Origin of the sequence: Bombiscardovia coagulans (genome assembly GCF_002259585.1) — a bacterium.
In the GTDB taxonomy this organism is placed as follows: Bacteria; Actinomycetota; Actinomycetes; order Actinomycetales; family Bifidobacteriaceae; genus Bombiscardovia; species Bombiscardovia coagulans.
This window is the reverse complement of sequence record NZ_MWWS01000005.1, coordinates 57,672-115,342: the sequence shown is the minus strand read 5'-3', so window position 1 is coordinate 115,342 and position 57,671 is coordinate 57,672. Positions and strand designations below refer to the sequence as shown.

Annotated in this window: 36 protein-coding genes and 1 riboswitch (2 of these 37 cut by a window edge); of the genes, 23 read left to right on the top strand and 13 right to left on the bottom strand. The window is 45.9% G+C overall.

Annotated elements, in window-relative coordinates; translation table 11 throughout:
* Positions 1-447, top strand: partial view of a glycoside hydrolase family 1 protein gene (locus BOCO_RS05250; protein WP_158520420.1) — the final stretch only. 798 nt of this gene lie to the left of the window's left edge; the window shows 447 of its 1,245 coding nt (coding positions 799-1,245); its start codon lies beyond the left edge, outside the window; its stop codon occupies positions 445-447.
* A 53-nt stretch (positions 448-500) separates the two neighbouring features.
* On the opposite strand, the gene BOCO_RS05245 is transcribed toward BOCO_RS05250, so the two are convergent.
* The gene (locus BOCO_RS05245) at positions 501-5,477 is read right to left on the bottom strand and encodes an RCC1 domain-containing protein (protein ID WP_158520419.1); all 4,977 of its coding nucleotides are present in this window, start codon (positions 5,475-5,477) and stop codon (positions 501-503) included.
* Positions 5,478-6,203: 726 nt separating this feature from the next.
* Here BOCO_RS05245 and BOCO_RS05240 point away from each other — a divergent pair.
* The 7 genes from BOCO_RS05240 (at position 6,204) to BOCO_RS05210 (ending at position 18,131) form a co-directional block, all read left to right on the top strand.
* A complete protein-coding gene (locus BOCO_RS05240; RefSeq protein WP_094723049.1) occupies positions 6,204-6,683 on the top strand; it encodes a hypothetical protein in 480 nt (159 codons plus the stop codon).
* Positions 6,684-7,233: 550 nt separating this feature from the next.
* Positions 7,234-8,217: a nucleoside hydrolase gene (locus tag BOCO_RS05235; RefSeq protein ID WP_094723048.1), complete on the top strand. Its 984-nt coding sequence runs from the start codon at positions 7,234-7,236 to the stop codon at positions 8,215-8,217.
* A gap of 30 nt (positions 8,218-8,247) precedes the next feature.
* Entirely contained in the window at positions 8,248-9,669 is a 1,422-nt protein-coding gene (locus BOCO_RS05230; RefSeq protein ID WP_094723047.1) for an MFS transporter, read from the top strand.
* 323 nt (positions 9,670-9,992) lie between these two features.
* Entirely contained in the window at positions 9,993-12,635 is a 2,643-nt protein-coding gene (locus BOCO_RS05225; protein ID WP_094723046.1) for a YhgE/Pip domain-containing protein, read from the top strand.
* Entirely contained in the window at positions 12,632-14,863 is a 2,232-nt protein-coding gene (locus BOCO_RS05220) for a YhgE/Pip domain-containing protein (RefSeq protein WP_094723045.1), read from the top strand. Before BOCO_RS05225 ends, BOCO_RS05220 begins: the two co-directional genes overlap by 4 nt.
* A gap of 146 nt (positions 14,864-15,009) precedes the next feature.
* Positions 15,010-16,692: an MFS transporter gene (locus tag BOCO_RS05215; protein ID WP_244568756.1), complete on the top strand. Its 1,683-nt coding sequence runs from the start codon at positions 15,010-15,012 to the stop codon at positions 16,690-16,692.
* Between the two features lie 149 nt (positions 16,693-16,841).
* Positions 16,842-18,131, top strand: coding sequence for a class I SAM-dependent methyltransferase (locus tag BOCO_RS05210; protein WP_094723044.1), 1,290 nt, complete (start codon positions 16,842-16,844; stop codon positions 18,129-18,131).
* A 200-nt stretch (positions 18,132-18,331) separates the two neighbouring features.
* Here BOCO_RS05210 and BOCO_RS05205 read toward each other — a convergent pair whose 3' ends face one another.
* The 3 genes from BOCO_RS05205 to BOCO_RS05195 form a co-directional block, all read right to left on the bottom strand.
* Complete coding sequence (locus BOCO_RS05205) at positions 18,332-19,309, bottom strand: hypothetical protein (protein WP_148140064.1); 978 nt, start codon at positions 19,307-19,309, stop codon at positions 18,332-18,334.
* A 256-nt stretch (positions 19,310-19,565) separates the two neighbouring features.
* Positions 19,566-21,581, bottom strand: a complete 2,016-nt coding sequence (locus BOCO_RS05200; RefSeq protein ID WP_094723042.1) for a SpaA isopeptide-forming pilin-related protein — start codon at positions 21,579-21,581, stop codon at positions 19,566-19,568.
* A gap of 236 nt (positions 21,582-21,817) precedes the next feature.
* Positions 21,818-23,308: an amino acid permease gene (locus BOCO_RS05195; protein ID WP_094723041.1), complete on the bottom strand. Its 1,491-nt coding sequence runs from the start codon at positions 23,306-23,308 to the stop codon at positions 21,818-21,820.
* Positions 23,309-23,639: 331 nt separating this feature from the next.
* A riboswitch (Lysine riboswitch) is annotated at positions 23,640-23,819 on the top strand.
* A gap of 110 nt (positions 23,820-23,929) precedes the next feature.
* Between BOCO_RS05195 and BOCO_RS05190 the strand changes: the two genes are divergently transcribed.
* Positions 23,930-25,414, top strand: a complete 1,485-nt coding sequence (locus tag BOCO_RS05190) for an amino acid permease (protein WP_094723040.1) — start codon at positions 23,930-23,932, stop codon at positions 25,412-25,414.
* On the opposite strand, the gene BOCO_RS05185 is transcribed toward BOCO_RS05190, so the two are convergent.
* From BOCO_RS05185 to fbaA, 3 genes are all read right to left on the bottom strand, one after another.
* Positions 25,392-26,516 (bottom strand): LacI family DNA-binding transcriptional regulator, encoded by a 1,125-nt coding sequence (locus BOCO_RS05185; RefSeq protein WP_094723039.1) that lies wholly within the window; start codon positions 26,514-26,516, stop codon positions 25,392-25,394. The two genes, BOCO_RS05190 and BOCO_RS05185, sit on opposite strands and share 23 nt — an antisense overlap.
* A gap of 75 nt (positions 26,517-26,591) precedes the next feature.
* Positions 26,592-27,893: an adenylosuccinate synthase gene (locus BOCO_RS05180; protein WP_094723038.1), complete on the bottom strand. Its 1,302-nt coding sequence runs from the start codon at positions 27,891-27,893 to the stop codon at positions 26,592-26,594.
* A 95-nt stretch (positions 27,894-27,988) separates the two neighbouring features.
* Positions 27,989-29,062 (bottom strand): class II fructose-bisphosphate aldolase, encoded by a 1,074-nt coding sequence (gene fbaA, locus BOCO_RS05175; protein WP_094723037.1) that lies wholly within the window; start codon positions 29,060-29,062, stop codon positions 27,989-27,991.
* A 562-nt stretch (positions 29,063-29,624) separates the two neighbouring features.
* Here fbaA and dcd point away from each other — a divergent pair.
* From dcd to BOCO_RS05155, 4 genes are all read left to right on the top strand, one after another.
* Positions 29,625-30,206 (top strand): dCTP deaminase, encoded by a 582-nt coding sequence (dcd, locus tag BOCO_RS05170; RefSeq protein WP_094723036.1) that lies wholly within the window; start codon positions 29,625-29,627, stop codon positions 30,204-30,206.
* Between the two features lie 126 nt (positions 30,207-30,332).
* Positions 30,333-32,213, top strand: coding sequence for a DUF4012 domain-containing protein (locus tag BOCO_RS05165; protein WP_094723035.1), 1,881 nt, complete (start codon positions 30,333-30,335; stop codon positions 32,211-32,213).
* A 1,399-nt stretch (positions 32,214-33,612) separates the two neighbouring features.
* Positions 33,613-34,224, top strand: a complete 612-nt coding sequence (locus BOCO_RS05160; protein WP_094723034.1) for an ImmA/IrrE family metallo-endopeptidase — start codon at positions 33,613-33,615, stop codon at positions 34,222-34,224.
* Between the two features lie 39 nt (positions 34,225-34,263).
* Positions 34,264-34,791: a hypothetical protein gene (locus BOCO_RS05155; protein ID WP_094723033.1), complete on the top strand. Its 528-nt coding sequence runs from the start codon at positions 34,264-34,266 to the stop codon at positions 34,789-34,791.
* An 885-nt stretch (positions 34,792-35,676) separates the two neighbouring features.
* Here the strand turns inward: BOCO_RS05155 and BOCO_RS05150 are convergent.
* Both BOCO_RS05150 and BOCO_RS05145 read right to left on the bottom strand, forming a co-directional pair.
* Positions 35,677-36,936 (bottom strand): hypothetical protein, encoded by a 1,260-nt coding sequence (locus BOCO_RS05150; protein ID WP_094723032.1) that lies wholly within the window; start codon positions 36,934-36,936, stop codon positions 35,677-35,679.
* Between the two features lie 521 nt (positions 36,937-37,457).
* Positions 37,458-38,882, bottom strand: coding sequence for a lipopolysaccharide biosynthesis protein (locus BOCO_RS05145; RefSeq protein WP_094723031.1), 1,425 nt, complete (start codon positions 38,880-38,882; stop codon positions 37,458-37,460).
* A gap of 156 nt (positions 38,883-39,038) precedes the next feature.
* Here BOCO_RS05145 and BOCO_RS05140 point away from each other — a divergent pair, with 156 nt between their 5' ends.
* A complete protein-coding gene (locus BOCO_RS05140) occupies positions 39,039-40,055 on the top strand; it encodes a glycosyltransferase family 2 protein (RefSeq protein ID WP_094723030.1) in 1,017 nt (338 codons plus the stop codon).
* A 2-nt stretch (positions 40,056-40,057) separates the two neighbouring features.
* On the opposite strand, the gene BOCO_RS05135 is transcribed toward BOCO_RS05140, so the two are convergent.
* Positions 40,058-41,089: a glycosyltransferase gene (locus BOCO_RS05135; protein WP_094723029.1), complete on the bottom strand. Its 1,032-nt coding sequence runs from the start codon at positions 41,087-41,089 to the stop codon at positions 40,058-40,060.
* 61 nt (positions 41,090-41,150) lie between these two features.
* Here BOCO_RS05135 and BOCO_RS05130 point away from each other — a divergent pair, with 61 nt between their 5' ends.
* The 7 genes from BOCO_RS05130 to rlmB all read left to right on the top strand — a co-directional run bounded on the left by BOCO_RS05130 (position 41,151) and on the right by rlmB (position 49,996).
* A complete protein-coding gene (locus BOCO_RS05130) occupies positions 41,151-42,305 on the top strand; it encodes a glycosyltransferase (protein WP_158520418.1) in 1,155 nt (384 codons plus the stop codon).
* A 90-nt stretch (positions 42,306-42,395) separates the two neighbouring features.
* The gene (locus tag BOCO_RS05125) at positions 42,396-43,559 is read left to right on the top strand and encodes a glycosyltransferase family 1 protein (RefSeq protein ID WP_094723027.1); all 1,164 of its coding nucleotides are present in this window, start codon (positions 42,396-42,398) and stop codon (positions 43,557-43,559) included.
* 26 nt (positions 43,560-43,585) lie between these two features.
* A complete protein-coding gene (locus tag BOCO_RS05120) occupies positions 43,586-43,990 on the top strand; it encodes a hypothetical protein (protein WP_094723026.1) in 405 nt (134 codons plus the stop codon).
* Positions 43,991-44,153: 163 nt separating this feature from the next.
* Complete coding sequence (locus tag BOCO_RS05115; RefSeq protein ID WP_094723025.1) at positions 44,154-45,830, top strand: sugar transferase; 1,677 nt, start codon at positions 44,154-44,156, stop codon at positions 45,828-45,830.
* A gap of 317 nt (positions 45,831-46,147) precedes the next feature.
* Positions 46,148-46,897, top strand: a complete 750-nt coding sequence (locus BOCO_RS05110; RefSeq protein WP_094723024.1) for a carboxymuconolactone decarboxylase family protein — start codon at positions 46,148-46,150, stop codon at positions 46,895-46,897.
* Between the two features lie 129 nt (positions 46,898-47,026).
* Complete coding sequence (locus BOCO_RS05105; protein WP_094723023.1) at positions 47,027-48,967, top strand: tyrosine-protein kinase domain-containing protein; 1,941 nt, start codon at positions 47,027-47,029, stop codon at positions 48,965-48,967.
* A gap of 30 nt (positions 48,968-48,997) precedes the next feature.
* Entirely contained in the window at positions 48,998-49,996 is a 999-nt protein-coding gene (gene rlmB / locus BOCO_RS05100) for a 23S rRNA (guanosine(2251)-2'-O)-methyltransferase RlmB (protein ID WP_094723022.1), read from the top strand.
* 96 nt (positions 49,997-50,092) lie between these two features.
* Here the strand turns inward: rlmB and BOCO_RS05095 are convergent, their stop codons facing one another.
* The 3 genes from BOCO_RS05095 to BOCO_RS05085 form a co-directional block, all read right to left on the bottom strand.
* A complete protein-coding gene (locus tag BOCO_RS05095) occupies positions 50,093-51,625 on the bottom strand; it encodes a DUF4032 domain-containing protein (RefSeq protein WP_094723021.1) in 1,533 nt (510 codons plus the stop codon).
* A 165-nt stretch (positions 51,626-51,790) separates the two neighbouring features.
* The gene (locus tag BOCO_RS05090; protein WP_094723020.1) at positions 51,791-52,918 is read right to left on the bottom strand and encodes an ABC transporter ATP-binding protein; all 1,128 of its coding nucleotides are present in this window, start codon (positions 52,916-52,918) and stop codon (positions 51,791-51,793) included.
* A gap of 194 nt (positions 52,919-53,112) precedes the next feature.
* Positions 53,113-55,209: a beta-galactosidase gene (locus BOCO_RS05085; RefSeq protein WP_094723019.1), complete on the bottom strand. Its 2,097-nt coding sequence runs from the start codon at positions 55,207-55,209 to the stop codon at positions 53,113-53,115.
* A gap of 117 nt (positions 55,210-55,326) precedes the next feature.
* On the opposite strand from BOCO_RS05085, the gene BOCO_RS05080 reads away from it, so the two are divergent.
* Positions 55,327-57,213, top strand: a complete 1,887-nt coding sequence (locus BOCO_RS05080; RefSeq protein WP_094723018.1) for a serine/threonine-protein kinase — start codon at positions 55,327-55,329, stop codon at positions 57,211-57,213.
* A 93-nt stretch (positions 57,214-57,306) separates the two neighbouring features.
* Positions 57,307-57,671 carry the beginning of a DsbA family protein gene (locus tag BOCO_RS05075; RefSeq protein ID WP_094723017.1) on the top strand. It continues 622 nt past the right edge of the window, so 365 of the gene's 987 nt are visible here — the first part of the coding sequence; its start codon is at positions 57,307-57,309; its stop codon lies beyond the right edge, outside the window.

Below are 57,671 nucleotides of genomic sequence, written 5' to 3'. Positions count from 1 at the left end.
GTAAAAGGCGATGATTTCATCGGCGTACAGAACTACGAACGCGAAGTCTTCGCCGACGATGGCATTATTCCAGCACAGCCTGGAGAAACAGTCAACGAGGCAGGGGTGGCACTTCATCCCAAATCGTTAGCTAATGCAATCACTTACATTCATAGCCAGACAGGGTTACCTATTGTTGTAACCGAACATGGTGTTTCCACAGAAGACGATGATGTTCGTTGCCAATTCCTTAAAGAATCCATACCACCACTGGTTGAACTAGTGCGCGATGATGTACCGATCATGGGTTACTACCATTGGTCGCTACTCGACAATTTTGAATGGATTAGTGCATTTGATATTCATTTTGGTTTATGCACAGTTGATCGTGCAAATGGTAGTTTCAACCGGCACCTCAAAAGAAGTGCCGGCGTTTATCGAGACATCGTAGCTTCGACTGTGCTCTAATTGTAATGCCCGACTCTTCTTGGTAGAGCCGGGCATTACATGTATACGTTATCTCATCCAGTGCGGTGCCGGGCTATAAAATATGGCTCTGTTCCTTCTCTCATTTTTCGATATACCACGACGCTGCCCATCACCAGCAGACCGAGTATGAGAATCAGACCAATGCCCTTACCACCAGTCAAAGGAAGGCTAGTGTAATATTCAAATTGGTTAGCAGTATCATCAGGTTGACCCGTTCCATTCAGATTCCATGCAATCTTCACTGGAACGAAAGCAACTGAATGCCCTGGTGTGGTTACTTTCCATGTACCATCCGCATTCTTTACAAGATTTATGCCAGACACACCATCAAAAGTGACAGCATTAACTTCTACATTGTGTGGCACTTGAGAAGCAAGCACGGGACTATTCTCTCTTGAGTGATCTGCATGGGAGCCAAGCTGACCAGCAGCATTGTCTCCCCATGCCCACATCTGCCCCTTATCGTCGAGGGCCAGCGAAAATACTCGTCCTGTGCCTACATGTGTGAAATGACCAGCGCCAGGCACCGATAGCTTTGCAGGTGAACCCTGGTTCCCAGCTACTCCAGTACCTAGCTGGCTTGAAGAGTTATCTCCCCACGCCCACAACTGCCCCTGATCATCGACAGTAAACGAGTGATCGCCTTTTGCACTCACTTGGGTGAAGTGACCCGCACCTGGTACAGATAGCTTCACCGGTGCCAGCTGATGAGCACCCGAACCGTCTCCCAGCTGACCGGAAGCATTACTCCCCCACGCCCACAACTGACCCTGATCATCAATAGCCAAAGAATGAGAAACACCAGCGCTCACACGAGTAAATCGAGCAGCACCAACGGTCGCACTCACTTTTACCGGTACAGCATGGTCACCCGTACTACCGTCTCCCAGCTGACCGGAAGCATTACTGCCCCACGCCCACAACTGACCCTGATCATCGACAGCCAAAGAATGAGAAACACCAGCCGCAATACTAACAAAGCGGCCCGCACCTGGTACAGATAGCTTCACCGGTGCCAGCTGATGAGCACCCGAACCGTCTCCCAGCTGACCGGAAGCATTACTCCCCCACGCCCACAACTGACCCTGATCATCAATAGCCAAAGAATGAGAAACACCAGCGCTCACACGAGTAAACTCACTTACAGCCGGCACAGACAGTTTTGTAGGAGTGGACCGGTTGCTTGTTCCGCCATCGCCGAGCTGCCCAAATGTGTTATCTCCCCAGACCCACAGCTGCCCCTGGCTATCAATAGCTGTTGAATAGCCATCACCTGGGCTGATCTGCGTAAACCGTTTCACTCCCGGAACATTGAGCTTTGCTGGCTTGTCTTTTGCTACGGTAGTACCATCTCCTAACTCATGGTTCGCATTACTACCCCACACATAGACACCACCATCTGAACCCAGCGCCATAGAGTGGGTTTTCCCTGCCTCGACTGTAAAGAAACGAATTCCTCTGGGTGCCGGCGGTGTCAACGTCACTTCCGTTCCGCCTGAAACTGATCCCCTACTTGGATCGATGGTCCATTGTCTATCTGCTTTAGTCCAATGGGCCGTCAAGGACAGGTCGCCTGTGACAGGCTGAGTAAAATCGTAAGGTGCGTCGCCTACGAACCAGCCATCAAACAAATAGCCATTGCGGACTGGATCAGGAGGCCAAACAAGCCGCTCACCTTCTTCTGCTTGCCGCCGCTCAGGTGTGCTCTGTCCATCATCTTTGTCGTAGGTTATGAGATAGGAATGGTAGTAAGTAAAGTGCAATGTTTCATCTGGTTGCGCGTCACCGTTCACGTTCCAGACAATCTTGACATCCACTTGACCCTTGGCATGAGACGGAGTGGTCACTTTCCAGGTACCATCTGTCTGTTGCCCCAAATGTGTGCCTTGCAAACCGTCAAAGGTAACGCTGGTAACTACCACATCGTATGGGTCTGTCCTCACAAAGCCAGCTCGATTAGTATTAGTACCATCTCCCAACTGACCTTGGGCATTGTATCCCAAAGCCCAAGTGCTACCGTCAGATCCGACGACCAAAGAGTGGCGGTAACCAGCACTAATCCTCACAAGACTCGTTAGGCCTGACGGTATGGTCGCTCTAACTGGCGTGTACTGGTCGGAAGTGTTCCCATTGCCCAGCTGTCCGTCTGAATTCCAACCCCATGCCCATACTTGGCCCCTGTCATCAGCTGCCAGAGCGTGGAAACCACCAAAGCTAATCTGAGTGATGTGACCTGCATTGGAGGGGAAGGCTACTTGCACAGGTTTAGTTTGCGTGGCAGTATTTCCATTGCCTATCTGACCGTTGCTGTTGTTACCCCATGCCCACACTTGGCCCTTGTCGTCAAGAATCATGGTGTTCCAAGTGCCTGAGCTTATCTGAGTAATATTTCCTGCTCCTGCGGGCATAACGATAATAGCTGGCCTATTTGTTCTACCTGTTGTATTACCTTTTGCTAATTCTCCAAATGAATTATTTCCCCACGCCCACAACTGTCCCTTGTCGTCAAGGGCTACCGAATGACTACTCCCTGCACTCACTTGAACAAAAGGACCAGCACCAGTAGGTGCAGTAACCTTAACTGGTGTGGGAGAATCAGCATAGCTCGAATTACCTAGCTGCCCCCTATCATTACTTCCCCATGACCATACTTGACCTTTATTATCAACTGCTAGAACATGTCCAAATCCAGCACTGATATCAGTGAAACTGCCAGCATCTGCAGGCATAGATAATTTTTGTGGTCTAATACGAATGACGGAATTATTGGGACCAGCTTTGCTGGTCCCAATCCAACCCCACGCATATATGTCGCCTTTTTCATTAATCGCTACGGAACTTCTGTATCCTGTTTCCACCTGCACTATATGTCCTGCAGCAGCAGGCATATCTACCTTTATTGGAGACTTTCTATCGACGAGCGTTCCGTCGCCTAATTGCCCAGCGTTATTCCGTCCCCAAGCGTAAACATTCCCATCTGAGCCGACTGCTAAGGAATGCGATCCTAGTCCATCAAGATTTACATCATTTGAATTTCTTCCTGCACTGATCTGAGCAAATGTAACACCTCTCGAAGTTGGCGGAGCGAGAGTTACAGTGGTACCGCCAGTGGTTGGTCCTCTGTCAGGGCGAATTATCCATGCGCTCTCTTTGGTCCAACGAGCTGTCAGTGTTATATCATCAAGCACAGGTTGTGCAAAATCATAGGCCACACCTCCAAGGAACCAACCGTCAAACGAATATCCTTGCCGCACTGGGTCAGCTGGCCAAACTGCCCGACCGCCTTTATACACCTGCTGCCGGTCAGGAGGACTCAGTCCGTCAGCCTTATCAAAAGTCACTGTGTGAAAGGCACCATACACATAATTCAGATGCTTATCTGGCTGATCTTTATCATTCAATGCCCATGAGACAGTCACATCAGCAGGACCATTAGCGTGAACCGGAGTGGTCACCGTCCAGGTGCCATTTCCATTGTCCGTAAGGGACGTTCCCGATACTCCATCAAACTTCACCGATTTCAGATTAGCCTTCTCCGGAAAAGCACTTCGTACTGGTTCTTTTTGCGGACCAACCGTATCACCAGTTCCCAATTGACCCGAGCTGTTTAACCCCCATGTCCAAACATGTCCTTGGTCATCAATTCCCGCTGAGTGGTGGTACTCCGTACTTATTGCTATAAAACGGCCCATCCCAGGCTTCGATACGACCTTTACTGGCACAAGCTTGTCAGTAGTGGTACCGTCACCCACTTGCCCTTCTCGGTTGCGTCCCCAACTATAAGCATTACCATCCATACCGATAGCCACAGAGTGATGGAAATCTGCAACTATTTGTGTAAAAGCACCAGCCTCAGCTGGCACATTCACTTTGACAGCTGTAGCTCTAGAAGTTGTTGTATTATCTCCTAGCTCGCCATTGCTGTTATTCCCCCATGCCCATGTGTTCCCCAGATCGTCAATGGCTAGAAAATGCCCATAACCAGCGCTGATCTGAACGAACCGACCGGCACCAACAGGAGTGCCACGCTTGGAAGCCACGGGCGTGTTGGCGTTGTACTCCCATTCCCATATGGCGCCTTGGTCGTCGATAGCGATTGCTTTAGGGTATCCTGCACTCACCTGGGTAAAGTGTCCTACACTACCTGATACGCCCACCCGCACAGGTGCCGCTGAACCGTTTGCCCAAGCCCATATCACTCCCTGATCGTCCAATGCCAGTAGGCGGGGACCTCTGCTGGCGATAGCCTGTTTAAAATGATTGACACCCGCAGGCATTGGCACCTTGGATGGCATATTTGCAGCACCTTGCCCCCATACCCACAGACCGCCGTGCTCATCCAAAGCCATCATATGGTCATCTCGTCCACTAACCTGTATGAAGTGTCCTAAATTCTCGGGTTTTACAACTTTGACAGGCCAAATCTTCCTCGTCGTGGTATTGTCACCGAGTTGTCCATTCTCATTACTGCCCCATGAGTATGCGTTGCCATCTGACCCTAGAACTAAGGTAAACTCATCACCCGAGGTAACTTGCATAAGCTTGATACCTCGTTCTGCAATCGGAGTGATAGTAACTTGCTGACCACCATGGGTTGATTCATGGTCTGGGTTTATGCTCCATTCATCCTTAGTCCAGTGTGCAGTTAAGGTTAAGTTGTTCGTCACAGGATGGCTGAAATCATAGGCTGCGCTTCCGTTGAACCACCCGTCAAAAAAGTAACCCGACCGCACTGGATCATCTGGCCAGACAGCAAAACCACCAACAGGAACGGATTGGTTTACGGGAGGAGGCGTATCTGCCTGATTTGGGTTGAACGATACGGTGCACGATGTTGTACAGGTAGATGCAGCATGAAAATCGAGTTGATTGTTTACGGAAACTCTAGAATCCTTAGGATCAATTTTCTGGAATTGTTTAGGATGCAAGACTGGTGAGATATCGTCGGTAGCCTTGGCCGTATTACTGAGAGCAAACGACCAAGATGACAATATAATACATACTGTCATCAAACCAGCAACCACAGAATAGGGCATTCGAGTTCTGCGGATAGGTCGCATAAATTCCCCCGTCTGACCTCACAACCTACAAGTTTCACCTAGGCCGAATACTTTAACATACGTTCGGCGAGAATCTGCTTCTTTCTTTCCCACGCTTAATTCATTTCGAATTCGGAAGCGAAGGAACGATGGAAGAAGCACAGGCAATGTAAATCAGCAAGTATTGAGCTACCTATTCAAACAATATAGTTAACATGTAACTTGCAATAATGTAAGTCACAGCTAACGTTGGAGCTATATTAAAAGTGGCTCAAACTGTTGCAGCATTACCAAGCAGATACTCCTGACTTATGGTCAGCAGTTATCTGCGATAGCTGTACTCTACTTCTTATTAAGGGTGAGCACGTAGAACACTCAAGTATAGTTACCTATCGCGCCATCAACGTATCCATATACTCAGTTTTACTCAGAACATTCAAATAATTCAGAATAAACAGATTGCGAACAAGAAACGGCCAGCGATTGAAAAGTTCAATATACCTTTCTACTTCATTATGCATTGACTTTCTCACTTCAGTAGTCTATGCATTAGCAGCCCAAGGCATAGCTACAGCAGCACCCCCCTATTAGCCCTATAGATCATCACACCCTCAAAACACCAGCTAGTCAAGTACTTAACGGTAGTAGGATGTAGGGAACGTTGATTACAAACAACAGGTGAACAGGTGATGTAGCATGGCGACTGTCATCAAGGTACTTTCTCTAATAGCAGATTGGTTACTGTATTCATTTCCCTTCTACCAGGGACTTATGGAACTTGGAGAATACGATGTCATTATGAGGAGGTACAGCCGCATCAGTAAAAGGAGAGAATCAGTTTCTCCTTGGTGGTGGTTCTTCCCTATTGTGAAGGTTCACAAGGAAAAGAAACGCGCACTTGCCATTCTTGCAGAGCTCTCTAAGGGGCATCACACTAGAGAGCAAGTCATAACCTTTATCAACAAAGCCACAGCCTGGTTCTATGTATCCCTTGCAGGCTGGCTGAAGATGCTTGTTTCCTTGTTTGACCTAGAAGAGCAGTTCAACCTCAGCAGCATTCTCATTTTCTTATGTGCACTAGTTGCACTTACAGCAGCCGGAATATTCAACGCTGTCGGTCGAGTTACCTACCACCACAAAGATAAGCTTGAACTCCAACTGAAACAACGCCCCTAAGCCAAATATAATTTGACCTCTTACGAAAACCCAGTAACTACCCTTCGCACAGAGCTCTGAGACGCTATTGGTAGATGCTTTGAGGGGAGTTGAGCGTGAGAACTCGCTATTAAAACCCACCCCTATCGTAAAAAGCATGGAAGTTCGTTGAAGGCGTATCCCTAGCTGTGCTACCGGGGTTGTAAGAGTTTGCCCGTATTTGAAGGATTTTATTCACCTTCAAGCGAACAAAGACTTATACAGTGCGCGACAATACGTCAAAGCGTAGTTACATATAGATAAAGCAACTCCATGCAGCTATCCTAATCGGCAGTATGCTAAAACGATACAACACCTTTCATTTACCCTTCCACCATTCACCTTCGACCGCTTCAAGCTGCTGCAGTACCAGCAAATTGACAAGTCAATATACGACCAGTTAATATGTACCCGTTTACAAACATGATGAAACGTTTTACCATTAACGTTTTGTCAATGCCGAAAAAGTGAAGCTGGCAACGTCGGTATTCAAGACGTCAACAGTTTGCGTTAACCAGCGAAGATTGGAGCAATGATGCTGTCAAGCAGCACAACCAAGATTATTCTCGATCTAGACACAGGCATAGACGATACTCTGGCACTCTCGTATATTTTGGCCTCCCCAAATGCCGAGCTTATTGGCGTGACCGGCACCTACGGCAACGTCATCGTCGATCATGGCGTAGCTAACGATATACGACTCCTCAAGATGTATGGCAGGGAAGACATCCCTGTTTTCAAAGGAATCGACCACCCCTCGACGGCCGAATCATTTGAAGTACCACCAGACTCAGCCATTTACCATGGAGAGAACGGGACAGGCAATGCTGAAATTCCTGCCCAGAGCGACCGGCAAGCAGAGAGCCAGAGCTCGGTTGATTTCATCATCGACTCCGTGCGCAAATATCCAAAAGGCGAGCTTGTTATCGTCCCTACAGGTGCTTTAACCTCAATCGCAGCAGCCTTGGAAAAGGCACCCGACATTGTCGATAAAATTCGCATCGTGCTCATGGGTGGAAGCCTCACCCAACCTGGCAACATGAACCCCTTCACTGAGGCCAACATTTCCCAGGATCCCGAAGCTGCAAACGCACTCTTTGCTACTCAAGCCGACATCACCATGATTGGCCTAGACGTCACTACTCAGGTACTCATGACCAAGGAAGATACTCAGGCCCTGCGCAACATCGGCACTCCCGTCGGACACTTCTTGGCAGATATGACTGACTACTACATCAACATCTCTGAACAGGAAGATGCCGATAATTTCCAGGGTGGATGCAACTTGCACGATCCTCTAGCTGCCGCCGTGGCATTGGACCCAACGCTAGTGACTACTCTACCAATCAACCTCATGGTTGAGACCGAGGGCCCACAGCGTGGACGTACCATCGGAGACCCGACGCGCATCTTGGAAAATCCCAAGAACACTAAGGTCGCTATAACTGTTGACGCCGAACGTTTCACAAAGCGTTTTATGGAGCGTCTACTCACTTTAGCTCAAACAACTAAGTAAGCCCACTACCAATTTAAACAAGGATTACTCATGACAGCACAAGAAACGGCAGCAACTAACGTTCAGCTGCCCACGCAAGACGAAGCAGAAATCAACCGTCGTAAAACCAAAAAGTCACTGCCTGCCCTCCTTACCATCTTCTTGCTAGGCACACTCATGATCCAAGCCTTCAACCTGGTCTTCCAGAATGTAGGCGACTCACTAGGAATGTCAGCCAATGCCGCTCTAGTCTCAACCTTGCCAGGCATAGTCCTGGGTGTGGTTTGCATGCTCTACGGCACCTTGTGCGACTTCATATCTCCTAAGAAGATGACACTTCTAGGCGTTTTCGCCCTGATTTTCGGCAGCCTCTTAGGCTTCTTCGGTTCTTCCAACTTCTGGATCGTCATCGTAGCTCGAATTTTCCAGACTGCTGGCGGCCAGGTTGCAGGATCTGTCTTCTTGGTTATGTGCATGAAGTACTTAACTGACAAGGAGCGCGCATTCTACTTAGGCATGTTCAATGCTGTGTATTATGCTTCTTCAGCAGTGGGTGTTTTCGCAGGCGGTATCATCGCTTCGATCGACTGGAAGTACTTGCTGTTAGTGCCAGTTCTGTCAGTCTTCTTTATCCCTCTGATCATCAAAGATACTCCTGACATCTCAGGCAAGGGCGACCATATCGACATCTTCGGCATCACTGTTTTCGCAGTAATTGCCGGTCTCGTTGCTGTCTACTTCTCCTTCCCTGCCACCTGGCTTCTAGGAGTACTCGCCCTCTTTATCGTCATTTTTGCTCTCTATGTTTGGAAGGGTAAGAACCCATTCCTCAGCAAGAGCTTCCTCACAAACAAAGGCTACATGTCAGTACTTTTGGCTTTGTTTGTCTTCTACTTCTTCAACTTCGCCTGCGTGCCAATTTACAATGTAATCGGCGAACAGATCTACCACATTTCCTTGAGCCAAGTTTCCCTATGCCTGACTGTCGTTTACATCGTAGCTACACTGGTTGGTTGCGTCTCCGGAGTCATCCATAACGCTATAGGTCGTATCCCCATGCTGGTTTTGTCAGCTGTTCTTATGGCTATAGGCGCATTCGGTTCTGCTGTCCTCATCAACAATGGCTTCTGGCTATTGACCGTTATGGCCTGCATTTTCATCGCTGGTATTACCATGTCGTACACCCCTTTGTATGACTCTTTCTCTGCCACACTTCCACAAGAAGAGAACGGCCGTGGCGTGGGCATTGGTGATTTGATGATGAATACCTCAGCTTCGATTGGTATGGCTGTCTACAGCCTCTTGATGTCCAATGGAAGCTTTAGTTCCAAAGGATTCTTCGGCATTCAGCCTGGCTCCGAAGCCCAAGTTTCAAACATGTTCCTCGTGATGGGAGCTGCATCTGTCCTGGCTTTGGCAATTGTAGGTATAGTCCACAAAAACATCTCCAAGCATAAGAGCGATAACGAATAAGTAAAAGAGCCAACTCGCCCAGCATTCAGTGAGGGGTATGTCTACTTCAACTTTCAAGAAGTAGACATACCCCTCACTTGTGTGTAAAACCGCGCTAAAAAACAGGTTATTACTATGCTCTTAGCAATAACTAGATAGTGTTCAAATGTATCGAGAGCCAAGCGTTATATGATTTTAACCCTCAGCCATTTGTATCACTTAGAAGCTAAAATGAAGACTCTAGTATGCTCAGGCTACAGTCAGAACCTGCGCTTGTACATCGACTCGTTCTGCACTACCACCTCTAAAAATTGACCGAAGACTCAGGAAGACCAAGAGGAACCATGAGGAACGTGCTTGCCATCGTCAAACGCGATGGACTCCGTCTGTTGCGTGTACCGTCGGCGTGGGTTATTTTATTCGGACTTATTTTTATCCCTCCCTTGTATGCTTGGTTCAACGTATTAGGCTTTTGGGACCCATACAGCAACACACTCAACATCAACATAGCTGTCGTCAACCAAGATAAAGGTACGGACAACGAACTCACAGGCAAGGTCAACTTGGGGAATGAAATTGTCTCCCAACTCAAAGAAAACCACCAGCTGGGTTGGCAGTTCATGGATGTCGATGAGGCAATGGCCCAAGTTAAATCTAGCAAAAGCTATGCTGCTATCGTTATACCCGAGGACTTCAGCAAGCAACTTACTGCTGTCGTATCAGACAATAGCGCCCGACCCATGCTCGAGTACTACGTCAATGAAAAAGCTAATGCCTTAGCAACGAAAGTAACTGATACCGGGGCCTCCACAGTTGACAGACAAGTCAACAATGCTTTTGTCTCAACTGCCAGCAAAGTCATATCGACAGCTATTAATACTACCGGCGACAAGATTAACCAAACGAGCACTAATGCCAGCCAAGAGACCATTGCTGACATAACGACAGTAAGAGGCAACCTGGAAAAGGCTCGCTCTACCATCAAGGATGTAGACAGTCAATTAGGACAAATCCCAGGCAAGACTGGACAGGCCCGTCAGGCCTTGGGGCAGGTACAAAATCTGCAAAACAACGCTTCTCAAGGGCTCAGCAGCACATCAAACCTTTTAGGGCAAACTCAAGGTAGCCTCAACGAATTCATCTCTTCCTCATCCACCAATATGGACCAGGCCTCAACCATGCTCTCGCAGGCCAGCGGACAGGCAAATCTGTCTATTTCCCAGATAGCAGGCGGTCTGACCGTCGCGAATAGCGAAATCGGATCAGCTGCTAACAGAGCTCAAGATGCTAACGCTAAAAATGCGCAGTTGCTCAAAGATCTCAAAGCACTAAACCTCCCTGGTTCGCAAGATGCAATTAGCCAATTGGAAAAGCAGAATGCTGACTTAGGGCAGTCACTGACAAACTTACAAAAACTCAACAAAAGTACAGGCGAGACAGTTACCAAGACTGCTTCTCTTGCAGATCAACTCAATGGAGTAACTCAGGGAACTTTGGCAACCGGCGGAGCAACTCGGAAAAGTCTTATATCCGGTGCTTTACCACAGCTTAACCAGGGCTTGAGTACTCTTTCCACTTCTTCAGGAAATCTCAGTTCAGATATAAGCAGCCAGGGAACACTCATCCGAGAGGCATACACTCTTCTCAACCAGATCGACCAAACATCAAACTCTACTCGCAAGACTTTGGGATCCATTGAAAACTACCTGTCCGGATTGGATGCAAAACTTTCTACGATCTCAACAGACTTGAACGCACTTGGCTCTTCAAACGCTCTAGCCACGTATTTCGGTGAAGGCGGCAAGCTTGATGTGACCAAGGTAGCTGATTTCATGCTTTCACCCACCGTACTCGACACTAAGGTAGTCTACCCAGTTGCCTCTTATGGATCTGGCATGGCACCATTGTTTGTCAACCTTTCCCTCTGGGTGGGTGCTTTCACCCTTATGGTGATCATCAAACTTGAAGTAGACGATGAGGGGCTAGATAATCCCACACCAGGCGAACGCTACTGGGGCCGCTGGCTCTTACTAGCACCAGTAGCGGCTATGCAAGGTCTGGTTACGACCGTTGGCGCAGTATTGATTGGCGTTCAAACTGCTTCTACTCCTCTCTTTATCCTGACTGGCATGGTTGCTTCCTTGGTGTACTTATCAATTACATACGCGCTCTCTACTACATTTCTGCATGTAGGAAAAGCCCTGTGTATTGTAATAGTCATTTTGCAAATCCCAGGAACATCAGGCTTGTATCCGATTGAAATGATGCCTTCTTTCTTCAGACGACTGTATCCCTTCTTCCCCTTTACCTATTCCATTAATGCGCTCAGAGAGACAATCGGCGGGTTTTATGGCAACGACTGGGGCATTGACATGATTAAGCTGCTTATGTTTGCGCTAGTCTTCTTTGCCTTGGGGCTTCTCGGTAGACCCCGACTCAACAATTTGAACCGCCTCTTCGCTAAGGAAATTGCGGAAGGAGACATGATTGTCAGTGAACCCGTTGAGCGCCTTGGCAATGAGTTCCCACTATCACAAGCAATCGCTGCCTTGGCGAATAAGGATGAATACCGTCAGACTATTGTCAATCGAGCAACTCGTTTCGCCAACCTCTACCCTAAACTCAAGCGGGGTGCCCTTATCGCAGGTATTCTCGTGCCTGCAATTTTGGCGATTACTTTCTCATACACTTCAGCCACAATGGTAAATGCTCTGGCTGCATGGGTTATTTGGGTTCTCATTATTATCGCCTTCTTAATGACGATAGAAATGACGCGCGACCGGATAATACGGCAAATTCGCTTGGGAAACTTGGACGATCAGACTATTCATGACATGTTGCCATCCTATGACAGCCCACGGCGTCAGAGGAAGATCCAAGCTCGGGAGAATACCACTGCAACAGCTCCTGACTTAGAAGATACGGCAGACATTCCTTTGCCACCAGAAACGACAACCACCAATGCGCAAGGAGGTGAACAGGCATGAAAACCATGTGGAAACTGTTCACTGGCGACATTATTCGACTGACCTCTAATATCGTTTCAATTATCATTGTGATTGGACTGGTTGTCATACCAGGCCTGTTTACGTGGTTCAATGTTGCTGCAAGTTGGGACCCTTTCTCTAACACTAAGAACATCAAGTTCGCTATAGCAAATGTCGACAAAGGATATAAGTCAGATCTAATTCCAGTTAAGATCTCTGTAGGTGACCAAGTCGTTAACGAACTTAGAGCTAATAGCCAACTGGACTGGACGTTTACCAGTGAAAGTGACGCGATTGATGGCACCAAGTCGGGCAAGTATTACGCCGCTGTTGTTATTCCAGAAGACTTCAGTCAGAAGATGGTAACCTTCTTCTCAGCTAATGCGCAACACGCCAAACTGACATACTACTCCAATGAAAAAACTAATGCCTTGGCTCCCAAATTAACAGGGCAGGGAGCTGACCAAGTGTCAGCACAGATTAACGAGATGTTCGCAAAGACTATTACAAGCACTGCCTTATCGATAGCTTCGCAACTTGTAGACCAACTCAACAAACCAACTGCCAAAAATCAACTCGCCAACTTTTCAGGCAATGTTGACAACTTTGCTAATGATCTCAATCAAACAGCCGAACTTTTAGGTAGTTTTAGCAATATTAGTGACGGCGCCCAGGCCTTGCTGGCTTCTTCCAATCAGCTAGTACAAGATCTTTCCTCTAGCACTCAAACGGCCGGAGACAGCCTCAAACAAGCCCAGAATGGCGTCAGCGATATAACCACAGCGCTGGATACTACTGCTGGAACTCTCACTCAGGCCTTAGGCCAGTCAAGTGCTTCATACGAGGCCGTGGGAGGAAGCATCGATTCCACCCTTAATGCTGCAAATCGCAACTTAGATGATGTTGAGACCAGCATACGTCATCAGGCGACTGTAATAGACCAGCAAGCAGATCAATACCAACGACTGCGTGATGCCATTGCACAGTTACCATCTTCAGCCACAGTTACTGGTAAACACGGTTCTGCCAGTGTCAGTGGACAAGTTATTATTAACGGACAGGATGCTAAGGATCTCGTCGTTCAAGGTATGGATAATGTGCTAGCTCAGCTCCGGTCTCTGAGTGCCTCACTCAACGCCACAGCTCAGAATCTAGCCAGTAACGCAAAGAGCCGTAATGCACAAGTTCAACAAATAAAGGGCCTAGCTCGGGACGCCAAATCTAGCATTGATAATGTTAAAAGTGACTACGACAACAAACTTAAGCCCAACCTCAATACCATATCCGGCACAATGCAACAGTCATCAACGATTTTGAGCCAGGGAGCAGATCAGCTCTCGGGCACGATCAAAGACCTTTCTGCTACCACGAACAATGCCCAGACAAACGCGGAAACTGTCCATCAAGTACTCTCTTCCAATGCTAACTTACTCGTTACGACAAGCAGAAAGCTCAGTGCATTTAGCAAGAACCTCAACCAAGCACTCAACAGTAGTGATATGGACAAAGTTCGTCAGGTCCTCTCTCATGACCCTGAAAGTCTTGCTGCCACTTTGGCGGCACCTGTTAAAGTAAAACGCACGGCACTTTTCCCTGTTGAAAACTTTGGTACAGCTTTGACACCCTTCTATACGTTTATTCCTCTTTGGGTGGGGTCTTTGCTCCTAGCAGTGACTTTAAAAATTACCGTATCGAGGAAGACTCGTGCCGGTCTTGGCCAGCCTAAACCTTACCAGATCTTCTTGGGTCATTACGGCATTTTTGCGCTCCTTTCACTGCTTCAAGCCACGTTTAGTTGTATAGGAACCCTCCTCTTTTTGGGCGTACAACCTGTGCACCCTTGGCTGTTCATGGTTTCAGCCTGGATAAGTGCTCTTGTGTATTCCTTTGTCATATATACCCTCGTTGCTTCATTCGGTAACGTCGGTAAAGCTATTGGAGTAATTGTGCTCGTAATGCAGATTTCAGGTTCAGGAGGAGCCTACCCCCTGCAAGTCCTACCAAGCTTTGTTTCTGACATCCACCCTTATCTACCGCTCTCACATTCAGTTCAGGCGATGCGTGCAGCTATTGCCGGCATTTACATGAACGATTTTTGGATAGAAATGGGCAAGCTTATGCTTTTCGTGCCTCCGATGCTCTTGCTAGGTCTGGCCTTACGAAAGCCATTGGTTAAATTCAACCAGTGGTATGTCTCAAAAATAGAGGCGACCAAAATCGTAGGATGAGCTGTTCCACGGAAGAAGCTACCTGATAATAGTCAGGTGATACCATACAAACTATGACACTCAAGTAGAGACAGCCTGAAAACCCTTACGAAAGCGAAGAGCCGAACAGCAGTCGCGGCTACAGTGCCAGGAAAGGGTATGTCATAGTGAAGAATAAGAAATCACATTCAAGTAGCCAAGGTAATGAAAGCCTCAAGAAAGAATCAAACAGTTCGTTACTTGATAGGGAGTCTGACAACAAAAGAGCAACTCATATCAAGCAGACTAACACTACAAACAGTAAACAATCCAATCAACCGTCAGGTCAAGTAAAGAGGCATAATCAAAGCAGCCTCAATAGTTGGTACAAACGCTTGCATTTAAGCGATGTCACTGTCGTAGAAAAATCTACGCTACAACGAGCAATAGCTGGTACTGTAGTCGGAAATTTTATGGAATGGTACGATGTCGGCGTTTATGGGTACCTAGCAGTTACTATCGGAACCGTTTTTCTTTCCGATGCATCAGCTACCATGCAAAGGCTTTTTTCACTCGGTGTTTTTGCTGTAACCTTTATTGCGCGTCCTCTTGGTGGCATAGTCCTCGGGCAGCTTGGTGACAAGGTAGGAAGGCAAAAGATTTTAGCATTCACGTTGCTTTCCATGTCTGCTGCCACATTGCTGATTGGACTGCTACCAGGATACGCAACTATAGGATTTTGGGCACCTGTAGCTCTTATCGTTCTTAAGCTTGCTCAAGGTTTCTCTACTGGTGGTGAGTACGCTGGTGCATCGACAATGGTTACTGAGTATGCACCAGACCGTCATCGTGGGTTCTTTGCTTCTTTGCTTGATGTCGGTTCATACTTAGGCTTCGCTTTTGGAGCTGGTCTAGTTTCTCTTATCGAGCTCAACATCAGTCCGGAAGCCATGACTGCTTGGGGTTGGCGACTGCCTTTCATTTTAGCTTTGCCTTTAGCTGGTATTGCCGTTTACTTCCGCACTAAAGTTGAGGACACCCCAGCTTTCCAACAGGCGCAGAGCAATGCTTTACCACAGGCGACCACCGAGCCAAAAGGATTGTCCTCACTTATTCACGGTTACGGAAAGGAACTGTTGCTGGCCTTTATCCTAGTCGCAGCAGCGAATACCTTGGGCTACACACTCACCACTTACATGCCTACCTACCTAACCACTACCCTTCACCACAGCATGGCCCAAGCTAACCTCCTGACGTTACCAATTTTGATTATCGTGGCAATCTGCATCCCCTTTACTGGTGCACTTTCAGATAAAATTGGTCGCAAAAAAATTCTATGTATGGGAGCTTTAGCTGGCTTAGTTTTTGCGATACCTGCTTTCAAATTGTTGGAAAATGATACATCTGTTTCCACATTTTCCGGTCTTTTGATTTTAGCTATCCCTGTCATTTTCTTCGTAGCGAATTTAGCATCGTCTTTACCTGCTTTGTTCCCTACTGCTTCGCGATATGGCGGCATGGGTTTATCCTACAATCTGGCAGTCGCAATTTTTGGTGGCACAGCACCACTCATTATGGAAGCTCTCGTCTCAGTAACTGGCTCAGATATTGCTCCTGCTTACTGGATCATGCTCACATCTGCCTGCGGTCTAGTGGCAGTATTGTTCCTCAAGGAATCTGCTCGAAAACCAATGCCCGGTACCCTGCCCACAGTTTCCAGCCAACAAGAAGCACGCGATTTGATTGCTACACAAGACGAAAATCCTGATTGGGACGTCAATGTAATCATTCATGATGCAGAGGAAAATGGTACACGGCAAGCACCCAAACATACAGAAAAGCCTGACGTAGTTGAACTCAACCAACAATAACCCCTTTTGTGATGTTTATAATGCTGGAACTATTTAAAGGTATACATCGCAGTAAGCGAATGAGGAGTAATCTAGTAGTTAGAAAGACTATTCATTTCTTTCTCCTAAACTCTCTGGGCAATGGAGACGGACCAATAGAAAGAGGCTGTATGAGCGCAAAAAGTATGACAGTGGCACAGATGATGGAGGTCTTTTTATCTTCCGGTGCACCTGTACAGGTTAAGGCTTTCGACGGCTCAACATTCGGTCCAGATGAAGCTCCACTCCATCTGTCTGTTAAGAGTTCGAGAGCAATGTATTACATAGCTGAAAATCCTAATGACTTAGGTTTAGCAAGGGCTTATCTTCAGGGTGATTTGGATTCTCCAGAACTGTTACCTGGTAACCCGTACGATGTTTTTAAAAAACTTGTACAACTCAAAGATTACATGAAAAAGCCGAGTGCACCCGATGTTGCAAGAATCGCTACAGCAATCTTTTCTCACGGTCTGCACATCCCTGATCCTCCGGAAATCGAAGGACCTTCCTTGTTGCAGCGCCTCAAGGAGGGTATACGTCCCCATACCCGTAAAGGTGATGCGGCAACTGTAAGTTACCATTATGATCAGTCAAACGATTTTTATCGCCTGTTCTTAGGTTCATCAATGACCTATACTTGCGCTGTTTTTAATAACCCCGATGAATCCCTTGAAGATGCTCAATGGCACAAGCTGAATATGGTTCTTGACAAGATGAATCTCAAAAAAGGAGATCGTCTACTAGACATTGGATGTGGCTGGGGTTCTATGGAAATTGCTGCGGCCAAGCGCGGCATTCACGTTATCGGTGTCACTCTTGCAGAAGAGCAGGTTGAATGGGCTCAAGAGTGGATTAAAAAAGAAGGTTATGAGGACCTTGCCGAGGTTCGCCTCATGGACTACAGGGATGTACCAGAATCCAGCTTCGATGGCATCTGTTCTATAGGCATGATGGAACATGTAGGATTCAAGCAATATCCAGCCTACTTTAAAGAGATGATGGACAAGCTTCGCCCTGGTGGTATTCTGCTAAATCATCAAATTACCCGTACCAACTCCAACGACAATAAGCGGGCAGGTGGTTTCATAGACAGATATATCTTCCCAGATGGAGAACTCGCTAGTCCAGCTGAAATAGAAATGACTATCCAAGACAACGGTTTTGAAGTCATCACTCAGGAGAACCTACGCCAGCATTACGCCCTTACCCTTAAGCATTGGACTGAGAATTTGCAAGATAACTGGGATGAGGCTAAGCAGATGGTAGGCGAGCCTAAAGCAAGGCTTTGGGGTCTGTATATGGCTGGATCTCGTTTAAACTTTGAACTGAATACTATCCAGGTGCATCAGTTCCAATGCATTAAGCCTGACCCATCAACAGGTACTTGTGATTACCCACTGAGGCCGTGGTGGGAAAGGTAAAAAAATCCCGTAAGATACGTTTAAGAGGACCCTGTACTAGTGACGTACAGGGTCCTCTTTGATTTGAATTACCCTTAGTTTTTTCATGTTACACCCTTGCACAAAAACTCTTAGTTCTCACAAAACTAGGTAAAGCTAGGAAATTAATAAGTAAAAGGCTCCGCATCTCTGATGCGGAGCCCTCTATGTCTCTTCAACTCTTATTTGGTGTAACGTTTAGCTGAATACATGATAGCTAGTGCAACGATTAGCAAAACTGAAGTCGCTGTTAGTAAGCTTGTCACTGCGGATCCTGTAGCAACCAGATGTCCTGAAGGACGATAAGCTGTGCTTGTACCAGTACCTGTACTTACACAATTTGGACAATCTTTGGAAGGATCTGGTCTTATAGGTGCCTTGGTTGGAACCGATCCCGGATTCTTCTTCGGAGGAACAGGTACTATAGGTGCCTTGTTCGGAGGAGTTGGTTGAATTGGCTCTCCGGGAACAGGCTTAGTTTGGACCTTGGGATAAGAAACTACATTGTACTCAGGAGATCCATCAGTTTTCTGCCCTGGCATAGTGATAATAGAAGGATCAGCAGTTGCTGAAACTTCTTTAGGTCCAGCTACTAATTGCAATAACCAGTATGCTTTTCTTTGAACACCATCATTCTCTTCTATAGAAAATGTCGCGGGAGATCCACCCGTTATAGTTCCGGCTTTTCCATCATAACTAGCATCTTTTAGCCAAATTCCATTTTTCGCTTGACTGCCTACTGTTACTGATCCTTGGGAATCTGTAGAGCCTAAGTGGATTGTCTCAATACCGTTCGTTTTATCTATATAATCAGAAAGCTTTGCAACAACTTTATCAGTTGCTTCCTTATTAGGGACTGGTTCGCCACTAGGGACCAAAGTCTGTACAGCGTCAAAATTCAGCTTTGTTAGGCTATACACATATCCGGCTCCTACGGGTTTTGCATCTTTGGGCAGCATCTCTGCTACTCCTTCGATACCCGTTGCTCCTGTAGAAGCACCATTATCTAAAACATGAATTGTCAGTGTGGGGTTCGTTTGAGACTGCTTATCATCTGCGAAGGCTTGCAGCGGGTGTGATCCCAACATGACCATGAACGATAGGGCGCACGCCAAGATACAGAGCATCCTCTGTGCTACTCCTCTTATACTGAGCCTCATCTTACTTACTCCCCATACTCTCTCAACATCGGATTCTGGCTCTCTATACAGTAATCGTTAAGCTGTATTGTTGCCGAAGAACCATTGTGGCTACCTACTATCTCTCTTAGCAGGTTTACAAGCCCTTGATTGACTGAGCGATATTCAGCTCAATCGCTCCCCCATTACTAGTTGTTGTGTCCGTGTTGCTGTCCTGCTAAGGGCAACAACACGGACATTCATACTATATTCTCATAGTAACTTTATCTGGCACTACTCAGATTGAGCGGCTTACAGATGAGTTCTTACGGTTGCGTACAACCAGAACACCACCCATGATTGCCAAACCGACGATGAGGAGCAAGATGATACCCTTGCCACCAGTCAAAGGCAGACCGATTGGCTTACCTTTTTCGTCGCCCCTCCAGTTAGCAATTACCTTTGTTACAGCAACACCATCAGCGTTTTTGATGTTTGCACCAGTAGCTTCATAAACGCCTAGATTCAATTTGGTCAGATCTGGCGTAATACCAGCTGGGTGCGCTGCCATAGCAGCTCCCCAACTTTGACCAGCATATTGGCTGAAGTCTACCATCTTGAAACCAACCGGAATCAGATCATGGTCCTGTGGAGCTGCATATTCCTTAAGGGTATACTGAACATTTGTAGCAATATTGGCAGCGTTGTTTGGATCTGAAATAGGCAGAGCTACGAATGACACAACGCCGTTTTGATCAGATATTGCTTCTATTGGAGTTGCTGTAAGATTCGGCTCACCATTTTTATGGAACTTACCATCACTGAAGAGGTATTGATCCGGATCGTCTAGTTTCCCAAGTCGGAACACGGCGCCCGCGAGTGGTCTATTAGTAGAATGATCGACCTTACCTACCTGGAAACTAGCAGCACCTAACTCATCCTTTGCTGGAGGGTCAAGTGGCTTAGGCTTATTAGGATTGTCTGGATTTGTGGTGTCCTTGTTGTCCTTGTTGTCTGGGAAATCTGCAGAAGCAGAGTTCACAAGCTTGCCTGGCGTAGAACCAACGCTATCATTTGCTGACACTACCTTTGCCTTGATCGTTACGATTATCTGAAGATTAGAAACACCTTCTGTTGGTACCGTTGGTGGTAAGATCCATGAGTTACCATCGAAAATCACAGATACATACTTTGTGCCGTCTGTAGATGTAGCAGGACCAACGAACATTGTCTGGCTTTCATCAGCAAGCCTCTTAGGATTGTTTCCATCTGGGCCTTCAACTCTGAATCCAGTCACCGGCTTTACAATTGTATTACCGTTTTCAACATATGAAATACGAGCAGTTGCTTCACCGAACTGAAGAGCTGAAGTCAGGCGATCGGAAATTTTCAGCTGTGGTCCAGTGGCTTTTATCTTGCCCCTGTAGAGCTTACCATCACCTTGCGCGCCGTCTCCATTTAAGATATTCTGTGTAATGTCGTATTTGACAGAATCACCGATCTGAACGTGCTTATCCTCATTACCGTTAATTTTTTTGAACTCACCTGTAGTGCCTCGATCAATTTCGGTAGCATTCTTTTCGAGCTGACCTGACGAGTGGTTCTTTGGATAAATGTGCAGATTATACACGTAACCGTTATCATAATCTCCAGTATCACCAACTACTTTACCTCTAGTCCCGAAGGGCAAACCGAAAATGGTGTTATCAGATATTTGATGATTTGCAGGCTTTGTATCCGGGTTCTCAGTTAAGAGATACCAATGCTGACCACCTGGGAATACAGCAATTGATCCTGTCTTTGCAGCTTCTACAGTGTTGGAAGTGTTGCTGACGTTTCTCCAAACACCTACAGCTCCAGTTGGTGCAGTGCCACCGGTAACAATTTTACCGAGTCCGTCTGTAGTACCAGAATATTTTGCACTAGGAACTACTTCTTCATATGTCTGAGGGTCATTTGCCTTCATGGTTGAAGGATCTGCTCCGCCCTTAGGCTTTACTTCGGTAAGAATGAAGTTAACATTTGCAGCAGTACCCTTACCGCTCGGAGCATCACTAATAGAACCGGTTGGCGCTCCATCGTTAGGGCTACTTGTCACGTACTTTGTAAGTTCTAACGTTGGTTTTTTGCTTGTGTCGATTGCACCTTTTACAAAGCCGTCTTCGGGTTTATACTCGAAACCTGCACTATTAGCAGCCTGAGCACCAGGTACGGCAACCAAGAAGGCTGTCATGGTGGTGAGAGCCGCTACTGAGAGGCCTAATAGTCTTTTACCAAGACTAATGCTCCCAGCTTTCTCGTTTTGAATACGCATGTAATGCGCTCCTTTTCTCTGTCATTTTCTATCGCGCGGTCAGAAGAAATCCCCCAATTTCGTCGGTAGCCAAGAGTGGCTGCCAACGATCAGTCAAACTCCGCACAGGTTACAGTATATGCATACTTGAGCCAAAACAGCAAATATAACAAGGATTTATCTTTGAAAATTTGTAAATGGTTTGTAACTACATATCTGTAATTTTATACAGTTCGTCCCGAAATCCATTGAGAAGATTACAGAGAATGACGATGCTTCCACAAACAAATTCCACCAAAACCAAATAACCAAACCAACCCACAAATGGCAGAAATTCGGGTATCTGCTGCCAAAAATAGGGATACATAAATAACTACGAAAAAGAGTATTGCCACCGTCCCAGTCCATTTATAAGCAGGCATCACGAATCCGTCTGCCATAAAATCAGTGGACTGTCTATACCGTCGGTGGGACACCATGAGCAGAATATATATGAAGATAATCACAGCACTAGAAGCAGAAGCAAACAAGACAAACGCTGATGACAATCCTGGTAAAGTGCGTACAACAGGCGAGAGCATAATTAATACACCTGAGAAAACAATAGCTCTCGCTGGTACATGACCACGTCGAGAGATCCTGCTCAAAGAATGTAGTGATGAGGACTGGGAAGTGTGTGCTAGCTCAAACAGATTACGCCCAGCTGAATAAAGCAGCGAGTTCAAAGCGGAAGCAGCGGCCGTAATGACCACAAAGAAAACCAGAGCTGCTGCCCAATCCAAGCCCGCATATCGAAACACCATCACAAACGGAGAAGCAAAACTACCATCAGGCAAAGGTTTAAATGTTCGCCAGGGCACAATGAGCATGATAGCTACCAGTGCACCCACATAAAAGACTAAAACACGGACAATAATCTCGTTAATGGCTTTTGGTAAAACCTTGCGAGGGTTTTGTGTCTCAGAGACCGTTACACCCACGAACTCGATCATTTCATAGGCAAAGAACACCATTTGGAAACTCATAAAGAAGGAGAGCCAACCATTCGGTGCTATAGAAAAACCATTCAGGATGTTATCAATTCCTGCATGCCCAGCTGGAGAAATCGAATCTGATCCTGCCATACGGACTGCTGGATAGTGAAAATTCACTGCTACCATTACCACAGCGGTAATAATCATAGCTACAATCAACGTGATTTTGATCATAGAGAACCAAAATTCAGCCTCACCAAATACCCGAACAGCTATGACATTAATAGCCACCATAGTAAGCAAGAAAGCAAGTTCTATAAGGAATTGCCAAGCCGACAAATCAATACCGAATGTGCTGAAAAAAGTAACAAAATACGTACCTACAGCTGTAAGCTCAGACATACCAATCAGAATGAGCACAATCCAATATGACCACCCCGCAAAAGACCCCCAACCTGGACCTAGATAACGGGTGATGAAAGCAATGAAGGTATGCTGATCCGGATCTGCATACATGAGCTCACCGATAGCACGCATCAGCAAAAACATAACAATGCCGACCGCTATATAAACAAATACAATAGATGGGCCTGTGAGCGCAATAGACTTACCCGAACCAAGAAAAAGACCGGTGCCAATCGTACCGCCAATAGCGATAAATTGAACGTGCCGCTTGTTCAGCCCCCGCTCCAGCTTATACCCCTGATTGTTTTGTACAGCAGCGGAAGACTCTTGACCAGCGGTCTGATGATTCTTTTGATGTGCTTTGCTCATAGGACTGCCTATTATAGCTCGGCAATGTAAGCTCAACTTTAACGCCTGCTCGGTCTATTCCCTGAACTCGTCTGAGAGCCATTGAAGTGGGGAAATCCAACTCAACTGAAGCATAAAATACACATACCAGTACGAACGAGTCGAAAAATTGAGCAATATCTGGCATTGAACAGCATGAGTTATCACAGAAAATATGTACCATATCCGTTTGTGTGACACAGCAAGGAAGCAAGGGGTTTGTCAGCGCTATGAGCAGCTATCGTTGCACCAGACTTTTACAAATTCGTGGGACGAATTCCTTTAAGAGAGGTATAGTGTAACTCACATTACAAGTCACAGAAGAGGTCGCTGAACTCATCAGTAACTGGGCAGAGGTGTTGCGGCACCAATGAAACCCAGCGAAAGGGTGTTTGGCCGAAATGCTTAGTCACCGCTGAAACTAAGCGTTGGGACTGAATTTAAGAGATTCAGGACTGTCGCAGCATGCTTGCTGCGGAGCGCTATGGACGATTTATGCGTGAGCCTCGGTCGACGGTGAGCAGGCATTGCAACGTCTCAACACCGCTTGACTGGCAGCCACGTCGTTTTACGCTCCTTCTTACATAACGCAAGGAGGACTCAATGGACCAGCATAAGGTCACGTCTACTCCAACACAAACCAATAACTCCGGTGGTGGTGTCCAACGGAACTTACAATCCAGACATGTGTCAATGATTGCTTTGGGTGGCTGCATTGGCACCGGACTCTTTATGACATCAGGATCCACCATCGCCAAGGCAGGGCCTGGCGGAGGCATCATTGCCTACGCAGCCATGGGAATCATGGTCTACTTCCTTATGACTTCTCTGGGAGAACTTGCTACCCACATGCCCGTTTCAGGCTCCTTTGCCACCTACAACGCACGGTACGTGGACCCAGCATTAGGCTTTGCTATGGGTTGGAATTATTGGTTTAACTGGGCCATCACTGTTGCAGTTGACGTTTCTACAGCAGCCCTGCTCATCAACTATTGGTTGCCCAACACTCCTGGATGGATGTGGAGCCTGCTTGTCTTGGTGTTTATCTTCCTCATCAATGCCCTTACTGTCTCGACTTTTGGAGAGACAGAATTTTGGCTCTCCCTCATTAAAGTTATTACCGTCATTGTCTTCCTCATCATTGGTTTTGCAATGATTCTTGGCATAATGTTCCATCCAGCTGTAGGCCTGCAAAACTTTACGTACAAGGAAGCCCCGTTTGTCGGTGGTTTTCCGGCAATCCTCAGTGTCTTTCTCATTGCTGGATTCTCTTTTCAAGGTACTGAACTTATAGGTGTAACTGCGGGAGAGTCAGATAATCCTTCCCGAACTGTCCCGAAAGCCATTAACGAGGTCTTCTGGAGAATTCTTCTCTTCTACGTTCTTTCAATTTTCGTTATTGCAGCTCTTATCCCATACACCTCGCCCAACCTTCTTTCTGCTGCTGATGGCGATATTGCTATGTCTCCTTTCACATTGATCTTCCAACGGGCAGGTCTAGCCAGTGCTGCGAGCCTTATGAATGCCATTGTGCTCACTTCTGTAATTTCCGCAGCTAATTCTGGGGCCTACGCCTCAACACGTATGCTTTACGCACTAGCCCGAGACCACTATGCTCCTCAGATTTTCGCTCGGACCAGCAAGAATGGTATTCCATTTGCAGCATTAGTTGCCACAACAACTGTGGCTTTGGCCGCTCTTGCCACATCGATTTTCGGGCAACAAGTGTATATGTGGCTGGTAGCTGCGTCTGGCTTGTCTGGATTTATTGCGTGGATTGGCATTGCCCTCAGCCACTATCGCTTCAGAAAGGCCTTCATCCTGCAAGGCCATCAGCTTAGCGAACTCAAGTATCACGCAAAATGGTTCCCCTTTGGCCCAATTGCGGCATTCATGTTATGCATAATTGTCATAGGCGGACAAAATATAGACGCTTTTCTCCAATGGGACTGGGAAGAGATCGGTGTGACGTATATCAGCATCCCTCTTGTACTCATTCTTTTCTTGGGATATAAGTTCAAGCACCATACCAAAATTGTGCGCTTATCAGAAATAGACCTCAGTGCTAACGATTCGACTCACGAGTAGACTCCCCCAGTTTCAGGGACATAGGGATGAGTTCGTTTGTACCCGAGTACGGCACCTGGGAAGAATTCTGAGAAAGAGCGGTTGAGCACTGTTGTTGTGAAGATGAAACAGGATGATAGGTCCTACCTGGTATAGCCTCAAGTAGACGTCGTGCTAAAGCATTAGCAATACCATCAAAATCTTGTTGAATACGAGTTAATGTGAGCCCTGCCAAATCGGAAACGTATGTGCCATCGTACGCAATAATTTGCAGGTCCTCAGGAATGGCCTTTCCTCTACGAATTGCTTCTTGCACACAAAAAGCAGCGCCTAAATCAGGTGCAACAATAGCATCCAAATCTTCATATTGTTCAAAAGCCTGATGGGCTGCATCCCGGAATTGATCCATTTGTGCTACGTTCTCAATTTCGATGTAATCACAACGGATCCCTGCTTGCTCGAGGGCTTGTTCAAATGCGAGGTGGTACCGGATAGGTGGGAAAGTAGTGTGACCGTTAATCTGGATGCTTCCTAATGAAATGGAACGAACGCCCTTTGCGGTCTGATAGCGGGTGCGGGGACCACCGATTTCAACTACATGGTGGACTCCTGTGTGCACAAAAACATCTGCCGCTAAACGCCCGCCCTGCGTGTGGTCAGAACCAACGAAGGGGATAGTATCCCCGAGAAAACGATCAAAAGCCACAATGGGACGGTCAATAGATGACCAATAATCCACAGGATAGACTGCGTGGGCACCCATGATAATCCCGTCCATAGCATGCCTGCGCAGCATATCTACATACTGACTCACATCTTGATCCACGTCTGCCGTAGAGCACAAGACAGCGCGCATACCCTGCTCATACAGAGACCGCTGCAAAGAGGCTGTGAGCGTTGCAAAAAAGGGATGACGAATAGTGGGCACGATGACACCCACCAAGTTTGTTTGGTTGCGTGACAAGTTACGAGCTAATTCATTGGGCACATAGTTCAATCGCTTCATAGCTTGGCTTACACGCTCAGCCATAGCATCCGATACGTAGCCATTGCCATTAACAACGAGAGAGACGGTACTTGTTGAAACGCCTGCTTCTCGAGCCACATCGCGCATACCTACCATAGGAGCCCTCCCATGAGCATTAGAACAGGGCTCTTTCTAGTATCGTCAATATCGAACGTTCGACACCCTGCGTTTTTAGTCTACCAGAGAATGGATAGAGACAATTTGATCACGTCCAGCACCTGATCCAATTGCAGAGATACGGCAATTCGAAAGATCCTCTAAGCGGTGTACGTAATCTTGAGCTTTTTGCGGGAACTCGTCGAACGACTGCGCACCGGAGATGTCTTCAGACCAGCCAGGGAATTCTTCGTACACGGGTTTAGCAGAGGCAACTTCACCCTGATCTGTAGGCATTTCGTTGACGCGAACGCTAGATCCATCAGCTAGTGTCACATCGTAACCCACACACACGGGGATAGTTTCAAGTCCTGTTAGCACATCGAGCTTTGTGAGGACAATGTCTGTTAAACCGTTGATTTGAGTAGCATACCGAGCTACTAGGGCGTCAAACCAACCACAGCGGCGAGACCGACCGGTTGTCACGCCGAATTCGTGCCCTTGCTGGCGCAGCCATTCACCCGACTCATCATGTAATTCTGTTGGGAAGGGACCCTCGCCAACACGGGTTATGTATGCCTTTGCTACACCAATAACACGATCTATTTTAGTGGGGCCGACGCCTGTGCCTGTGCATGCTCCACCTGCTGTGCAATTGGAGGAAGTCACATAGGGGTAAGTGCCATGGTCTACATCTAGCATGGTGGCCTGGCCACCTTCAAAGAGCACCGATTTACCAGCATCTAAGGCTTGATTAAGTAGGAGTGAGGTATTAGCCACATATGGCTTCAAGTGTTCAGCTTCCTCTAAGAGCTGGTCCACAACCTCTTCTACATCAATTTGCGGTAGTGCATACACCTTTTCTAGTTCCATGTTTTTCTGCCGCAAAGAGGCCTGAACTTTGTCCCGCAAATGGCCTTCATTAAAGAGATCGTGAACACGAATACCTACCCTATTGACCTTATCTACATAGGATGGGCCAATGCCTCGGCCTGTTGTACCAATTTTGTGGCTACCCAAAAAGCGTTCAGAGAGCTTGTCTAAGGTTCGATGGAAGGGAGCTATAACATGCGCGGCTTCCGAAACTTTAAGCTTCGAGCAGTCCAGGCCACGGGCTTGCAGCCCATCAATCTCACCGAACAGGGCTTGTAAGTCAACAACCACACCATTACCAATCACTGGAGTTACCTGTGGGTTGATTATGCCAGAGGGTAATAGGTGGAGGGCATAGGTCTGGTCATCGACTACCACTGTATGACCAGCATTATTGCCGCCATTAAAGCGAGCTACGTAGTCCATCTTGCTACCAATGAGATCAGTGGCTTTACCTTTACCTTCGTCTCCCCATTGCATACCGACGATTACAATTCCAGGCATGATCTCCTCCTCTGAATCAGGTAAGCCGACGCTTTATACCCAACTAACCACCACCTGAACACTACCTTGAAGCCTAGAGAGAGTAATGAGTAGGCTTAGCGCAGTGCACGACCAGCAGACCCCAATTGTTGGCATGCCTCTACCACACGAGCAGCCATTGTACCTTCAGCTTCTCGCCCCCAAGAACGAGGGTCATATGAGCTTTTAGCTCCCACTTCGCCATCGATTTTGAGGACTTTATCGTAGTTGCTAAACATATGACCAGCTACGCCTCTAGTGAAGGCATACTGTGTGTCAGTATCCACATTCATCTTCACAACGCCTTCACGAACAGCTTGTGCTATCTCTTCAGGTTGTGAACCAGACCCTCCGTGAAATACCAGAAGGAAAGGCTTGTCACTAGGAGCACCAGCCACAGCTTCACTGGTGGCAGCAGGGAACTGACCTTGAGCTACCGCCCTTGCTGTAGTCTCCTGCACCTGCCCTAGCAGTTCAGGTCGCAATTTCACCAAACCTGGCTTATAGGCGCCATGAACGTTACCAAAGGTGAAAGCAGCCATGTACCGGCCTTGCTCCCCTAACCCTAGTGCCTGAGCTACAGTGATGCCATCAGTGGGCCTAGAGTAGAGTCGCTCATTAATCTCAGCAGAGATGCCATCTTCTTCACCGCCGACAGCACCTATCTCAATTTCCAAAACAGTATGAGCAGCTCGGCAATCTGCAAGGAGGTCCTTAGCTATAGCCAAATTTTGGTCTAAGGGTAGCGTGGATCCATCCCACATATGCGATTGAAAGAGAGGTTCTTCGCCGCGACTTACCTGTTCTTTTTCATAGGCCAGCAGAGGCCGCACCCACTCATCTAAGTACTGGGGAGCACAGTGGTCTGTGTGGAGGGCAACGGTGATGTCTTTGTAGTGCGAAATAACCTCAGCAGCAAAGCGCGCGAAGGCAATAGAACCTACTACACGGTCTTGCAACCGTTGCCCGGATATATAAGAAGCACCACCAACCGACAGTTGTATTATGCCGTCGGATTGTGCCTCAGAAAAACCTTGGAGGGCTGCATTTAAGGTTTGCGTGGAAGTCACATTAATTGCTGGATAAGCATAGGACCCACGACGGGCAGCATCGAGCATGTGGGCATATTCTTCAGAGTTTGCAAGGGTCATAATCTCATTGTCGTTCGGGCTCTCGATAAAAAAGCTGCTTCGTTATTACAGATAGAAAACCCGGCGGATGGGGGCCGCCGGGTTGAGAGAGAGAATAAGAAAAAAGGAGCAACTGTCATTAAGCGACTGCCACCACTGCAGTAATCACCTAATCACCTTACTTCACAACTTCACATCAACCACACTTATAGTAAACCAACCCAACCTCACTGAATAAATAAAACAACCTCAAAGATTCCTGGGAATTATGTGTAGGATTTGTGAACGAGCATGTGTTCCTTGTCCCTAATCCCCAAGAAACCGTGCCGTTCAGCACCATAGTTCACCTCCCGTAAACGTGCACTAAACCAACGTTTGCCAACATATTCCTGGCAGGCGAAGTAGGCTACCTCTCGTAAAACGCATACCCCATACCAGCCGTCGCCTGAAAACACGGCCTCTGGCTCGTGTTCCGGTATGTGCTGCAAGAACTGCGAACAACACTCTACTTAGCAAAGATTGAGAGGCAGTAGACTTACAGGTAGTAGATACATACGTACCCCATGATGTAAGGAGAGCAGGCATGCTACTCAGTGACCACGATATAGTGACAGCCCACGAGGAAGGACACCTCTCCCTGAACCCGTGGACCCCTGAAATGGTTCAACCAGCCAGCATCGATGTACGTCTTGATAAATTCTTCCGTCTCTTCAACAACCACGAGTACACCTACGTGGATCCAGCAGAAAATCAAGGAGACCTCACCGAGCAATTCGAGGTACCGGCCGGGGAACCTTGGATTCTCCACCCCGGAGAATTCGTGCTCGGCTCCACCTGGGAATACGTTAAACTCGACGCCTCAATAGCAGCGCGACTGGAAGGGAAGAGCTCACTAGGACGCCTGGGCATTCTCACCCATTCAACAGCTGGCTTCATTGACCCAGGCTTCGAAGGACACATCACCCTCGAACTTTCCAACGTCAGTACCCTGCCAGTCAAACTGTGGCCAGGTATGAAAATCGGACAAATGTGCTTCTTCCAACTCAGCTCTCCAGCTGAACACCCCTACGGATCAGAAGGCACTGGCTCACACTACCAAGGACAACGCGGACCAACACCATCGCGGTCATACGAAAACTTCTACAAAGCAGACATAGAAGCGTAAAAGTGCACCAGAGCACGGCAGAATTTGTAGAGAATTAGGATCTTTTTAGCGAGCACTCAACAATTACAGGCACAATTAGGTTTGTGGCTTTTATATGCCTACTCAGTAAAACGTCAGGAGCTGTACATGCCTAGTTCAAGTACTTCATACAAAGTTGCTAAGCCTACAAGCAGCAAGAAGGGGAGTAACTGGTTTGGCTCGCACAGCAGGCAAGTACAACCACCAAAGGGGCATAGAGGACGTAATGTCTTTTTGGTGATCCTCTTACTGCTCATCGTTGTTGCTGCCTTGTGTGGCGCCCTGGGCTACAAGTTCTACAAAGACGCCATGGCTATTAAAGCCCATGAAGAACAGGCTCTGAGTTACATCAAAGACTTCCAAGATGAGCAAAAACTCATGCAAGATCCAGGTGCACTTAACCGCGCAGTTCCTAAGATACAAGATGAAACGCAAGCCGCTAGGCTGATTGCACACGGAAGCTTGTGGAATATCGCAACAAAACTACCTGTCTACGGAAATGACGTGAAAACTGTTCAAGGCATGATCGACACCGTTGACGACATGTCCCAGCAGACCTTCCCCACACTGGCCAATACCATCAATCAATTAGCAACAGCTAAATTCAGCCAGGGTAATGGGCAAATTAACTTGGAACCAATTGAGCAGGCGAGCGCTGGTTTCAATACGGTAAATACCAATATGCAGAGCGAGCTTAAGGAACTCAAGGCTCTCCCTGTCCCTAAAATTGGTAAGGTACAGTCAATTTACCATCAGAGCGTGAGCCAGTTTACTGATGTTTCTAACAAAGTAAGCCAGCTCAACAGCACTATTCAAGTGCTTCCCCAGTTCCTTGGCAGCAAGGCTCCGAGAAACTATATTATCGTTGCACAAACTCCGGCTGAAGCTAGGTCAAGCGGCGGACTTATTGGCTCACTTGGCTCTATGAACGCCACCAATGGAAAAGTGACGGTTGGTGAGTTTCATCCTAATACTGAATTTGTGCACCTTGGCGGTGGGGCAGACAAAGAAGAAGAACGACTCTTCTCAGTCCCCCTGAAATTCAGTTTCGACATTAGAGACCTTTCAGCCTTCCCGGATTTTTCGAGGGAAGCACAGCTCGTCAATGACAGGTGGCAGAGGTCTCCTTATGCAGGGCCAGTCGACGGTGTCATGATGCTTGACCCTGTCTATATCCAAGAAATCATCAAAATCAGCGGTAATGTTAGAACAACCACTGGCCTCGAACTCACTGGCGACAATACAGCTCAGTTCTTCATGAATGACATATACAAGACAGTTCCCGTCGCCCAGCAAGATGCTGTCTTCGCAGGCGTAGCCTCGCAGGCCATGAATAATGCGCTTTCTGACATGAATATCAAGAAGCTCCTGCAGATGGCGAAAACCATGCAGCCAATGGCGGAACAGCGCCACCTCTACGCATATTCATTCCACGCAGACGAGGCAAAGAACTTCCAAGGGGCCGGTCTGGCGAAGAACGCACCAGAAAGCGAAGAAAAGCCTGAAGTTGGCATCTACCTTAACCAAAACAATCCGTCAAAGCTTGACTGGTATATTCACCGCAAGACTACCGTTACGCGTACTAGCTGCAATCAGGATGGGTCGCAAAGTTACCACGTTACATTTACAATGACCAACTCCATTCCCAAAGCAGATTTATACAGCGGCAATGCATATATTTTGGGTGGTATCGATAACGTAAGTTTCCCAGGAGTCGCTGTAGAGAGAATGCTGTTTTACGGTCCGGCAGGCGGGTCTATAACGAATATCAATTACAAGGGAAATGCCTCACCAATGCTTAAGGATTCACTGGACGGCAAGGCCCTCTGGACCAACGTTGCATCCGTTGCACCCGGGAAATCGGTAACGTATGAATTCGACGTTACCACCTCTCCGAAATCGAAAACTGACTTAAAAATAGACCAAACCCCCATGGGTTGGGAGGATCTAGGAGTAACCTATGATCTTAACAATTGCCCCAGTCAGTGATGGTTTTGACGCTAGCAGTTGTAGTCAATTACACTATCCAGCATCAATAAGGACTCGCTCATCGTCGTTTCTTATGGTCTCTAACAAGTTATGAATTTCTAATTACTTCTGATTCTATCGTTGTAATACTTGTTACAGTTTACTTTAACCAATTTAGAAATACACTTTTACTCATAAACATCTTCTTAAGAGAAGAAAAGTCTGCATATTTGTACTAGTCCATACTCAGGTTACCATTTTTCAAAGCAGCATCTTCAGCTTTGTTAATTACATATACCATGCAAATGCAATTGACATAACTATCATTTACTTCACAGCTATTCTGATCTATTTTAAAACAAAAGGAGTCCTTTTTTGAGCCCAAACGCGATTGTTCTTGCACGACAGTGTAACGCGTTACATTTTACATTCGGATGATCTGAAATATGTTTTAATTACTAAACTAGCGCGAGGAAGAATGTCTCAATATCAGCTCTAACCAACTTATTCTCAGACACATATTAAATTGTAGTAGTGTGGGGCATAATGGTGTTCGTGAAGTTGAAACCCAAGTAGTAGAAGTAACAGGAGATGTAAAGTCAATCATCTTTTGGAATACACATACGATTGACGATTTGAAGAGTAAAACTGAACGCAACCGAGTATAACGTTAGAAATTAAGATTTAGCAATTGGTTACGATACCAAACGTAACCTCATCTGGAAAACTTCTACTGGCACAGTCAGCACCGAAGTAAAATCTAAATTTATGATGGCACAACGAGAGTAGACAAACACCGATACAGCAAGTAAGCCTGATGTGAGATTCTGTTACTTACACGAAACGGATACATTATGCGCTCGATATGTGGTTCCCTAATGTGTTCTTCCCTTAATGAAGACTATGCGGCGTTACAAGGAGGTACCAAGGCGTATCCCGGACTTCTATGGTCTCATTTTCACAGGTTTTATGGCAAACCAATCCCAAAGAGAAAGCCACTGGAGCCTTCCTCGGTCTAACCCGCTAGCTGGTATCAACCCTAACTACACACCAGACACAAAAACCACTACACTACCGCCCAAAGTATCGCTTTACAGTTCAAAAGAGAGATAGTCCAACACTCACCAGCGAGGCCATGACTATGTACTACAGGACTACTGGTTTGGATCAATGCAAACACGGCATGCTCAAATTCAACTCGGTACCAGGCATTGGAAGCTACCCACTAGTTTTTACAGGAAGACTAGAAAATAAGTAATAGTGATGCTTCGGGAATATTCTGATGACATATCGATAAAGTCACATGATAACAAGTTCGAAATCTGCAGTAACGGCTTTTGTCGTACTTAAATACTTATATACAGCTATACTGTTATACAGAGAAAGCTGTCGCGCAATAGCAGATAGCTAGTAGCAATAAATGAGAATCAAAAAGGTGGGAGGCGACATGACCAGACAGACGAAGAATATTTCCGAAAAATTGGTTGACACTGTTGCCAACAGGATTGTGATTCCCGTTACTGAGTCAACTGAACCAGCATTGGCAGCGAGCCTAACATTATTTGTGACAGTATCCAACGAACAGCGGACAGTTAAGTTACCCATTCGTGTGGTCGATATAGCTACCAAGCTTGGACTAATTGTCGAGTCTTTGCCTCTTGACGAGGGGCTGGATGGCATGCTCATCAAGGATAAGCCTAACCAGCCGTTCAAGGCGGTCTATAACTGTTATCAACCTACAGTGCGTCAGCGGTTTACCTTGGCTCACGAGATTGGACACTACATCCGCCAGTACCAGGAGTGGCCGGTTGATAAAATCACAGCTGAACCTGAGCATCGCGACCGTAACTCATCCTTGGGATTCGATCCTAATGAGATCTGGGCAAACGGTTTTGCTGCGGCTCTGCTTATGCCAGCACCTATCGTGAGGAAATACTGGGCTGAAGGCAAGACGGATGCTGACATGGCTAAGAAATTCGAAGTATCGGAAAGTTCCATGACTTTCCGACGCACCAATCTTGGATTATTCTGACAGGTCACACCAGTACGGAAGAATAGAGAGGTCTCCGGCTTGGATCAAGATACCGTTGAAATGGGCAAGGAAAGAGTACAAGAGTTCTTGCCCATTTACAAATTCGCTCAGGAGAGAGCCGAGAGGAAACATAACCAAGATGGAAGCTTACAGCCTGTGCAAAGTGAGCCAGAATCTAAGGAAACTGACACTGTCACTTTAGATAGTTCTGGCGATGGTCAGAGAGAGCAGAGCGAGCGGTCTAATAAAGAGAGAAGGACTCTACAGGATCGCAAGGATGACGAAGAAATAACGAAGCTCAAACTTGAGAACGATCATCTACGACAGCAAAATAAGTTAAGGTTCCTTTTAGGGGGTGGTCTGATTGTTTGCGTAGTACTCCAATTGCTCATAAGTGATTGTGTTGTTGGTGCCTATGTGCTACATCAGTCAGTTGCATCTGAGCGTATTGTGCTCGCTTGGATGAGCACCAGTGTCATAGAATTACTTGGAATCATAATGGTGGTGGTAAGAAGCCTATTCCCTCTTAATGGTGATCGTCACGCTAATTCCACGAAAAAGCACTAATACAGAGAAAATCCATGTAACAATTTTTAGCATCATTTCATTAATTATGTACTAGCTCAATATAATTACTTTAATGTCGCCCCTCAAAAGTTTGCTGGGCTCTTGACCAATGGCCTTGGCTATGTTGGTTGTTTTAAAAACCGAGTTCCCCTACCGCATCGATCAAGCGCTCGATGACAGGCTAAGAAAATCTCTCAGGCTATGTTCTTAACCCTTCATCCACAAGGTAACCGTAATTAAGTTTGAAAAACGTTTGTTCATGCAAAAGCCCCGTCAAAACGAGGCATTGCTGAAAGAAGTTAATTAGATTACTGTTTTATACTGAAGTTGGGATCAGTAACAAAATAGCTTAAGACAGGTTGATTAAAATCTTGTAAATCGACACCATTCACACATAAAGCCAATCATGTATGAATCGGTTGAAGCCATTAAACTGCTATATTCTTGCTATGCCTATCCTTAGATGGCGCTGAGAACTGTATTGTGGGTTATTTTGTATTCAGTAAAGGTCTTTAATGGGCGTATAATACTGATTTTGGGGATTGATTGCCCTTAGATGAAAGAAATACTACTTGGTAATAAAACCAGTTAAGATCGCTAAAATCGTCGAATGAATACCGTGCGCATTTTCGGGCTGCCACAAAACCACTATTTTAATGAACTAGCGAGCATACTCGACGAGACAAACTGAACTTAATTATTGCCCAAATCAGTTATCTGATTTGATTACCGTAAAACAAGTAAAACTACCAACGGCATTTAACAGTATTTTCAACCAAAATACTATAAACAAAAACTACACCAGAATTGAAATACGGCACAAAATAAATGAAATTTGTGTCAGTATGAAAACGTTCTCATTTAAAGAGAGAACAGGAGTACCCGTTATTCAATGTCCAAAAAGCCGTTAAGGTGAAATAAAGTAAAATCTATAAAATAATTATCATAAGTAGTTCGATATCGCACAACACCCGTCCCAATTATCAATAAAATGAGAATACAGATTATTGAGTACTGGACCCCACTTCTAGATGGCATAACTCTCTTTCCAGCTACAGCGAAAGATTGTGTATAACTTGAACTTGAAAATACTAAAAACAAGAAAGGAACAAGACAAATACTGCTTAAGATGGAGTATCGGCCGCTCACAGTCCAACTATACAGAGACCCCACGCTAAATGCAATGGTACCAGCTAACAACCAGATACATGTACTTGCTGACAGTTTACGAGATGTTTCAGCATTCATAGTCAACATGCCCAAGATGAAACAAGCTGTAACGCCGATAATGGTGCAATAAATCAATAACCACCATGAAAATGGTCTCGTGGCATCATAACTCTGTCCAAATTCTGGAGCCAATCCGAAGTATAGGTCAATCTTCTTTGACAACATTTTTGCATAGAGCCAAGGTAACGAATCCAAAACTTTAGAAAGAGGCGACATAAGAAGAAAATGTAATAGCAAAAATAGAAGTGCAACAAATTTCCAAGTACGGCTAGCTATTTTCATAACCGCATATATCATTACCAAGGCAAATATTCCGAAATGCATAAGTACAGCAGCCAAGCACAAGAGAGTACCGACTATGTTGCTGACTCGAGTACCCAAAATCCTTGTCTCAACAATACCCATACCTAAAACAGCTAAACCAACGCTGCTCCAAAAACGACCATTTGTAGAAACTTGAGTAAAGTCAACCGTTAGCATAATCAAAAGTACACTGAAAGTTGAAACCCAAGGCGCTCCGTGTACTTTTCGAATGACGAGTCCTAATACAGCAAAAAAAGATCCATAAAATATCCCAACTGATATTGCCTGCATAATGTGAGAGCTATGCGTGATAGCGCCTATTGAAACAAGAGTTGCAGACAAGGGTGAAAAAGCATATATCTTATATAAGTAACTCAATCCTTGCTGGGTTGCCTGTCTCATGTCTTCTGACATACGGATCATGTCGGTATACTGATCAGTTGTAATCAACAGGCCGAACACTATTAATACCGCTAGAAGGATTAAATGAAGGATGTTTTGCAGCTGACGTGTTTGATATATCTGTTTTGGTACATATATCACCACCAACGAGGCACATAAATACACTAAGATCAAAAGTGGATAAGCATACTTCAGTTCAAATAGAATCATAGTCTTTTACCCTCTACAGTCATTCCCATATGTGAACCTCAAGTCTAAAATGCACCCATCCGATAAAGGAAGATTTATATATTCACAATGGTAGAGCGATAAGTAATTGAATTCTTAAAAAGTAAGCTTCATTGGCATAAATTACACAGTTAAACAAAGACTGCTCCCTGCACAAAAGACTTATCTAAAATCAAAAAGCACAATACATACAAAATAAACGAACTTTCTTCCCCCTCCACTCAATTCACTTTATTACTTATTCTTAATTCGAGTAAATATGATCACACAACCAGTAATCAACTCTTGCTTTTTATCAAAACACAAACGGAACATTGGGAAAACTATATACTGACCAGAAAATAATAACCTTACCTATTACTAGGAAAACGAAAATATAACAAGTTGAACCTATTCCACACTGAGTATAGCTAATCAGCATACATATAACCTGGTTTGAGTTCATGAACAATTTCTAGATTGTCTCAAAAGTCTTTTCAGTTGGTAACGAAATTGCAATAGTTTTACCAGTTATGAGAGCTAGGTGCTATCTTACCTAGCGTTAATTTCAAGAAAGGCCATACGTCAATTAATTTCATTACACATATTATCAAGAAAATAACTAGCGAAAATGTCATATACTGACTGGTCTGCATATACATAACAACAACTTGTGCAACAAGCAAAATAATACTGGCTATTTCAATTACCCAATTGATTTGAACTGACATAATAGACTGGGTTTGAAATACCCTAATAACAAACATAACAAAGTTTCCGGATACCATTGCTAGTGCTGCTCCTAAAAGACCGAGCATCGGAACAAGAAGCCATGTAAAAATAATAATGACTATAGACGCAATACCGGTCGATATGAAAATTCCTTTTGTTTTCATACTTGTAGTGAATATAGTTTCATAAAAACCAGAAAGTACACTGAAATAGAATGCAAGCACAAGTACTGTTACAAGCGGCCATGAAGTAAAAAACTCACCTTGTAATAGGAACTTAGCTAACCAAGGAGTAACCAGTATAATGGCAGAGCCGCACATAGCCATAAACGCTCGAAAAACACAAAAAACTGTGGAGAAGAAACTCTTTATTCCCTCTTTCCGGTACTCTTTAAACGCAGATAGGCTCCACGCTTGCCAAAAGGTATTAGACAGAATATTCATCAAACTCGGTATTTTGTTTACTGCTGCAAAAATTCCCGAAGCACCAACTCCCATCATCGAGGTAATAAAAAAACGATTGATGCTAGTGCCCATCCACCAAAAAACTAAATTAGGAATTGTAGGAATTGCAAAAACCATCATTTTCTTCAAATAATGGATATTGGCCTTAGAAAACGGTATATGCAATTGCGTATATAACTTCCCCCAAGTCAAATACAGCAATATAGCAACGCCATTGCCAAATATCATCGACAGAAAGTAGCCCTCGACACGAAGAAAGCAAAATTTAACAGATATGATGGCAGTCACCACTGTTACCAAAGAAGAAATTACTGAAATACAGGTAATTAGCTTAATTAGGTTCCTACCTCTTGCTACGTAACCAAAGTATATTTGAAACGCCACACCTGCAAAATACAAGAGGTATAGACCCTTGTAATGCCCCAGCCCACCAAAGAATGACAAATCAAGCAAAGGCAATAAAACAGCCATGACAAAACAACCAAATAGTGTAATGGCGAAGCCAATACTGACATATTTTTCTGAATTTTTGGGGTCGTCAACGATAAACCGTATAACAGCATCGTTAGCTGCCAGTGTAAGAACCGGCACTAGAACATTGATAATTGACGTTCCTATGTCCGAAATTCCATACTCGGAAGTACTAAAATAATAAGTAAAAAAAGGAACTAGCAAAAAGGTTACGACCTTTGTTGCAAGTGTATTCAGAGTGAATAGACCTATATTAATTAGCAGACTCTTATACTTTTCCATGTTCCTTCCAATTACTAATTTTGAGAGTGAAGATATGCAAAACTTCACGCCTCTTTTAATCTTAAGACCTACCATAGCCCTGAATTTCAGTTATCTTTAGATACTCTAATCTGATACAGAAGTCGTTTTGTACAGCGGTCGACGTATACAGACTGTATGGAGAATCCAAGAGTTACAATCGTTGTACCTGTTTATAACGTAGAGCAATATCTAGATCAGTGTTTGGAGAGTCTCACAAAGCAAACATATTCAGACATACAGATTGTGCTAGTTGACGACGGATCAACTGATAGCTCTGGACGTATTTGCGACGTTTGGTCCAAATCAGATGCACGGATAAACGTCATACACCAAGCCAATCGTGGTCTTTCAGCTGCTCGCAATAGTGGACTCAGTATTGCCAGAGGGGAATACATCGAATTCGTTGACTCTGACGATTATGTAGAAAAAGAGCTGATTGAAACTCTTGTACAAACAATCGATAAAACAGGAGCAGATGCAGCAATTTTTGAATTCGATTGTATAAATGATTCCACAGGTATAGCCTCCCAAAACCCAGAAGCACGGAACTTCCCACAATCGAATAAAATGAGTGGCAAAGAAACTCTAATGCATTTACTGAAAGGAGACATTGACAACCACGCCTGGCGGTATCTCGCAGCAAAGCATCTTTTCACTGACAATGGAATACTCTTCCCTGAAAATAAACATTTCGAAGATATATACACGAGCTATAAGGTTTATGGGAATGCTAATACAATTGCCCTAGTGCACAAAACCCTATATCATTACCGAATTCGTAAAGGTTCCATACTCCATTCTAAAAATATAACTCAATCATACCGGGACGCAGAAGACGGTTTTATTGAACGCGGTATATCGCTATCGCATTGGTATCCTGAGTTATGCGAGGCAAACAAACAGGCATTAGCTTGCTGGTTAATACATTTGGCCTGGGAAAACACCCTAAAGCGTAATCATAAAGCGCGTAAAGAACTGGCTGATTATATTGATTTTGTAAACGAATCTATCAAAAAAAACATTAGCCTGAAATTACTTATGTCCTTACCCAAGGTTTTTATCCTTCAATATATTCTAATCAAAACCCATGGAGTATATGCATTAAAATTCGTACTCTCCATTTTTGGATGTCACTACAGTGTCGACGTATGATATCAACATACAGAACCGTACCCTTTTTCTCCCCTGAATAGTATTACCTTGAACGTATCAAGCCCATGTTTGATAGTTCGTGCTACTCCAAAACAACCGCTTCTCAAGAGTAAAATCTTTATGCGGTTGGTCTTTGATAAAGAAAAGAAAGGCACAATGTTCAACAGCCGCCGTATGATGCATTTTATCTGTTTTCTCGATTTATAGGCACTGAGGTCGCGCCGATTACCGAATTTTAATTCTACGAAAAAAAGCAAATTAATAATATAATCAAAGAATGCAGGCGATTCCTGCTCAAGATCAGATTCGTCTAATATTTGCTTGACTACAGTTAACCCATCTTGAGCATGTGCAGTTCCAGACTTATGTGTTAAGGAATCAGAACGCATAAAGTAGTAATAAAGGGGCTTAGTGCCATAATAGGACACCAAATGAACACAACGTAAAACCTTATTAGTAAAAAGTGCATCTTCAAGAAAACGAATATTACCATTAAAAGAAATATTATTTTCTTTCAAAAACTCGGTTTTATATAAGAAACACCAAACATAATTATTAATGTGTCTTGAGTACAACTGTTCCAAACAATCTTTCCCAAAACTCATTTTTATCTGTGGAAAATCCCGCGAAACTACATATTTGCGAGGAAATTCGCCAGCAGAATTCATCGGTTGTAGGTCGAAACTTACAACATCCGACTGATTTTCAAGAGCATTTTCTAGTAGTAACCCGATTGCATCTTTGGCTATCCAATCATCGGAATCAACAAATAATATATACTGCCCTGTTACTTGCTCTAAACCAGTATTCCTTGCTGCTGCAAGACCACCGTTGGTCCTGTGCACCGTTTTAACACGATCATCACGCTCTGCCCACTCATCACAAAGACGACCAGTTCCATCGGTAGATCCATCATCAACTAATATTATTTGAAGCCTTTGATACGTCTGATTTGTAATGCTGTCCATGCACCGATTAAGGTACCTCTCAACATTATATGCGGGGACAACAATCGATACAGTAGGATCCTTCATATTACCTGCTTTCGCAGTTCACTTTATTTCTTTTCCTTTATTTATGTATATACTACAATTTATGGAGAATAAAAGAGTTTTGATCTTCCAGATCAGCAGCAACTGGGGCGGTATAGAAACCTACATATCAAATATCCTTTTACCTTCTTTAAAAAATGTCGACGTTATTGTACTAAGTTCAACATCCGATGCAACACTGCTTCAACGTATTGAGCGGGATAATGTCATTATTAAGGAATTACCAAATCCTCGACATATCTTCAGCTATGTAAAAGCCCTACTGCCCTGTTTAAAATGGGCTGATTTAATTTACGCAAATAAAAATTCCTCTATCAATTGTTTACCGCTCGTACTATCTAAAATTGTTTCACATGCAAAAATATTTGTGCATGCGCACAACACCCAACCTACCGTGAATGGAAAAGTAAAATTATTACACTATTTATTTCGTCCTGTTTTGAATCTTTGTGCTGATACTGAATTGGCTTGTTCCAAGGCAGCAGCATTATATCTTTTCGGCGAGTCTAAATATCAGAAATTTACTATTATCAAAAATGGGATTGACACTGAACATTTTACGTATAACGAACATGCCCGACAGCGCATACGTAAGGAGTTAGGAATCGACGATGATATAAAACTCATTGGAAATGTCGGACGCATGACAAAACAAAAAAATCAAGAGCTTCTAATTGAGGCCTTTGCAAAAGTACATAAACAAATACCGAAAAGCTGCCTACTTATCCTAGGCGACGGTGACTTGGCAGATCAACTCAAGAAGCAATGTCACGAGTTATCTATTGCTGATTCTGTCATTTTTGCCGGAAATCAATCTGATACAGCTCCTTATTATTCAGCTATGGACCTTTTTGTCTTTCCATCCATACACGAAGGGCTTCCAATATCTCTAATTGAGGCTCAAACAACTGGACTTCCTGTACTAGTTTCACAGAGTGTAACAAGAGAAGTAGCGATAACAGATCAAGTTCGTTTTATATCGGTACCACAAGATGACAAACTGTGCATATCCGATGAACTTCAATCTGACAAAGAAAGCCTTCACTGGAGTCGAGCAATTTTATCCACTATCAATAATAATGTCAAAAAAGACCGTTCAATATACCCTCAACAAATACGTTTAGCCGGCTATGATGTACATACAAGCATTCAAAAACTCAAATTATTGCTAAAACAATCGCTTCTGCAACACGGATAGGTTGTATTATCTGATTCTTAATTAGGTAATAGAATCTCCACTAGTCATTAATACTACATTTGCGTATAAGGCAATTAAAAAGGACGAAACATGACAAAACCTCTTCACGTAGCTCAGGTCATGGGTCATATGTCCGGCGGTGGCGTTGAACAAGTCATTATGAACTACTACCGACATATAGATAGGTCTAAAATTCAGTTCGATTTCATCGTTGATTCTGATTCAAAATATATACCTATGGAAGAAATCAAGTCCCTGAATGGAAGCATTTATGTCGTGCCACCATACAAGAACCTCGTTAGCTATATTTACGCATGCGAACAAATTTTCAGTAAAATAAAACCAACAATTGTTCACTCGAATCTGAATTCTCTAAGCGTTTTCCCTCTAGCAGCCGCTAAACATGCACAAATTCCCATTCGCATCGCACATTGCCATACTGTCGCTAGCCCCATACAGTCCGAAAACTTAAAGGCATTTATTAAAGAAAGTTTAAAACACTTTTCAAAGATCTACCCTACACATTTAGCTGCTTGTTCCAAATCGGCAGGCGAATGGCTATTTGGAGAAAAAACATACAATAGCGGTAAAGTTCGAATAATTAAAAACGCCATCGATATCGAGAAATTCTCCTTTTCTTCTCAAGTTCGCAAGCAAAAGAGGGAAGAACTCGGAATACCACCTCACCAAATTGTAGTAGGCCAAGTGGGACGTCTCTGTAAAGTCAAAAATCAGCTTTTTACGGTCAAAATCTTTGCTGAGTTCCTTAAAGAGAACCCTGAGGCAGTACTAGTCATTGCGGGTGATGGCGAATTACGCTCTACACTTGAGGACAAAGTAGCAGCTCTAGGCATAGAAAACAATGTACGCCTCCTAGGTATGCGCACAGATATATCGGAGTTATACCAAGCTTTTGATGTCCTAATGTTCCCCTCGATGTATGAAGGTTTAGGCTTAACTGCCATAGAAGCACAATCCAGCGGACTCCCTGTTCTTTCATCCTCGAATCTTCCTGAGGATGTCTACGTCATTCCAGAACTCTTATATCCGCTTTCTCTCGACGAACCGATCAGCGCCTGGGTCGACAACCTACGCAAAGCTACTGTATACGGAAGAACTAAACGAAGCAACAAAGAGCTAACATTTCGCCGAAAGTTAATACTACAAAATGCTGGCTATGACATTAATAAAAATAGTCAAGCACTAGCTTCTTGGTATTTAAGTATCGCAGGCAACAATTTTGTTTCAATGTAAACGGTTTTCTTTCACCGGGGCATGTTATGCCTTACATTGAGATTGCCTTCTTCAGCGTATTTATAATATATTTTATACTGAAAAACAGAGCTTCCAACACTGAACATCTGCAGCAAGGCAAAGAAAAACAAATTGTACAAAAAGCAGCCTTACTGCAAAATATGGCTGTTTATAGTTGTGTGATGGGAATACTTGTAGGTGTGAGCGTTTTCTACGTCAATGTTTTTTATAGGTTCATGTATGATCTTTTCCCATTTGTGGTATTAGCCTTCCCGAATTTGGTTACTTCTACTTCAATTCAGCTGAACAAGCATATAAAAATTGCGCAAACTCTATGCGTTATAGCAGTTGTAGTCTTCTTCATTGCTTTCCTTTTTGTCCCCAAAGGATGGTTCGGAATAGACCCTTACACTCTTTACAAAAATACCTAGACTGTTTAAATCAACTTAAAAGTTGGGCTTTTTCGACATATCTATAAAATTAGGCTAGCTAAGTCGAAAGCAATTTTTACTAAAATCCTGGGGGGGGGGGTAAAGTAAACTTTAGGCGATATGGCACACCAATTATCTGCGTTAAAAAAGGGAAGTAGACGAGATGGAAGTTTCTCCTTCGCATACAGGAATGGAAGAATCTGCTCATACTTTTAACACGGTTACCGCCTATACGATGGACTCCCCTCAAACTTCTCGATCAAGCACCCCACGCTTCACTAACCAGCTCTTTGATCAAGCTGACGAATTCCACCCGGCCATCCAGCAAATAAAAAAGACTCCTTTGTGGTCATACATGTTTGTTGGAAGCATGGTAGCCGTTGATGTCGTCGCCATGCTCCTTGCACTGCTGGTTTGTGTGTCCGTTAACCCATCAGCACTCAGCAGTTTAGCCTTGCGCATGCATCCAGTGGTTTTTACCGTCATCCAGTGTGGCATATGGGTTCTCTGCTTGCTACTCTGCGGCACCTACCATCGGCATGTAATGTCCGAAGGCTACGAGCTGTACACAAAGATAATTAATGCAGCGCTGCTTACTATCGCTGTAACTAGTTGCTTAGCCTATATACTCAAGCTAGATTTACCACGCATTTCGGTGATCATCGCTCCCCTTTTAGCCTGTATTGCAGAACTCCTCGCTCGCTGGCAGATGAGGCGGGGACTCCACAAATGGAGGTCCAGAGGGCAATGCAAGTACCAGGCAGTGATTGTCGGTTCACCGGATGGCATAGATGCCATGCTTGCAAAACTCAACCGGAGCAAAGCAAGTGGTTATCTCCCCATAGCAGTCTGCCCGATCGCGCCCGATCCGAACGGTACTGATGGTGGTGTGATACCGGTTCCATATCACGGGCGCACACAAAGTACAGAAAATACCAATGCTAAAGACGGCAATAAATCACAACCAGGCAACGAAGCATTCAATCTCCCCGTAATAACCTACAATTCTCACTTGCCACGTGCCGCTGAAAGCAGAGGCGCCCAAATTATTATCATTGCAGACGTGATAACTCGTGACAGCGAGATCATGCATACCCTCCCACTTGCCGTAGAATCATTGGGAATTGAACTCGCGGTCTCTATATCGGTCGCAGATATTGGCGCTCACCGCATCGACTTAGATTATTCTGGTGATCAGCCGATAATGATAGCAACCCTTCCGCAATACTCCACTACTACGCGCTTTATTAAGCGGTTGGTAGACATCATTGGCTCAACGATTGCGCTTATCGTTTCAGGACCGCTTGTTATCTTGCCTGCTGCCATCGCTATCAAGCTTGAAGACCATGGGCCTGTTTTTTACAAGCAGAAACGCATCGGGCGTAACGAAGTACCCTTTGACTGCTACAAGCTGCGTTCGATGAGCGTTAACGCTGACAAAATGGATGCAACCGTAGCTGAAACAGACGGTCAACAGCTCGGCGCCCTCTTCAAAGTTAAGGATGATCCCCGCGTCACCAAGGTTGGCAAGTTTATACGCAAGTATTCCATAGATGAATTCCCGCAGTTCTGGAACGTCTTAAAGGGTGATATGTCTCTGGTGGGACCGCGCCCCCAGCGTCAGTACGAGGTTGATTGCTATGGGCCACTGTACTCAACGCGTCTGCTGGTCCGCCCTGGTATAACCGGTCCCTGGCAGATTTCCGGACGCTCTGACCTATCCCAGGAAGAAGCAGAACAATTGGATGTTTCGTACATTCAGCGCTGGTCAATCACTGGAGATCTTGCCATCATTGCGAAGACTTTCGTTGCTGTCCTCAAGCACCAAGGCTCGTACTAAGCTCAGCACTGCTACAGCGCCCAGCATCGACGTCTGACAGCGCCAGTATTTTCTCAGTAGACTGATCCCAATTCAGGCTTTATTGACAACTTCGCTTGTGTAAGAGGGCATAATCGAGTGTGAACAAAACTTGACTTTCAGTCAGTTTTGAACTTCTATAGGAATTGTCGGCTTTTAGTCTACGTCTAATTGCCGCAGTGTGTATCAGTGAATTACCATTCGGGTTGTGAGTACAGGGAAGTCACCTCACATCAGCGAACAAAAACAAACGGCACTACTGAATCCAAACAAAGAACGTATTATTTTAGGGAGAAACAATGGCAATGAAGCAAACAGCTGGACACGATCAACTGGGGGACTTTGCTCCCGAATTTGCCCATTTAAATGATGACGTCCTCTTTGGCGAAGTCTGGTCTCGCGAGAACAAGCTGTCGGCTCACGACCGATCAATGATTACCTGTGCTGCCCTCATGGCTATGGGGCTCTTCCCTCAACTACAAAGCCACTTAGCAATTGCTCAGCGTAATGGCGTCACCAAAACGGAAGTGGTCGAAATGATTACCCACCTGGCATTTTATGCCGGTTGGCCAAAAGCCTGGTCTGCTTTTGGTCTCGCTCAAGAGATCTACGGCGAAGACGCTGCTGCACCCAGTGATACAACGCCAGAACACGGGCCCTATCCGCTGGGCGAGCCGGCAGACGGGCCTAATTTCACCGGTCACGCTTGGTTGCAGATGTTGACTGAACCTGAAGCAGAATGTTCAGCGGGTAATGTGACCTTTGCACCTGGCTGCGTTAACCGCTGGCATACCCACCCACATGGGCAGCTTCTCATCGTGACAGCCGGTAAAGGCTGGGAGCAGGAAGATGGGCAGCAAGCGCGAGAATTACGGCCGGGTGACGTCGTCTTCTGCCCTGCTCACGTTCGCCACTGGCACGGGGCCTCACAAGCATCTTCCATGACCCATATAGCAGTCACTCCTGCTGCACAGGGCGAGCAAGCGGTTGACTGGCAGGAGTTTCCTGACACGAGCCAGTTGGACCAGCTCGAGGTCGAAAGTCGATGAGCGCACCGAAAAGGTCGCATTTTGACAAGGCTGTCGTTTTGTGTCGCATATTTTTTTAGCTGTATTGCTACACTGTAAAAGATTGGTGAACTTAAGTGAACTAATGTTGAACTACCGTGGGGGAATACCATGCGCCATACGATCCTCAAGAAAGTGATCGTAGCTCTCATAACTTTTACGTTAACATTTCTGCTGGTACTTGGGTACGGATTTACCCGTCCAAGCAAATACACGGCTACAGCAAAGCTACTAGCTTCATATGGTGGAGGTATCAACGCTTCCTCTCCCAGTGATGCTGCTTCTGGAATGTCCTACGTTCAAGCCCAATTAAAAAACTACCCTCAACTAGCTAAGACAGAAGTTGTTTTAGAACCAGTTATCGAAGAACTCAGCCTTCCCATGGACGCTACACAATTAGCCAGCATGGTTACCCTCAATAATCCAGATGGGACCCTTTTACTCAACATAACTGTCAATGCAGGCAGCGGGCAGCAAGCAGCAGATATTGCAAATACCCTAGCTGAGCATTTCGTAGAGAATCCCCAGGGCCCGCAAAGCTCCACAGACCAACTACCAACCCAATTGACGCTTGTTCAAAAGGCTATAGCCCCAACAAAACCGAGCACACCTAGCATATATGTGTACATCATTGTGGCAATAGGCCTTGGTTTCGCAGCTTCAATCTTTGCCCTCTACTTGACGCAGCAGTCTTCCAGAAAAGTAACAGATGCTGAAGAAGTCAAAGAACTCATTGCGGCCCCACTCTTAGGAGAACTTTCAATTGCTAACACCAGGAATAGTGCTCAGCGTAGACTAGGAATAGACCCGGCTAGCAGAGAGAACTATCAATACATCAAAGCTAATATCACGTCCCTCACCCACATGACCAACTCCTTCAGCGTCAGTGGGCGCACGCTCGTGGTTTGCCCCCTTCAACAATCTGAAGACGCCGCCACTGTTGCCATTAATATTGCAACCGCGATTGCGTCCGAAAAAATGCGAGTGCTCCTCGTAGACACGGACCTAAAGCACCCGCAGTTACACTACCGCCTTAACCTCATGAACCAAGTTGGCTTTAGTGAACTCTTAAATAACCAAGCCAATATTGCAGAGGCAATTCACCCCACAAAAATTGAGTATCTTTCAATCCTCACCGCAGGCAGATCTCTGCATGCTTCTGAGATTGCCACCAATTCCATACGCCTGCAAGAAATACTGAAAATTATTAAGTTTGATTACGATTATGTAATCTTCTACAGCCCGACTCCAGCCCAAGACAAGAACACCCTGCTCTTAGGTAATTTTGCTGATGGGTACATCCTCATAACGGACACAAACACCCATAAAAAAGATTTGATTGCAGCCACAGCAGAAATTCAGACTACTGGAACACCAATCATAGGTTTCATTTTTTCCCAATTTTCTCGCCAGCCATCGAGCAAAAAGAAAAAACTCCCCAGCCACAGCAGAGAGGGAGTTTTAGCTAATACTGTCACGACTGATGAACACCTTGAACCTGTCCAAAGACGCACCCTGAATCAGCCTAATGAACCGACTTACAACATACCGACCAACAACCTCGATCCTGACGTCTTAATCGTAGAAACCGTTGATACGCACCAGCCCGGGAATCTCAGTAACCCCTTAGAGAATAATGAAACGATCGAGGTATCTGAAATCGTTTCGCCCGAAGAACCTCTTCAAACTCTGAGCACTACCAGTTCTATTGAGCCAGATAACACCGATGAGAAGAGCGAATCCTTAAGCTCTGACCACATCGTTGAAAGCAGCAAACCTAACCAAGGCATCAAGCAAGAGACAACCGTCTTTACTGTTGACCCCGATCAAGTTGAGCAGTCAGATAAACCCGAGGAAGAGACTGTAGTAGAGGAAACCAACAAGTCAGGAAAACCCATTGAGCAAGATAAGCAGAACGAGCCAGAAAAACCAGGGCGGCCGGGTAAAGCGCTCGTAACCACTGAGTCTCATCAAACCGACGAACCAGTCGAAGACGTTCAGCAAGCTAAACCGAATAACAATAACCAGTCCACGACTACAGAAAATAACTAGCGGTTCCGACCTGCCCGTAAGATAGAGACTATGGCAAAAAAGAAAGGCCCTACTAAAGGTTCGGGCGGCAAACACCGGGGAAAACTACGCGGCAAAGGGCCGACACCAAAGGCAGAAGACCGGGTGTATCACAAGGCATATAAAGCTAAGCAAGAAAACTTAAAGCGGCAGGCTGCCGACCCCAGACTCGCAGCCAGGCGCAGGGCTGATCGTTTTTCAAGCGACCCGAGCGATTTAGTGCTGGGACGCAATGCAGTTCTTGAGGCTTTACGTGTAGGCGTACCTTCCAGCCAACTCTATATCGGTACTCGCATTGAACACGATGACCGCACACGAGAAATTATCAAACTCGCTGGGCAAGAAGGTCTGAACATCTTAGAGGCTGACCGCTTAGAACTCAACCACATAGCTCATTCCAGCAATCATCAAGGTGTCGTACTCAAGGTACAACCTTATGAATACTCGTCCTTGGCAAAACTGGCAGAGACTGCTGAACGACGTGCGGCAGCCTTAGCTAATGTAGGCGGACCCACAAGCGTCAAGGCACGCCCTCTGTTTATTGCTTTAGACGGTGTCACCGATCCGCAGAACCTAGGAGCTGTTATCCGTTCAGCGGCAGCATTCGGCGCTGCTGGTGTCATTCTGCCTGAACGACGATCTGCTTCAGTCACTGCCGCTGCTTGGAAGGTCTCTGCCGGAGCAGCTGCCCACCTGCCTGTAGCACGAGTTGTCAATCTGACAAAAGCCATACAGGGACTGCGCGAGCGAGGCTACTATGCTGTCGGTTTAGATGGCGATGGCAAGGTTATGGTTGGTGAAACCGGATTTGAGCTGGACCCACTAGTGGTCGTACTCGGCTCCGAAGGCAAAGGGTTGAGCAGACTGGTTAGAGAAGCCTGTGACACAATAGCCAGTATTCCCATTGCAAATACAGTTGAATCACTCAACGCTTCTGTAGCTGCTGGTATTTCCCTCTATGCGGTTGCAAATGCCCGTCGGAAGGCCAGTTTAAGCAATAAAGCAGCTTAATCGCTGAGGCAACTTCCGGGCTTGGTAACGAAGGGTCTAGCAGGACAGGGTTGGAACTACCTGCTAGACCCTTCAAGGTATATATTCAGATTTGGATTAACTGGCCCAAACAGAATCATCTTGACCATCACGGTAAAGTTCATCAACATCGTCAGAGTCAGCAGAATCGTCGCGTTCATGCTTATCCCGATCCTGCTGAGCGATACTCGTTCGCCCTCTGCTTTGAGCCGCATCGCTCCACTTCCTATCGTCATCCACCACAACTGCATCAGCCTCATCATTGATCAGGTTCATATCGTCAGTTGAAATCTTGTATTCAGGCAGAGACTCCTCAATATAGTGGTGCACAGCTTCAGCCATAGGCACATCATGCCCCGCTTGTTCTGCCAAAAGCCACCGCCGGGTGAGGACCTCATGGAAGAACTGAGCTGGTTGGATTTGACTGCGATACTCGACAGGAATCATGTGAACCGTGGGTTCAAAAACCTCACGCATCCAGTCAGTAGCCACAATCTCCAAGTCTTCCCCCTGCCGCCAAGTGGAAGTCCGATATACATCTAAATCATTAAGCAGACGTCGAGCTTGGTTCTCCTGTACGTCTAAGCCGGTAAGCCTGAGCAGTTTACGGGATGCATAGCCAGCATCCACCACTCTTGGACGGACAAGAACCTGCTTGCCATCCTCATCAGTCTTCATCTCCAGCTCATCAACGTAAAAGCCTAGATCGTTGAGATTATTCACACGCTGTTCAATCTTCCACATTTCGTCGGGACTGAATGACTCAGTGTCGGTGAGAGCCGACCACAGGGATTGGTAGCGGTCAGCCAACCTATTACCTACTGCTACCTCGTCCACATCAGAAGAGAGCAGATTGCCTGAATTCAGATCCATCAATTCACCAATAATATTGGTTCGCGCTAAGTCAATATCGTATTCACGCTGGCCATCAGTAAGCGTCGGATAAAGAGCACCGGTCTCAGCATCGACAAGGAAAGCCGCAAAAGAGTCAGCATCACGCAAAAAGAGCACGTTGGATAGGGAGACATCACCCCAGTAAAAGCCGCCGAGGTGTATGCGAACCAGCAGTACTGCTAGAGCGTCAATAAGCCTTTCAGCAGTATCTGGGCGCAGGTTGCGAGCAAAAAGAGCACGGTAAGGCAGAGAGAATTTGAGATGTTTGGTAACTAAAATGGCTTCCAATGGCTGCCCTTTGGCATCATGACGACCAGTAACCACTGCGATCGGCTGCACAGTTGGCAGGTTTAACTTTTGCAGCTTGCGTAAAAGTTCGTATTCACGCTCTGCCACCTGTTGCGTGATTTCTTTCATGGCATACACTTCATTGCCCACATGTACAAAACGAACCACGTGCCGCGAAATACCTCGAGGTAGGTTTGCCAAGAGGTCACGGGGCCAAGTTGCTAGCGGCTTTTCCCATGGCAGCGTGAACATTTTAGGATTTGAACTAGCAGCTGTAATCCTCAAAGCATCTGGGGTATGTCCATCGGAAGAGCTCGCTGGTGCATTAACTGAAGTAGCTTGTAGGGCCCGTGGATCTAAATCCGAAGAATGCCTTTGACCTAGCCGCTCTCCACCCGTTGAAAATACTGACGCATTCGCCTCGTTCATAGTCCCCAATCTAACCTGAACCCGCCTATATTGGACCACAGTTGTCTTCATACAAATGTGGCCCCGTGCGTCAAACACAGGGCCACAAAAACAGACAGTAAAACGCCTGCTATTCGCCCAATCTCATAGGCCCACAAGCCTACAATCTCAGACGATTGTTACTCATCAGTTCAAACGCAGTTCAGTTGATGGAGCAAAGAGATGCATCTTAGCTGGATCGATGTGGATTTTAACTACATCGCCCACCTTCGGTAGCTGACGAGGATTGACACGAATAGTTGTTAACTTATTCTGATCGGACATAACCGTTGCCTTCTGAGCAGGGCTATTGTCGGTTATGATATTGCCGTAAATGTATCCGTCAGATCCCAAATCTTCCACATTTGCCACCGCAAGGGAGAAGGCATCAGAATCACCCGCTCCAGCTAATGTGGCATCTTCAGGACGGAAGCCGACCACAATCTGGCCATTGTCCTCCGGAGTAAGCTTATCTACGGCTTCCCGAGGCAGACTTACGGTGTCCTCACCAATCTTGGCCTGACCATCAACGACTGGATGGATATTGATATTCATTGATGGTGAGCCAATGAAACCAGCCACAAAGACATTGTCTGGGTGATCATACAGCTCTGTTGGAGCTCCAACCTGTTGCAGAATACCCAGCTTGATGACGGCAATACGATCGCCCATAGTCAAAGCCTCGGTCTGATCGTGAGTCACATACAAGGTAGTAACACCGAGCTGACGCTGCAAGGCAGCAATCTGGGTACGAGTCTGGACACGGAGCTTAGCATCCAAATTCGAAAGAGGCTCATCCATCAGGAAGACCTTGGGTTGACGGACAATAGCGCGACCCATAGCTACACGCTGACGTTGACCGCCTGAGAGAGCCTTAGGCTTGCGGTCTAGGAATTCGGTAAGATCGAGAATCTCAGCTGCCTTCTCGACCCGCTTACGAATTTCATCTTTAGGAGTTCCAGCAATTTTCAGCGCAAAACCCATGTTATCTGCCACAGTCATGTGTGGGTAGAGGGCATAGTTCTGGAAAACCATTGCAATATCACGATCTTTGGGCTGCATAGTTGTGACATCTTTGCCACCAATTGAGATGCGTCCCTTATTGACCTCTTCGAGACCAGCCAGCATGCGTAAAGTCGTTGACTTACCGCACCCAGAGGGTCCGACGAGAACTAAAAATTCACCATCTTTTATATCCAAGCTGAGATCGTCTACCGAGGGGTCAGCATTTCCTGGGTAGATACGACTAACATGGTCGAATACTACTTCTGCCATTGAATTATCCTTTCATCGGCAGGTACGTGCCGAACGATCCGTAGTGAAGGAATTTCCACTGTAATACCGCCTCAAAACCTAGCCAACAATGGTGAGGTCAAGCGGTAATTGTTTATTTGTATGGTTAAGAGTAATTACTCACCCTTGAGCCATAAACTATTATACACCTTGCACTTACCGCTAACCCCAATCTTTTATAGAGAAGCCGATGCTTCCTTCTCGTCTTTCAGGACAATAACACCATTAGGATCAATCCGGGCATGCCCGTCATCCACCCCAGCTAGTGAGGCTACCAAAGGTTCTCCTGCAAGGTCTAATTCTATCTCATGGTCACAGCGATTAAAGAGGAACACAAATTTAGTGCCAGTTTCTTGCTGTTCCCGCTCGACACGCAGAATATCTCCATTACCACCAGCTTGTTCGAAGGTTAAGTCCATTTCCGTAAAGAGTTCAGGAAGACTCAAAACTAACCCCTCGCGTCCCAGCTTACAGGCAACGTACGCGGCCTTGCCTTCACCAAAAGTGTTCACCGTAATGGCAGGCAAACCATTGAGGCCAGTGTGCTTCGGAGCTTGGAAACTGGCTACGACTCGCGCACTTGCTGCCACAGATGTAATCACATCTGCCATATCATGCGCAACTGCACCGTTGTCGAGCTGTAAATAGTTCAGAGCCCCCTCATCGGAACCCATAGGTATGAACTCCTCAGAACGTATTCCCACCACATCACGGATCGACCCAGGATAACCGCCGAGCCAAACATGGTCTCGTTCGTCTGAAATACCAGTGTAATACGTAACAAACAGTTTCCCCCCGCCAGATACGTAGTCTCGTACCCGCTGAGAGTTGGCTTCGTCCAAAATATAAACAGCTGGCAGCACTGCTGCCTGATACGTGTCCCAGGCCGCAGAAATCGGCAATACGTCTGCCCTGATACCGAGGTCAGCTAACGCCCTGAACCAGTCCAAAGGTTCCGTCCAATGCCGCACATGCTGGGAAGGAGTAGCCGTATGCTCAGTAGCCCATTCGCTTTGATAATCCTGAACGATAGCAATCGGAGCTTTCGCAAGGGTGGTACCCACCAGTCCTTCTTCACTCAACAGACGCAAATCTTCGCCCAACTCGCATACGTCCCTGAACACTTGAGAATCCTTACCAGCATGAGGAAGCATAGCTGAGTGAAATTTCTCAGCACCCGCCTGGGATTGCCGCCATTGGAAGTAGCAAACAGCGTCAGCACCAAACGAAACGTGTGCCATTGAATCACGAACGAGTTGTCCGGGCTCTTTGCGGTAGTTGATAGGTCTCCAGTTAACCGCACTAGTAGAATGCTCCATCAGCCACCATGGTTCTTTACGAGAGATACCATCTACTAAAGCCGATGAGTATGCTAGCTCGTCCAAATGCTGCTCACCCGGCGAGAAGTAATGATCATTAGATACAAAATCAACCTCTCTCCCCCAATCGTCATAGTCCAAGGTCGAACCAAGTGATGAGACCATAAAGTTGGTAGTAATTGGCAAATCTGGCGTGATTTCTTGTATAAGATCTCGTTCAGCCATGTAAAAAGCTTTGAGTGCATCCGAGCTAAAACGCTTGTAATCCAAGAGCTTGCCGGGATTCATGAAGTTGAAGTCACCAATGTACCGAGGTGGCAAAATCTGGGTAAAATTGTCTAAATGCTGGGACCAAAAAGCTGTACCCCACGCTTCATTGACGGCATCTATTGTCTGATAACGCTGCTTACACCAATCCTGGAAGGCTCGCATAGCATCATCGGAGTAATCAAAACGGTTATGGCAACCATACTCATTGCCAATATGCCAACCAACAATCGTCGGATTATCCTTATAATGTTCAGCCAAGGCACGGCAGAGCTGCAATGCATAATCACGGTAGATTGGACTAGTTGGACGCCAATGCTGCCTAGCACCTGGCCAAATCACATCCCCTCGCTCATTACGCAAAAGCACCTCGGGATGTTCCTGGGTAAGCCACAGGGGCGGAGAGGCTGTAGCAGATGCCAGTAAAACCGCTATGCCTGCCTTACCCAACTTATCAATAACTCTGTCTAGCCAATCAAAATCATAGATTCCTTCTCGCGGTTGCAGCTTAGACCAAGAGAAAATAGCGACTGAAACAACATTGACTCCGGCCTCGCCCATGAGTTCAACATCTTCATCCCACACTTCTTCTGGCCACTGATCAGGGTTATAGTCACCCCCATACCAGATCCTACTTGGCTGTTCTTTCAAAGGCTGTGGCCAACGATGACTTCTGGAATCCACCATATATTGCTCTCCTTCACTCACAACTCTGTGTTCAGCAAGTAGTATCAGGAAGCTCCGACGAATGTAGGAATGTCAGTTGATGCGTAGATGTTCGCGCACTAGACCACAATAGGAGTTATGAGCAGAGTAGACGCGCTGAATTTGCAGGTTGGCGACGTAGTAGGCGGATATACGCTGGTAGCTCCTTTAGGAGGCGGAGCCATGGGGTCTGTCTGGCGTGCCCGTGACGACGGCGGCCAAGACTACGCCATAAAAGTACTCAGAGATTCTTTGACTTCAGAAGAAGATAATCATGATTCGCTAGACCCCCAAGAGCGAGCAGAACAAGTTTCAGCTCGCGAGCGCTTACGGCGAGAAGCTATGGCCCTGCAACGCATACATCACCCGGGTGTCTGCCAGATAGTAGATATGGAGTTAGATGACTCTTTAGCGTTTATTGTCACTGAACTGATAGATGGTCTGAATTTACATGACGATGTAGCAACTAATGGTCGGTATACAGGTGATGATTTAGAGCGGTTGGCAAACAAATTAGTAGCAGCTGTGCAAGCTGTGCACGCTGCCGGAATTGTTCACCGAGATATTAAACCAACTAACGTGATGATTTCAGCGGCTGGACCAGTACTTGTGGATTTTGGTATTGCCATGGGCGAAGGCGAAAGCCATGTGACACGCACCGGCCTAGTAATGGGTACACCAGGCTTTATTGCTCCCGAAGTCATTGATGGAGCAGAATCGGACGTGCACTCAGACTGGTGGAGCCTTGCTGCTGTTTTAGCGTATGCAGCTTGTGGCAGACCGGTATTTGGCTCTAAACCAATGATGGCTGTCTTAGAACGAGCCGCCTCAGGCAATGCTGATCTCAGCGGGCTTCCTCTTGCCACCAAAGAAGCCTTCCAAGCAGCCTTGAGTCCCCACCGGCAAGACCGACCTAGCCCGCAAGCCCTGCTTGACGCTATCAGTAGAGATGCTTTGGATTCCCCTACTTTCCATGAAAGCAGCGAGGAACCTACCAGTGAAGAATCTACAGAGGTGATGCTCCCTTTTGGCACAAACTCTTCCACTCCAAATGATATTGGCCAAACCCGCCAATTAGCAGAGGAGGACTACCTACGCAACCCTAGACTGGCTTGGAATCAACCACCAACCCAGCTGCTTCGACCATACAGTCGTAATGATCAGGAAAGCACTGCTACCTTGGTGGGCAACACTAGTGTCCTTCCTTTCAGTCCTTCCTACCAGGGTGGTGAAGGAGCTGCCTACCCCTCTGTTCCTGACGCGCTCATTCGGCGACGACTGTATCTGAAGCAAGCCAATTGGACGATTGTGTTGGTAGGTGTACTCATAGGCTGTCTGGCAGCCTTGGAACCATTCGCTGCACTCTTTCTTAGTGGATTGCTTCTATGGATGCTTTCTGCTTGTGGCCTGAGCGTCGGCACCCAGATCTCACGAGAACTGAAACGAGGCAGCGGACACAAGGCCACAGACATGGCCATACGCCTTGCAACCCTCCCCTGGCAGATACTAAAAAGCTTCCTAATGACACTTCCCCGGGTACTGCTGCTAGTGCTGGCTTATTACATAACCCTGGTTGTTGGCAGCTGGGCTTTTGGACAACCTCATATCACTGGATACCTTTCTTGGGCTGCACTAACCGTAAGACTGCCATTACCAGCGGGATCATCGTTATCGATAACTGGCTTGCTATCAGCCTTATGTGCTTGTATCGGTTGGATTGCGGTAGCTCGCACTGTCGGCAGAACTCATGTAACACCTGAAACTGCCGCTCCCAGCTGGCATGACTGGCTTCTGGCTGTGAGCTTAGGGGCTGGTGCCTTGGTTGGTAGACCTTCACAAGAAACAGGTACACAAGCAGTGCATACAAAACGTCAGCTTGTGCTTGTTCTCCTTTGGGCTTTCATACTCCTCATATTGATTATCTTTGTACTACGAGGACAGTCTTTAAACTGGGCTCCACTACCCTTCGATGAACCAGCCATTTAAATACTTATTGGCTTATACCTGTAGAGACAAATACATACAATATTCATACTTTTCAGATACACTAAAAGCTCAGCATTCCGAAAGGATTATGTAATGGCACAAAAAGGCTCTAACCACGGTACACGGAAGCATGTGGTGCGACCGAATGCAGGCGATAAGCGGTCACAGAAAGAAGCTCAAGAACGTGCTCTACAAGAGCAGCAAGCACGCGAAGGCAGACAGCAGACACTTATTGGTGTCATTGCAATTGTTGTTATTCTTGCACTGATAGGGGTAGGCGGTTTCTTCTACTGGAAGTCCCACCGACCTGACCCCAAGCAGTCTCCTGCAAGCATTGAGCAAGCCTATCAAGCCGTAGAAGCCGTGAAAGTAAAGCCACAAAAGGCAAATAGCAAGGGCGGTTTTAATATCTCTAAAGATGGGCTCAATAAACCAGTTGCCGGGGCTCCAACGGTAGA

Excerpts from the sequence above, each read along its gene's own strand:
- BOCO_RS05245 (WP_158520419.1), bottom strand. The coding sequence starts at position 5,477 with ATGACAGTATGTATTATATTGTCATCTTGGTCGTTTGCTCTCAGTAAT.
- BOCO_RS05240 (WP_094723049.1), top strand. The coding sequence starts at position 6,204 with ATGGCGACTGTCATCAAGGTACTTTCTCTAATAGCAGATTGGTTACTG.
- BOCO_RS05235 (WP_094723048.1), top strand. The coding sequence starts at position 7,234 with ATGATGCTGTCAAGCAGCACAACCAAGATTATTCTCGATCTAGACACA.
- BOCO_RS05230 (WP_094723047.1), top strand. The coding sequence starts at position 8,248 with ATGACAGCACAAGAAACGGCAGCAACTAACGTTCAGCTGCCCACGCAA.
- BOCO_RS05225 (WP_094723046.1), top strand. The coding sequence starts at position 9,993 with ATGAGGAACGTGCTTGCCATCGTCAAACGCGATGGACTCCGTCTGTTG.
- BOCO_RS05220 (WP_094723045.1), top strand. The coding sequence starts at position 12,632 with ATGAAAACCATGTGGAAACTGTTCACTGGCGACATTATTCGACTGACC.
- BOCO_RS05210 (WP_094723044.1), top strand. The coding sequence starts at position 16,842 with ATGAGCGCAAAAAGTATGACAGTGGCACAGATGATGGAGGTCTTTTTA.
- BOCO_RS05205 (WP_148140064.1), bottom strand. The coding sequence starts at position 19,309 with ATGAGGCTCAGTATAAGAGGAGTAGCACAGAGGATGCTCTGTATCTTG.
- BOCO_RS05200 (WP_094723042.1), bottom strand. The coding sequence starts at position 21,581 with ATGCGTATTCAAAACGAGAAAGCTGGGAGCATTAGTCTTGGTAAAAGA.
- BOCO_RS05195 (WP_094723041.1), bottom strand. The coding sequence starts at position 23,308 with ATGAGCAAAGCACATCAAAAGAATCATCAGACCGCTGGTCAAGAGTCT.
- BOCO_RS05190 (WP_094723040.1), top strand. The coding sequence starts at position 23,930 with ATGGACCAGCATAAGGTCACGTCTACTCCAACACAAACCAATAACTCC.
- BOCO_RS05185 (WP_094723039.1), bottom strand. The coding sequence starts at position 26,516 with ATGGTAGGTATGCGCGATGTGGCTCGAGAAGCAGGCGTTTCAACAAGT.
- BOCO_RS05180 (WP_094723038.1), bottom strand. The coding sequence starts at position 27,893 with ATGCCTGGAATTGTAATCGTCGGTATGCAATGGGGAGACGAAGGTAAA.
- fbaA (WP_094723037.1), bottom strand. The coding sequence starts at position 29,062 with ATGACCCTTGCAAACTCTGAAGAATATGCCCACATGCTCGATGCTGCC.
- dcd (WP_094723036.1), top strand. The coding sequence starts at position 29,625 with ATGCTACTCAGTGACCACGATATAGTGACAGCCCACGAGGAAGGACAC.
- BOCO_RS05165 (WP_094723035.1), top strand. The coding sequence starts at position 30,333 with ATGCCTAGTTCAAGTACTTCATACAAAGTTGCTAAGCCTACAAGCAGC.
- BOCO_RS05160 (WP_094723034.1), top strand. The coding sequence starts at position 33,613 with ATGAGAATCAAAAAGGTGGGAGGCGACATGACCAGACAGACGAAGAAT.
- BOCO_RS05150 (WP_094723032.1), bottom strand. The coding sequence starts at position 36,936 with ATGATTCTATTTGAACTGAAGTATGCTTATCCACTTTTGATCTTAGTG.
- BOCO_RS05145 (WP_094723031.1), bottom strand. The coding sequence starts at position 38,882 with ATGGAAAAGTATAAGAGTCTGCTAATTAATATAGGTCTATTCACTCTG.
- BOCO_RS05140 (WP_094723030.1), top strand. The coding sequence starts at position 39,039 with ATGGAGAATCCAAGAGTTACAATCGTTGTACCTGTTTATAACGTAGAG.
- BOCO_RS05135 (WP_094723029.1), bottom strand. The coding sequence starts at position 41,089 with ATGAAGGATCCTACTGTATCGATTGTTGTCCCCGCATATAATGTTGAG.
- BOCO_RS05130 (WP_158520418.1), top strand. The coding sequence starts at position 41,151 with ATGGAGAATAAAAGAGTTTTGATCTTCCAGATCAGCAGCAACTGGGGC.
- BOCO_RS05125 (WP_094723027.1), top strand. The coding sequence starts at position 42,396 with ATGACAAAACCTCTTCACGTAGCTCAGGTCATGGGTCATATGTCCGGC.
- BOCO_RS05120 (WP_094723026.1), top strand. The coding sequence starts at position 43,586 with ATGCCTTACATTGAGATTGCCTTCTTCAGCGTATTTATAATATATTTT.
- BOCO_RS05115 (WP_094723025.1), top strand. The coding sequence starts at position 44,154 with ATGGAAGTTTCTCCTTCGCATACAGGAATGGAAGAATCTGCTCATACT.
- BOCO_RS05110 (WP_094723024.1), top strand. The coding sequence starts at position 46,148 with ATGGCAATGAAGCAAACAGCTGGACACGATCAACTGGGGGACTTTGCT.
- BOCO_RS05105 (WP_094723023.1), top strand. The coding sequence starts at position 47,027 with ATGCGCCATACGATCCTCAAGAAAGTGATCGTAGCTCTCATAACTTTT.
- rlmB (WP_094723022.1), top strand. The coding sequence starts at position 48,998 with ATGGCAAAAAAGAAAGGCCCTACTAAAGGTTCGGGCGGCAAACACCGG.
- BOCO_RS05095 (WP_094723021.1), bottom strand. The coding sequence starts at position 51,625 with ATGAACGAGGCGAATGCGTCAGTATTTTCAACGGGTGGAGAGCGGCTA.
- BOCO_RS05090 (WP_094723020.1), bottom strand. The coding sequence starts at position 52,918 with ATGGCAGAAGTAGTATTCGACCATGTTAGTCGTATCTACCCAGGAAAT.
- BOCO_RS05085 (WP_094723019.1), bottom strand. The coding sequence starts at position 55,209 with ATGGTGGATTCCAGAAGTCATCGTTGGCCACAGCCTTTGAAAGAACAG.
- BOCO_RS05080 (WP_094723018.1), top strand. The coding sequence starts at position 55,327 with ATGAGCAGAGTAGACGCGCTGAATTTGCAGGTTGGCGACGTAGTAGGC.